We start from the raw sequence: 56,242 nt of genomic DNA, 5'->3' as shown, positions 1-56,242 counted from the left end.
CCCGCGCCGAGGCAAGCGGCGCATGCGCGCCGCAACGCCACCTCCGGCGCAGCCCACCCACCCGTCACGCCGGGCTGCCACCCGACAAAATCCTTGACGCGTCGTGGCACGCACCGGTATTTTCAAAATCGAATCCGAATTCGAATACGGAGTGCCCATGTCAGCGACCCAATCCGGCTTCACCGCCAACGCCTCCTTTCCCCGTATCGATACGCCCTCGATCCTGCAGCCGCCGCGCCAGCGCCGTGCGCGCGAGACCGAACAAGCCTTGCTGGGCGCGGGCCGGGAACTGCTTGCCTCGCGTGACTTTGCCGCGGTTTCCGTGGCGCAGATCGCCGCGGCGTGCCAGGTGTCGGTGGGTGCCTTCTATGGGCGCTTCCGCGACAAGATGGCCTATTTCGAGGCCTTGCGCGCGCTGGTGATGGAAGAAACCGCAGCGTCGACCGAGCGCTACCTGGCGCAGGAGCGCTGGGAGGACGTGCCGACACCGGTGCTGCTGGAAAAGGCCGCGCGCTTCATGGTGCTCGGCACCCTGGCCAACCGCGGCGTGATCCGCGCGTCGCTGCGGCATGCGTCCACGCGGCCCGAGGAATGGGTGCCCCACCGCCAGAGCGGCGAAGCCATCGTGGAGCGCATGGTGCAGTTGCTGGTGCCGCGGCTGGCGATGCCTGCCGAGACCGCCGAGCTGCGCGTGCGCTTTGCCATGCAGGCGGTGTTCAGTGTGCTGGTCAATGCCGTGCTCAACGATTCCGGCCCGCTGCACCTCGACGACGAACAGATGATCCCGGAACTCAACCGCCTGATGGCCGGCTATCTCGGCATCACCTGCGCAGAGCCGGCCTGAGCACACGACCGGCCCGCGCCAGCCGCGGTAATGCAGCCAGGCCATGGCTGCCATGAATTGCGCAGCGCTTGCTTGGCTGGCGCGCCGGACCTCCCTAGAATGTGCCCACGCCGGGTTCCGTGCCCGGCGCCCCCGGCCTGCCGCGAAACGGCGCGCCGGGCGCAGCCCTATCCGCCTCAACGTTCACCGGGACCGCTCATGGCCACGCTTTTCCTCGTCCGGCACGGACAAGCCTCGTTTGGCGCCGCCAACTACGACTGCCTGTCGCCGACCGGCCGCCAGCAGGCGCGCTGGCTGGGCGAGTATTTCCAGGAGCGCGGCGTCAGCTTCAGCCGCGTGGTAGCCGGCACGCTGGTGCGCCAGCAGGACACCGCCAGCGAGATCCTGGCCGGCATGGGTCAGCCGCAGGCGGCGATCGTCTCGCACCCGGGCCTGAACGAATACGACGGCGAGGCGCTGTACCGTTGCCACACCGGCGGCGCCGACCACCGCGCACACCAGAACGGCGACTACAACGATTACTGGCGCACCTTCCGCGCCGCCTACGCGGCATGGACCCAGGACGGGCTGGCCGAGATGCCCGAGAGCTGGGCCGATTTCGGCGCCCGCATTAACGGCGCCCTCGCGCACGCAAGCGAAGGCACGACGCGCGAGGATGCCATCCTGGTGGTGAGCTCCGGTGGCGCCATCGGCCGCGCCACGGCCGACCTGCTTGGCGCACCGGCCCAGGCCGCCATCGAGATGAACCTGCAGTTCCGCAACACGGCGTTCTGCGAGATCATCGTCGGCCGCGGCGTGCAGCGGCTGCTGAGCTTCAACAACGTGCCGCACCTGGAACGCGCCGACCGGCGCAGCGCAGTGACGTTCGCCTGACGCGCGACACACCGTAAACAAAAAAAGCCGCGAATATCGCGGCCTTTTTTCCGGCTGCCGGCGCGGGCACGCTGACATGCCCGCGCCGCCGGTCCTTCTCCCTTTACCACTCCTTGCTGCTGCAATTCATGCGCTGCGTGCCTGTGCGGCGCGCAGCGAGTCTCACAGCTTTACAGGCGCTCGACAATGGTCACGTTGGCCAGCCCGCCGCCTTCGCACATCGTCTGCAGGCCGTAGCGCTTGCCGTGCGTATGCAGCGCATGCACCAGCGTGGTCATCAGCTTGGCGCCCGAGCCGCCCAGCGGATGGCCCAGCGCGATCGCGCCGCCATGCACGTTCAGGCGCGCCGGATCGGCGCCGGTGGCCTTCAGCCAGGCCAGCGGCACCGGGGCGAAGGCTTCGTTGACTTCGAACAGGTCGATATCGCCGATGCGCAGGCCCGCCTTCTTCAGCGCGACCTCCGTGGCCGGCAGCGGCGCTTCCAGCATCACCACCGGATCATGCCCGATCACCGTCATGGTGTGCACGCGCGCCAGCGGCTTGACGCCGAGCTTCTTCAGTCCGGCCTCGTTGACCACCATCAGGCCGGCGGCGCCATCGCAGATCTGGCTGGCTGAGGCAGCCGTCACGCGGCCGCCTTCGGCGATCAGCTTGACGCTGCCGATGCTTTCCAGCGTGGCGTCATAGCGGATGCCTTCGTCAGTGGTGTGCATTTCACCATTGGCACCGTCGGCCGTGCGCACTTCCACCGGCAGGATTTCGGCAGTGAAGCGGCCCGCCTTGGTGGCGGCGATGGCGCGCTGGTGGCTCTGCAGGGCGTAGGCATCCAGCTGCTCGCGCGACAGGTCATACTTGCGCGCGATCATCTCGGCGCCGGTGAACTGGCTGAACTGCACGCCGGGGTAGCGCGCCTCGACACCGGGGCTCTTGGGCACGCCGAAACCGTTCTTGGCCGGCAGCTGCGACGACAGGCCCATCGGCACGCGCGTCATGCTTTCCACGCCGGCAGCGATGACGATGTCCATCGCGCCCGACATCACTGCCTGCGCGGCAAAGTGCAGTGCCTGCTGCGACGAACCGCACTGGCGGTCCACCGAGGTGCCGGGCACGCTTTCAGGCAGGCGCGAGGCCAGGATGGCATTGCGCGCCACGTTGCCGGCCTGCTCGCCGACCTGGCTCACGCAGCCCATGATGACGTCTTCGACCAGCGCCGGGTCGGCACCGGTGCGTTCCACCAGCGCGTCCAGCACCTGTGCGGCCAGGTCGGCCGGATGCCAGCCCGACAGCTTGCCGCCCTTGCGGCCGCCGGCGGTACGGACCGCCGCAACGATATATGCCTCTGCCATGTGATCTCCTTGGTTCGGTGCAGGCTGCCGGGGCAGCCATGGTGTTGTCCGGAGTGCCGGCATCTGGCGCCGGCAGTGTCGCTTTGCATTGTTGCGCTGCGGGCAGTGGCAAGCGTCGTCGGAAGCGACGAAGTTTGCCGCAGGCCTCAGGTGCGCGGCGCCAGCACCGCAAAGATCGCGGTCGCGCGCAGCAGGCAGCGCTCGCCGCTGACCAGCCGGCAGGTGCCGTAGCGCAGGCGCGAGCCGAGCTTGTCGAACTCCACGCGGGCCTCGACCCAGTCGCCCAGGCGCGCGGAATCCAGGTAGTCCAGGCTCAGGTTGACGGTCACCGCGCTTTTGGAGCGCCCGGTTTCCAGCGACATCATCATGCCGATGGCGGTATCGGTCAGCGTCGCCAGCATGCCGCCGTGCGGGATGCCCAGGTTGTTCAGGTGGCTCTCGTCAATGCGCACCGCCAGCGTGCGGCGCCCGCCATGCAGGTAGAGCTGGCCAAAGCCCGCCATGTAGCCGCTCATGCGGCGCACCGGGACGAAGCCCTCCGGCACGTCCCCGCCGGCAGCTTCGCCCGGCGCGGCGATGGCCCGGGTCATCGCCGCCTCGATTTCAGCCTCGGCCATGGCGTCAGGCAAAGAAGCGCGAGGCCACGCTGAGGTGCTCGCGGCAATCGGCCACCATGCGCGTGATCAGCTCCTCGCAGCTGGGCACGTCGTCGATCAGGCCCACGCACTGGCCGGCGCTGATGATGCCGCCGTCGGTCTCGCCCGCCTTGAGCGCCGCCTTGCCGCGCACGCCGGCGACCAGGTGCTTGACGTCCTCGAACTGCGCGCCGCCCGGGCGGCGCTCAATGCTCACCACCTCGTCCGACACGGCGTTCTTGAGCACGCGCGCGGTGTTGTGCAGCGTGCGGAAGATCAGGTTGGTGTCGCGCTCGCTGGCCTGCACCAGCGCCTGCTTGACGTTGTCGTGGATCGGCGCCTCGCGCGTGGCGCAGAAGCGCGTACCCATGTTGACGCCCTCGGCGCCCAGCACCAGCGCCGCCGCCATGCCGCGCCCGTCGGCGATGCCGCCGGAGGCGATCACCGGGATCGACAGCTTGCGCACCGCCTGCGGGATCAGCACCATGCCGGGCACGTCGTCCTCGCCGGGGTGGCCGGCGCACTCGAAGCCGTCGATCGACACCGCGTCCACGCCCAGGCGCTCGGCCGACAGCGCATGGCGCACCGCCACGCACTTGTGGATCACCTTGATGCCGGCGGCCTTGGCGCGCGCGATATGTTCCTTGGGGTTGTTGCCGGCGGTTTCCAGCACCTTGACGCCGCTCTCGATGATGACGTCGAGGTAGCGCGCGTACGGCGGCGGGTTGATCGACGGCAGCAGGGTCAGGTTCACGCCGAACGGCTTGTCGGTCATCTCGCGGCAGCGGCGGATCTCTTCGGCCAGGTCCTCGGGCGTGGCTTGCGTCAGCGCCGTGAGGATGCCCAGCCCGCCGGCATTGGAAACGGCCGAGGCCATCTCGGCGTAGCCAACCCATTGCATGCCACCCTGGATGATCGGGTAGCGGATGCCAAGCAGTTCGGTAATTCGTGTCTTCATGGTTGTCCCTTTGCTGTCTGCGCCGGCAGGCGCGCGGTAGTGCCGGCCCTGCCGCTTGATCGGGATCAGTCTACGGCCAGGTGCCAATTCCGAGCCTCGTCGGAAGCGACGATTGCGGGCGGCGCATTCTGCACTAGTGTTGACCGAGCCCCGTGCCGGCGCCCCGCCCCGGCACCCTTCCTCCCTTGTTTGCAGCAATCCCGGCAGGAGCCCCCCATGACGCAAGCCACGCCTTCGTTCGAAACCCTGCGCTACGCCGTTGCAGACGGTGTCGCCACCATCACCCTGCACCGCCCGGACCAGCTCAATGCGTTCACCGCGCAGATGATGCATGAGCTGATCGCCGCGTTCGACGCCACCGATGCCGACGACAACGTGCGCGCCGTGATCGTCACGGGCTCGGGCCGGGCCTTCTGCGCCGGCGCCGACCTGTCCGGCGGCAGTTCCACCTTCGACTTCGAGAAGCGCTATGGCGCCAGCCCCGACAGCGCGCACCGCGACGGCGGCGGGCGCGTCTCGCTGCGCATCTTCCGCAGCCTCAAGCCGGTGATCGCCGCGGTCAACGGCGCCGCGGTCGGCGTGGGCGTGACCATGCAGCTGCCGATGGATATCCGGCTGGCATCGACCGACGCCAAGTTCGGCTTTGTCTTTGCGCGCCGGGGCATCACGCCCGAAGCGGCGTCGTCGTGGTTCCTGTCGCGCGTGGTCGGCATCTCGACCGCGCTGGAATGGTGCTATACCGGCCGCGTGTTCTCGGCCCAGGAAGCGCATGAGCGCGGCCTGGTGCGCTCGCTGCACGCGCCCGAAGACCTGCTGCCTGCCGCCCAGGCCATTGCCCGCGAGATCGCCGCCAATGCCGCGCCGGTTTCGGTAGCGATCTCGCGCCAGCTGATCTGGCGCATGGCCGGCGCCAGCCACCCGATGGAAGCGCACAAGCTCGACAGCCGCGCGATCCAGTCGCGCGGGCGCTCCGCCGACGTGAAGGAAGGCGTCAGCGCCTTCCTGGAGAAGCGTCCCGCCGCCTTCCCGGAAACCGTGTCGCACGACATGCCGGACTTCTTCGACTGGACCAGCGAGCCGCCCTTCATCTGAAGCGCGCCCGTCGATCAACTTTTCCGGAATACGCATGAAAGTCAGCCAAGCCGTCGCCAGCCGCAAGTCCGTCCGCGGCTTCCTGCCCCGGGCCGTTGCGCCCGACACCATCCACCGCGTGCTCGACGCCGCCGCGCGCGCGCCCTCCGGGGGCAACCTGCAGCCCTGGCATATCCATGTCGTGGGCGGCGAGGCCCTGGAGGGGCTGCGCGCCATCATGCGCGAGCGCATCGCCCAGGCGCCCGCGGGTGAAGAGCGCGAGTACGACATCTACCCGCGCGAGCTGGTCTCGCCCTACCGCGACCGCCGCTTCCAGGTGGGCGAGGCGCTCTACCACTACCTCGGCATCCCGCGCGAGGACAAGGCGCGGCGGCTGGCGCAGTTTGCCAACAACTTCACCTTCTTCGGCGCGCCGCTGGCACTGTTCTGCACCGTGGACCGCCGCATGGGCCCGCCGCAATGGTCTGACCTGGGCATGTACCTGCAGACCGTGATGCTGCTGCTGCGTGAAGAAGGCCTGGACAGCTGCGCGCAGGAATGCTGGGCGATGTACCCGCAGACCATTGGCAAGTTCCTGTCGCTGCCTGCCGAACGGATGCTGTTCACCGGCATGGCAATCGGCTACGAGGATCCCGAGGCGCCCGCCAACCAGCTGCGTGCCGTGCGCGCGCCGCTGGAGGAATTCACGGAGTTCATGGGCATCTGAGCCGCAACCGCGCGCGCGGGCTGGCCTGCGCGCGCGGCCTCAGAGCAGCCCGAGCTGGCGTGCGATGGCCACCGCCTGGGTGCGGTTGCTGGCGTGCAGCTTGGCGCTGATATTGCGCAGGTGCGTGCGCACCGTGGTTTCGGACACGAACAGGCGCTCGGCCATGGCCACATTGGAATAGCCCTCGGCCAGCAGGTGCAGCACCTTCTGCTCCTTGGGCGTCAGCGGCTCCACCAGCGCGGCCGGCGCCGGCCGGCCGGCACCGGCGGCCTGCTCGCCCCCGGCCTGGCCGCAGGCCTGCAGCAGCTTTTCCACATAGGGAGCAGGCAGGCTGGCCGACTGGCGCGAGCAGGCATCGGCCACCAGCCTGCGCACATCGTCGCCCTCGTCGGTAAAGATGCGGACAAAGCCTTCGGCAGCGCCGAAACGCAGCGCCTCGCCCATCACCACCAGCGCGTGCGCGCCGTCGCCGGTGCGCTGGCACGCCTGCGCCAGCAGGATGCGCAGCTTGAGCGCGCGGCGCATCAGCTGGTTGCCGGCGGCAGCCGCCAGCTCGCGCTCGATGGCCTCGCGCACCGGCGTGCCCGGGCGCGCATACAGGTCCAGCCGCAGCCGGCCAAGGGTGATGTCCTCGACATCGCTGGCAAAGGAGCTGACCCCGGGCCGCGTGCGCCACAGCGCCGGATCGGCGGCGCGTTCGATCGCCTCCTGCGCCGCGTGGACATTGCCCTGGCGCAGTGCCAGCCGTGCGCGCTCCAGCATTGCCGCCATCACCAGCCGCGTCAGCCCGCGGTGGTGCCCCAGCGCTTCCAGTTGCGCCAGCCATTCATGCGCCTGGTCGGCTTCGCCGCGCTCGAAGGCAATGCGGGCCAGCACCGTGTGCCCGGTGATGATCTGGTCCGGCAGCCCGAGGTCGCGCGACAGCGGCAGGTAGACGTTGAGCAATCGGCTGGCGCGCTCGGAATCGCCGCTCTCGTACAGGCCTTCGGCCAGCAGGATGCCGGCCATGGCATTGCCGTTGGTGGGCCCGAAGCGGTTCGGCAGCATCGTGCTGGCGGCGATGCGGAACCGTGCCAGGGCCTGCTGCAGCCGCCCCTGGCGCAGGTCGATCAGCCCTTCGACCGATTCCGAGAAAATCTTGTTGAAATTGCTGTCCGAGCCGCGCACCGCGTGCCGCGCCACCTGCAGCAGCCGGCGTGCCTCCGGGTAGTCGCCGGCGACTGCAGCCAGGCGCGCCATCGACGTGCCCAGGATCGCATCGGGGAAGGCATAGCCCATCGGCAACGGCGGCAGCTCATTGCGGGCGAAGGCGCGCGCATCGTCGAAGCGGTCCATCATGTTCAGCAGCATGTGGCGCAGCGCGCGGATATGCGCCAGCAGGTCGCCGGCCGCGCCCTCGGTGGGGATCTGCTGCAGCAGGGCGATGGCTTCGGCCGGGCCGCGCGTGAACGACACCGCCCACACGCGCGCGATCTGCAGCTTGGGCCAGCGCGCCAGTTCTTCCGCCGGCACCGCCTCCAGCCAGCGCGTCAGCAGGCGCATGCGGCCCTGCGCCAGCAGGTCGTCCGCGGCGCCGTCCAGCAACGGCAGCGCGCGCGCCAGCGCACCGGCCGCGAAGGCATGCTCGATGGCGGGCACCGGGCGCCCCTGCGACTCATACCAGCGCGATGCCGACAGGTGCAGCTGCGGCACGGCGTCAGGCATGGCCTGGGCCAGCTGGCCGCGCAGGAAGCCGGAAAAGAGGCTGTGATAGCGGTACCACTGCTCCGATGCCGCACCGGAGCCACGCTCGCCATAGCGTTCGCTCTCCAGCGGCAGCAGGAACAGGTTGGCGCGCTCCAGCCAGGCCAGGATCTCGTCGCTGCTGCCAGCTGTCGCGGGCTCGCACACGGCGTCGCACAGCGGCCCGCACAACTGGTCCAGGATCGAGGTGCGCAGCAGGAAGTCGCGCACCGCCTCGGGCAGGTGCAGGAATACGTCTTCGACCAGGTAGTCGGCAATCGCCGCGTTGGAGCCGGAGAAGCCGGCGATAAAACCCTCTGGCTGGCTGCGCCGCTCCAGCGCGACCGACGCCAGCCACAAGGCAGTGGCCCAGCCCTCGGTACGCCGGTGCAGCACGCTGATGGCCGCCTGCTCCAGCTTCAGCCCGCGCGCATGGCGCAGGAAGGATGCGGTTTCGCTGGCGGAAAAACGCAGCTGCGCGGGTTCGATCTCAAGCAGCTCGCCGCGCGCGCGCAGGCGGCCCAGGCCGGATTCCGGCACCCAGCGCGTGCCGATTACCACGCGGCAGCCGGGCGGCAGGCTTTCCACCAGTTGCCAGACCAGCCCGGTCACGGCGGCGTTCTGGATCGCTTCGAAATCATCGAGGAACAGCGTGAAGGCGCCGTTATGGCTGGCCAGGCGGTCGATCAGCGCGAGCGCCTGCTCGCCGGGATCCTGTGCCAGCGTCGCGTGCGCGGACCGGCCGGGGCCGCCGCCGCCCAGGCCCTGCGCGATGGCAGCTTCGACCGACCCCAGAAAGCGCGAGGCATCATTGTCCGACCGATCCAGCGTCAGCCAGGCGGTGCGCCCGCCCGCGGCCTCGAGGCGCGCGCGACACTGGAGCATGGCCGTGGTCTTGCCGAAGCCCGCCGGTGCACGCACCAGCACAAGCTTGACGAAACCGGCCGCGCACACGGCCTCGCAGATCGCCGCGCGCTCGACCTGGAACGGGGTCAGCAGCGGCGGACGCAGTTTGGCCGCCAGCGATGCGGCGCCGGCGGGCGGCGGCGCGCGCCGTCCGGTCTCCTCGATACTTGCCATTGGCTGTTGTCGTCTCCCGCACATCGCTGCCGTTGCAGGCCGCGCGATGCGCCCGCCCGCGCTGCGGATGCAGCCGGGCGGCCGTGGCTGTGATGTAACGGAGGATTATGACGTAAACCGCCGCACTCGCGAAAATGCGGGCGGCGGCAAGTGGCCTACACCAGCTTGCTGGCGTGGCCGGCCCGGTAGCGGTCGCGCAGCAGCCGCTTGAGCAGCTTGCCGGTCGGCAGGCGCGGCAGCTCCGACGCGAAGTCGACCGAGCGCGGGCACTTGATGGCCGACAGGTTGGCGCGGCAGAACGCGATCAGTTCCGCGGCCAGCTCGGGACCGGCCTGGCCCATGTCGGCCGGCTGCACCACGGCCTTGACCTCTTCGCCGAAGTCCTCGTTGGGCACGCCGATCACGGCCACGTCCATCACCTTGGGATGCGTCATCAGCAGGTTCTCGGCCTCCTGCGGGTAGATGTTGACGCCGCCCGAGATGATCATGTTGGCCTTGCGGTCGGTCAGGTACAGGTAGCCGTCCGCATCCACGTAGCCGACATCGCCGATGGTGCTCCAGTCAGGCTGCTGCGGGTGGCGCGACTCCGCGGTCTTGGCCTCGTCGTTGTGGTACGAAAAGTCGCGGCCTTCGGCAAAGTAGATCGTGCCCGATTCGCCCGGCGGCAGCAGCGCGCCGTCCGGCCCGCAGATGCGCAGCTTGCCGACCATGGCCCGGCCCACCGTGCCCTTGCGCTCCAGCCACTCCGGCGTGCTGACCACGGTCACGCCGTTGCCCTCCGTCCCGGCGTAGTACTCCCAGATCACCGGCCCCCACCACGCGATCATGGCTTCCTTGACCTGCACCGGGCACGGCGCGGCCGCGTGGATCGCCACGCGCAGCGACGACACGTCATAGGCCTGGCGTTGCGCCTCGGGCAGCTTGAGCATGCGCGAGAACATCGTCGGCACCAGCTGCGTATGCGTGATGCGGTGCTGCTGCACCAGCTGCAGGTAGTGCTCGGCATCGAAATGCTCCATCACCACCGCAGTCCCGCCCAGCGCCTGCACGGTCATGTTGTAGCGCAGCGGCGCCGCGTGGTACAGCGGCGCGGGCGACAGGTAGCGCGTCTCGGCATCGAAGCCATAGAGCCGCTGGCACAGGCTGGTCAGGGTCGTGGGATCGTCGATATTCGGGCTCGACGGCGGCGCATACACCCCCTTGGGCCGGCCCGTGGTGCCGGACGAATACAGCATGTCGCCGCCGGTCACTTCGTCATCGATGCGCGTTGCCGGGCAGCGCGCCAGCGCGGTCTCGTACGCGTCATAGCCCGGCACGGTGCCGTCCAGCATCAACCTGCCGCGCAAGGCCGGCGTCTGCCCGACCAGGGCAGCCGCAACCTCGGCCTGCGCGTGCGTGGTGACCAGCAGCCTGGCGCCGCTGTCATTGATGATGTGGGCGGCATCGGCCACGTTCAGCCGCGTGCTCAGGCAGACATAGACAATGCCGCTGCGCTGCGCGCCCCAGCACAGTTCGAACAGGCGCGGATGATTCTCGACCATGAACGCCACGCGGTCACCGGGCTGCAGTCCCTGGCTGCGGAACAGGTGGGCGACCTGGTTCGAGCGTTCGTCCAGTTCACGGTAGGTGACGACTGCGCCGCTGCCACCCATGATGACGGCTGGCTTTTCGGGTGTGCGCTGCGCGTGGATGTGCGGATGCATGGCGTTGGACTCCTCGACGGGTGTCGGTGTGTTGGCGGATGCCGGTACCGCATTCTCGGAACCCCAGCCGGTTCAACCATCGTCGGAAGCGACGAAGCGACACCGCCGCCGTTTTGCCGCAGTGCCGCAAAACAGGGCCGCGGGCGCGCCGGGACAGCTTCGTCCGATGCGACGATGCGCCACTAGGCGGCCTGGCAGGATGATGCCCGCCAGACTACCGCAATCACGCCTCACCCCCATTTCGAAGGAGCCAAGGTGGATTTCCAGTTCAGCGAAGAACAGTCGATGCTGCGCGACACGCTCGCGCGTTACCTGGCCGACCACTATGATTTCGAAGCCCGCCGCGCTGCCGTGCAGTCCGCCGCGGGCTGGCGCCCGGACTGCTGGCGCGCATTCGCCCGCGAGCTCGGCATTCTCGGCGCGGCCTACCCCGAGACGCTCGGTGGCCTGGGCGGCGGCGCGGCCGAGCACATGATCGTGATGGAACAACTGGGCCGCCACCTGGCGCTGGAGCCCTACCTGGGCACCGTGGTGCTGGGCGGCGGCGCGCTGATGCACGGCAGCCCCGAGCTGGCCGCGCAGTGGGTGCCGGCCATCATCGGCGGCGAAGCCACCGCCGCCTGGGCCCACGCCGAACCCGCCAGCCGCTATTGCCGCCACGACGTGCAGGCCAGCGCCACGCGCCAGGGCAACGGCTACAAGCTGAGCGGGCAAAAGCACGCCGTGGTCGGCGCGCCGTTCGCCACCCACCTGGTGGTCAGCGCCCGCACCTCCGGCGCGCGCCGCGACCGGGATGGCATCAGCCTGTTCTGGATTGCACGCGACACGCCGGGCGTAACGCTGCGCGAGTACCCGACCTTCGACGGCCTGCGTGCCGCCGAGGTGCTGCTCGACAACGTGCAGGTGCCGGCCAGCCAGCGCATCGGCGCCGAAGGCGAAGCCTTTGCCCTGATCGAACAGCTGTGCGACGAAGCCATGGTCGCGCTCTGCGCCGAAGCCAATGGCGCGATGGCGCGCATGCTGGCCGACACCATCGACTATGCGCGCCAGCGCAAGCAGTTCGGCGTGCCGATCGGCACCTTCCAGGTGCTGCAGCACCGCATGGCCGACATGTACATGCAGCTGGAGCAATCCGTGGCGCTGACCCAGGTGGCGGCGATGCAGGCGGCCGGCGCGCCGCAGGCACGCGCCCAGGCGGCGTGCGCGGCCAAGATCCAGGCCGGCCAGGCCGGTGCCTTTGTCGGCCAGGCGGCGGTGCAGATCCACGGCGGCATGGGCGTCACCGAAGAGCTGGCCGTGGGCCACTACTTCAAGCGCGTCACCGCGATCGACCTGCAGCTGGGCTCGGCCGAGCACCACCTGCGCCGCTACGCCGACCTGCTCTACCCCGCCCAGGCCGCGGCCTGAAGCCGGCATCCCCGAACCCAGACGAATACCCAGCGAGGCCCGTCGATGAATCTCGATTTCTCCCCGCAAGACCAGCAGTTCCGTGAAGACGTGCGCGCCTGGATCGCCCAGGCCTATGACGCCGACCTGCGCGCGATGATGACGCAGTCCAAGAACGGCTACCTCGACAAGGCCGCGCAGCTGCGCTGGCAGAAGGCGCTGCACGCGCGCGGCTGGGCCGCGCCGAACTGGCCGAAAGAATACGGCGGCCCGGGCTGGAGCTCGACCGAGCGCTTTATCTTCCAGTCGGAACTGGCCGCCGCCGGCTGCCCGCCAGTGTCGCCGATGGGCCTGAAGATGGTGGCGCCGGTGATCATGAAGTACGGCACGCCCGAACAGAAGCAGCGCTTCCTGCCGCCGATCCTGAGCTCGGACGTGTGGTGGTGCCAGGGCTATTCCGAACCCAACTCCGGCTCCGACCTGGCCTCGCTGCAGATGCGCGCCGACCACGGCACCGACAGCGACGGCGAGCACTACATCCTGAACGGCTCCAAGATCTGGACCACGCATGCGCAGTGGGCCGACTGGATGTTCTGCCTGGTGCGCACCAGCCGCGAATCGAAGCGCCAGGAAGGGATTTCGTTCCTGCTGCTCGACATGCATACCCCCGGCATCACGGTGTCGGCACTGCCGACGCTGGACGGCCCCATGACCGGGCAGCAGGAAGTGAACCAGGTCTTCTTCGAGAACGTGCGCGTGCCGGCAGCCAACCGCATCGGGGAGGAAGGCAAGGGCTGGACCTACGCCAAGTACCTGCTGGAGTTCGAGCGCGGCGGTACGTATAGCCCGATGCTGCGCAAGCAACTGTCGAAGATCGCGGAGATTGCGGCAGAGCAGCCTGCCGACGACGGTGGCCGCCTGCTGGACGATCCCGCCTTCCGCCGCAAGCTGGCGGCGCTGCACCTGCGTGCTGCCGCGCTGGAAGCGGTTGAGTTACGGGTGTTCTCAGGCGTGGAATCCGGAACCTCGATCGGGGCTGCGTCGAGCATGCTGAAGCTCACGGGCACCGAGGCCCTGCAGGCGGCCAGCGAACTTGCCGTGGAAGCTGCAGGCCCGGCGGCATTGCCGTTCGTGCAGGACACCTGGGCTCATTTGCAGGGACGCGAGGCCGCGCCGCGTGTCGGCCCTGAATATGCTGCCGTGCTCGCGCCGCGCTATTTCAACTATCGCAAGGCGTCGATTTACGGGGGCTCCAACGAGATCCAGCGCAATATCATTGCCAAGCTCGTGCTGGGGCTTTGAGCGTTCGTGTACCAGTGATGGTTTCAAGAGCAGCCGCCGTGTGCGGCTGCTTTTTTTGGGCCGGCGATATCGCATCAACGCCTTCGGCTGCGCTCCGCGCAAGCGCCCAATGACCGTCAGCGCATTTTGAGCCTGCGTAGCAGCCGTAGGCGTCCCCGCGATACGGCTGGCAGCAGGCGGCCTACGCCCTGGGGATCGTTCAATAGTGGGTTAACGCAGGCACTGTCCCTAACTCACATGGCGTAGCAGGGTCGAACGGCCAACCACGCGGAACGGAAACCACCACCGCGCGAACCACAAAAACGTGGAATTTATTGCCAGCCGCATAGGCGACGCGTTTTTTGGTTACTTTTTGTCGCTCGGACAAAAAGTGACTCGCCGGCTACGCCGGCGAAACAGCCACGCTGCCGGAAGCCACAAACCGACCGCATTGCCCCCAGCTCACCAAAGGACTGAAAGCCACTCCCTAGGGGTTCACCCTTAATTGACTGGTTACCTCTACGCTCATATATTTTTATGAACATATAGTACATTTTTGAACACAGCCAAGCAGGTAGACCAAATGCCCCTCAAGATCGGAATCAACGGCGCCGGCATCGGCGGCCTCGCCGCAGCCATCGCACTGCGCAAGCTCGGCCTGGACGCAATCGTCTACGAACAAGCCCCCCGCTTCGCCCGCGTAGGCGCCGACATCAACCTGACCCCCAACGCCGTACGCGCCCTCGACGGGCTAGGCATCGGCGACGCCCTGCGCGAAACCGCCGCACGCCCCAGCCACCGCATCAGCCGCACGTGGGACACCGGCGAAGAAACTTCCCGCCTGCCGATGCAGGAAGACGCCGAGCGCCGCTACGGCGCTCCGCAGCTGACCATGCACCGCGCCGACCTGATGACCGCACTGGAAGCCGCCGTGCCGGCCGAATGCGTGCGCCTTGGCCACAAGGCCGTGGCCATCGAGCCGCATGCCGATGGCGCCACGCTGCGCTTCGCCAACGGTGCGCAGGAGCGCGTCGACGTGCTGGTCGGCGCCGACGGCATCCACTCGACCGTGCGCACCGCCCTGTTCGGCCAGGAAAGCCCGATCTTCACCGGCGTGGTGGCCTACCGCGCGGTCGTTCCCGCCGAGCGCCTCGCCGGCGTGCCCAACCTGGGCGCCTTCACCAAATGGTGGGGCCCCGACGCCGCCACGCAGATCGTCACCTTCCCGCTCAACCGCGGCCGCGACATCTTTATCTTCGCCACCGTCGCACAGGAAGCCTGGCGCCATGAGTCCTGGACCACGCCGGGCCGCGTGCAAGACCTGCGCAGCGCCTATGCCAGCTTCCACCCCGAGGCGCGCGCACTGCTCGATGCCTGCGACGAGGTGCTGATCTCCGCGCTGTACGTGCGCGACCCGCTGCCGGCATGGTGCGCCGGCCCGGTCACGCTGATGGGCGACGCCTGCCACCCGATGATGCCGTTCATGGCGCAGGGCGCCGGCATGGCGATTGAAGACGGCGTGGTGCTGGCGCGCTGCCTTGCCGATGCCGCACCCGGCGGTGCCGCAGGCGTGCCCGCCGCACTGGCACGCTACCAGGCCGCGCGCCTCGAACGCACCAGCCGCATCCAGATCGGCTCGCGCAGCAATGCCTGGCTGAAGGAAGGCGGCAATGCCGACTGGGTGTACGATTACGACGCCTGGAACGTCGCGCTCGGCTGAAGCCGCTCCGATCGTTTCCGCCAGCACGGCCGCCTGCGCGGCCGTTTTCCGTTGACAGCAGACACCACCATGCCCAAGTCCCGCCCACAGCCTGACCTTGCCGACGATGGCGATACTGAAGACGCCCGCGAAGCCCAGCTGGTCTCGCCGGTGATCCGCGGCCTGCGCCTGCTGCGCTTCATCGCCGAGGGCGGCGCCACCGCCAACCTGAGCGAAGTGGGCCGGCGCATCGACGTGAACCGCGTCACCGTGATGCGGCTGCTGGATACACTGGAGCATGAGGGCATGGTGGAACGCCTGCCGCAAGGCGGGCACCAGGTCGGCTTCAACTTCCTGAAGCTGGCCTCGCGCGTGCTGGCCAGCAATGACCTGACCAGCTTTGCCGCACGCGTGCTGGCCCGGCTGAGCGCGTCGCTGCAGCTGTCGGCCTACCTGGCCGTGCGCGATGGCGGCGATGCACTCTACCTGCTGCGGCAGATGCCCGCGGCCTCGCTGGTCAGCAATATCCAGGTGGGCAGCCGCGTGGCCGCACACCTGACCACGCCGGGGCGGATGCTGATTGCCGAGCTGCCGCCGGAGATGCTGCGCGAGCTGCTGGGACCCGATCCCCTGCCGACGGTCACCGGCCAGAGCCCGGCCACGCACGCGCGGCTGGCCGATATCCTTGCCGCCGATCGCGAACGCGGCTGCGCCTGGAGCTTTTCCGCCTATGAGCCGGGCATCGATTCCTGCGCGGCACCGGTGCGCGGCACCGACGGCGACGTGATCGCCGCCATCAGCGTGGCGGGACCGCAGCAGCGCTTTGACGCCGATGGCGCGCTGCGCGAGCGCGTGGCGAAGGAAGTCGGGCAGGCCGCGCGCGACCTGTCGGGCCTGATGGGATACCGCTCCGCCGCTACTCCGCGGTAATCCCGTACGCCTTGATCAGCTTCGCCCACGCCGCGGTTTCGTCGCGGATGCGCGCCTCGAGCGCCTGCGGCGTGCTGCCCACCGGCTCCATGCCCTGGCGCTGCAGCTCGGCGCGCACCGCGGGCGTGGCCAGCAGCGCGCGCACGTCGGCGCTGAGCGCATCGGCCGCCGGCTGCGGCGTGGCCCTGGGCACCAGCAGCGCATACCAGGAACTGACGTCGATGCCGGGCACGCCCTGCTCGGCCAGCGACGGCACGTTCGGCGCGGCCGGCGAGCGCCTGGGCTGCGTCACCGCCAGCGCGCGCAGCGCGCCGGACTGGATGAACGGCGCCAGCGCCGGCCACGTGCCGAACAGCATCGGCACCTGCCCGCCCACCACGTCGTTGAGCGCCTGCGTGGTGCCTTTGTAGGGCACGTGCAGCAGCGTGATGCCGGCCTTGTTGCGGAACAGCTCGCCGGCCAGGTGCAGGCCGCTGCCGACGCCCGGGCTGGCGTAGCCCAGCGGCTTGCCGGACTTCTCTGCCTGCTGTGCCAGCCTGACCAGGTCCTGCACGGAATTCGCCTTCACTGACGGATGCACCGCCAGCACGTTGGCCGACCCCGCCAGCAGCGACACCGGCCGGAAATCACGCTCGACGTTGTAGCTCAGCGCCGGCATCAGCGTCGGGTTGATGGTCAGGTTGCCGGCCGGGGCCACCAGCAGCGTGCAGCCGTCGCCCGGTGCGCGCCGCACCGTGTCGATGCCGATATTGCCGTTGGCGCCAGGCTTGTTATCGACCACGAACGGCGTGCCGCGCCGCTGCTGCAGCCCGTGCGCCAGCGTGCGCGCGAGCTGGTCTGCCGGCCCGCCGCCCGGGAACGGCACCACGATGCGCACATTGGCGCAGCCGGCGGCTTGCGCCGCCTGCCACGGCACGCACGCCGCCAGCGCAGCGGCCAGCGCCGTGCCGGCCAGCCATTGCCGCCGGCGCGGCGGCCTGTTGTATGTCTTGCGTTGCTGCATATTGCTTCCCATTGGATGGCTGGCGGCGCGCGCTGCCGTCACGCGAACGGTTTCTGCACCTCCGGCCGGTAGTCGAGCAGGCTCGACAGCTCGGCCGCCGCCCGCCTGACCTGTTCCACCACATTGTCGAGCTGGTCCGGATCGATACGCGAGGCCGGGATGGTCGCGCCCAGCGCCGCCACCACCTTGCCGCTGCGGTCGCGCACCGGCGCCGCGATGGTGGAGATGCTGGCCTCGAAGAACCCTTCATGCAGCACATAGCCGCGCTGGCGGTCGCGCTGGACCATGTCGTACAGCTCTTCGACGGTGCGCGGCGTGCTTTCGGAATACACCTCCAGGCGCTCCTCCGGATACAGCGCGCGCAGTTCCGCCAGCGACAGGTCCTCCAGCAGCACGCGGCCCAGCACGGTGGCGTGCGCCGGCAGCCGGGTGCCGACGTTGACCGTGCTGGCAAACGGGCGCGAGGCCACCGACTTGGCCACATAGACGATGGAGCGCCCGTCGCGCACCACCAGGTTGCACGGATAGTGGATCTCGTCGCGCAGCCGGTCCAGCAGCGGGCGGCCCAGCTCGGTCAGCTCCAGCGAGGCCAGGTAGTCAAAGCCCAGCCGCAGCACCGCCATGCCCAGGCGGAACTCGCGCCCGCCGTCGGTGCGCTCGACAAAACCCATCATTTCCAGCGTGGCCAGCAGCCGGAACACGGTCGAACGCGGCACCTTGAGCCGGCGCGCCAGCTCGGCCGCCGACAAGGTGCGCTCACGGCTGCTGAATTCGGCCAGCAGCCGCAGGCCGCGCTCCAGCCCCGGCACGATGTACTTGTCCTGGGCGCTCTCCGGGGCGCCCTCCTGGCCGCTTTCCTGCGTGTCTTCCTGCGGCGAATCGGTCGTCATGGTCTGTCTCTGCAATATTCGGTCTTGGCGTAACGCTCTCATATATCACGCCTGCACCCCGTAGGGTACCCGTATTGCCGGCAGACCCCGCCCTGGCCCCGCCTATGCCCCCGGGCGCAGGTAGTCGCGCAGCCAGGCCGCGCATTGCTCGCCCTGGGCGGCGGGCCACCGCACCACGATGGTCTCGTCGCGGCGGCGCAGCTCGACGCAGATATCCGACAGCGGCCCGCGCGCGGCCTCGCCGCGCCCGAACAGCCGCGAGAACAGCCCGCCGGCGGCGGGTGCGGGCGGCGCGGACCGCGTCGGCAGCACCGCATGGCCGTTGACCGCGGCAGCCGATGCAACCGCTGCCGCAGGTGCGGACTTCGCCGCCGGCTCGGGCACTGCCTGCGCCCCCTGCGGCGACAGCCGCGCCAGCAGGTTGGCGCCGAACTCGTCCCACATGCGGTCGGCCTTGGTCTTCATCACGCTCAGGCCGAAAGTGCCCAGCCGGCCCAGCACGTCCACCTGCACCCTGATGCGCAGTTGCGTGCCGCCATCGTCCAGCGCGGTCAGGAAGAGTTCGCTCGACTGGCGCAGCGAGCTGGCCACCGAGGCGTCCTCGCCAGTGCCCTCGGTGCGCAGGTAATGCGGCGCGCGCGTCTCGACGATCTTCGTATGCAGCCGGAAGCGCGCGTTGATGAAGGCGATCTTGACCGCCATATGGGCGATGTACTCGACATCGCTCAGCACTTCGATCGATTCCATGCCGGGCACGCACGCGCCCATCACGTTGGGGTCGAGCAGCAGCTCCCACACGCGCGCCGGCGGCGCCGCGGTGACCAGGGTCTTTTCAATTTCCACGCATTTTCTCCGCGGCGGACAGGACCGATTCAACGATGCCGACATAGCCGGTGCAGCGGCACAGGTTGCCGTTCAGGCCGTGGCGGACCTCGTCTTCGGTCGGGTTGGGGTTGTTGGCAAGCAGTGCGCACGAGGCCATCAGGAAGCCCGGCGTGCAATAGCCGCACTGCAGCCCGCCGTTGTCCATGAAGCACTGCTGCAGCGGATGCAGCTGGCCATCAGCGGCCAGCCCCTCCACGGTCATCACATGGCGCCCGCGCGCCTGCACGGCGAGCATCAGGCAGGACTTGACCACCTCGCCGTCGACCAGCACCGAGCAGGCGCCACAGATGCCGGTCTCGCAGCCGCGCTTGGTGCCGGTCAGGTTCAGGTCGTCGCGCAGCAGGTCGGACAGCAGGCGCCGCGCCGGCACCTCCACCTGCTGTTCTTCGCCGTTGACGGTGAGTTCGATGCTGACTTGGTTCATGAAGACTCCTTATTCCGATGCCACGCTGAACAGCTCGGCAATGGTGCGGCGCGCGACTACCCGCACCATCTCGCGCCGGTAGCTTTCGGACCCGCGCATGTCCGAGACCGCGTTGATGTCCGCGGCGACAATGGCGGCCGTTTCCTCGGCCAGTTCCGCGGTGACGGCCTTGCCGGCCAGCAGCGCTTCGGCGCGGCGCAGCCGGGCCGGGATCGGCGTGGACGCGCCCACGGCCAGCCGTGCCTCGACGCAGAACGCGCCCTCGCGCCGCACCGCCAGTGCCACGCTGGCGAGCGGCCGGTGCTCGGCGGCGGTGCGCAGGAAACGCGCATAGCGGCCATCGGCGCCGGCACCCGGCGCCGGCACGCGGATCTGCGTGACGATCTCGTCCGGCGCCAGTGCCGTAACGTAGTAGTCGACCAGGAAGTCCTCGATATCGATCTCGCGCTCGCCGCCTCGGCCGCTGACCACGATCCGCGCGCCCAGCGCCATCAGGCAGCCCGGCGGATCGGTGGCGGGGTCGGCATAGCAGAGGTTGCCGCCGATGGTGCCCTGGTTGCGCACCTGCGGATTGGCCACGCGCGAGGCCATGCTGGCCAGCATCGGGTAGTGCGCCTGCACCAGCGGCGAGCGCGCCACCTCGGCATGCAGCGTCAGCGCGCCGATGCGCAGGCCCTCGCGCGCATCGAAGGTGATGCCGCGCAGCGCCTCGAGCCGGCCCAGCGAGACCAGGTGGCCAGGCGTCAGCATGCGCTGGCGCATGCCGAGCATCAGCGCGGTGCCGCCGGCAAGGATGCGGCAACTGTCGCCCAGCTCGGCCAGCATCTGGCTGGCCTCGGCCACGGTGGCCGGCTCAAGGAAGGCAAAGTCACGCATGGGCGGCCTCCTTCTGCTTCAGTTCGCGCAGGCCCGCCAGCACCTTCTCAGGCGTGATCGGCAGCGACTGGATGCGCACGCCCACGGCGTCGAAGACGGCATTGGCGATCGCCGCCGCGCCCGGCAGGATCGCGGTTTCGCTGGCACCCTTGGCGCCATAGGGGCCGTTGGGGTCGTTCGATTCCACCACGTCGGTGCGCAGCATCGGCACCGCGTCGGCGGTCGGCATGGTGTAGTCGGCAAAGTTGCCGTTCATCAGGCGGCCATCCTCGTATTGCAGGTTCTCGTACAGGGTCCAGCCGATCGCCTGCACGGTCGCGCCGTGGGTCTGGCCGTGCACGGCGAGCGGGTTGATGGCCTTGCCGCAGTCGTCGGCGACAAAGCTGTCGGTCACGGTGACCTGGCCGGTGCCGGTGTCGACTTCCACTTCCACCGCCTGTGCCGCGAAGGAGTGCGCGGGCGCGACGTTGCCGTAGTAGTCGGCGTCGTGCATCACCGTGGGCGCGTCATAGGTGGCGCGCACGTGGATGCCCTCGCCGCCGTGGCGGAAGATATGCAGCCGCGCGATCTCCGCCAGCGTGGCGGACTTGTCGGGCTGGCCCGGCGCGGCGATGCGGCCATCGGCAATCTCCAGTTGTTCCGCGTCCACGCCAAGCTTCTCCGCCGCGAGGGCCAGCAGCTTCTGGCGCGCCTCGCGCGCGGCACGCAGCACCGCGTTGCCGGCAATGATGGTCACGCGCGACGCCAGCGAGCCCAGGCAGAACGGCGCGGTATCGGTATCCGGCGCCATCACGGTGACGTGCGACAGCGGGATGCCCAACTCCTGCGCGCAGATCTGGCTGAGCATGGTGTTGGCGCCCTGCCCCATGTCGCACTCGCTGGTCTGCAGCATCGCGCGCCCGTCCTCGTTGACCTTGAGCAGGATGGTCGAGCCGTCCCAGTTGCCCAGCGTGCGGTTGCCGCTGACGTGCATGGCCGCGGCAATGCCCACGCCGCGCCGGCGCGTGCCGGTGCCGCGCGGGGCGGCACGCTTCTCGTCCCAGCCGATGGCGTTGCGGGTCATGTCCAGGCACTCGGCCATGCCGGTGCTGCTGATCTTCCAGCCATGCACGCTGGTCTCGCCGGCGCCGATCGCATTGCGCTTGTGCACCTCCACCGGGTCCATGCCGAGCATGCCGGCCAGCACGGTCAGGTGGCAGTTCAGCGGAAACTGCATCTGCTGCCCGCCAAAGCCGCGGAAGGCGCCGCGCGGCGGGTTGTTGGTATAGGCCATGACCGCATGCGAGCGCACGTTCTGCACGCGGTGCATGTTGTCGCTGCGCATGGCGGTGACGTGCATCACATCACCGGCAAGCCCGGAGTAGGCGCCGCATTCGGCCGTGATGCGCACATCCTTGGCCAGGATCACGCCGTCTGCGGAAAGCCCCATGCGCAGCCACACTTTCATCGGCACGCTGGCGCGCGCGCCCTGGAAGTCTTCCAGCCGGTTGTTGACCAGCCGCACCGGGCGCTCCAGCCGGCTGGCCAGGAAGGCGCAGATCAGGCTGTTGTTCTCCTCGACGATCTTGGCGCCGAAGCCGCCGCCGGTGGTGGCCTGCACCACGCGGATGGTCGAGACCGGCCGGTCCAGCGCCTCGGCCAGCCGCGCGCGCGCCAGGAACACCGACTGGGTCGAGGCCCACAGCGTGAGCCGCCCGTTGCCGTCCTGCGCCGCCACCGAGGCCATCGGCTCAAGGTAGCCCGGGTACTGCGAGTGCATGTCGTAGGTGGCCTCATACACCGCCGCGCAGGCTTCGAACGCGGCATCCACGTCGCCCCGCACGATGTGCATCTCATGGCCGATATTGCGCGTGCCGGCATGGATCTCGGGCGCGCCATCGGCCAGCGCCGCTTCCGGCGTCAGCAGCGCGGGCAGCGCCTCGTACTCGATGCGGACTAGGTCCAGCGCATCGCGCGCGATCTCCTCGCTGACCGCCACCACCGCGGCCACTTCCTCGCCGACGTGGCGCACCACGCCGCAGGCCAGGATGCGCTGCTCCTTGCGGTGCGGGCCCCAGTTGCGGCTGGGCACATCGTGCCCGGTCACCACCAGCTTGACGCCGGGCAGCGCCTTCGCCGCGGCGGTGTCGATGCGCACGATGCGCGCATGCGGGTGCGGGCTGCGCAGCACCTTGGCGTGCAGCATGCCGGGCAACTTGATGTCGCCGGCATACTGCGCGCGCCCCATGACCTTTTCCCGCGCGGTCACCTGTGGCGTGGAGCTTCCCACGATGGCCTTGCTCATGCCAGCCTCCTGCTTGTCTGGTTGCATGAATGCGATGCGGTGCCCTGCGTCATTCCGCCGTGATCGCGAGGTCGCGGATCACCTTGCCCAGCCGCTCGTAATCGGCCGCGTTGACCTTTTCCAGCGCGGCCGGGGCGCCGCCCACCGGGCTGGCGCCGAAGGTGGCCATCTTCTCGGTCACGTCGGGCAGGCGCAGCACGTCGTTGAGCTGCTGGTTCAGCACCTTGACCACCTCGGGCGGCGTGCCCCTGGGCGCCATCACGCCATGCCAGGCGCCGACCACCACGTCCTTGTAGCCAAGCTCGGCCAGCGTCGGCACGTTGGGCAGCAGCGGCGAGCGCTTTGCGTCCGTGATCGCCAGCGGGATCAGCCGGCCGGTGTTGATGTACTGCGCCACCGGGCCCAGCGTGACGTAGGCAAAGTTCACGTGCCCCGCCACCACGTCGTTGACTGCCGGCGCCACGCCCTTGTACGGCACGTGCTGGATCTTCACGCCCGCGGCGCGGTTCAGCATCTCGCCGGCGATATGCATTGGCGAACCCGCGCCCGGGCTGCCATAGGTCAGCGTCTTGCCGCCCCTGGCCGCGGCAATCATCTCGCCGACGGTCTTGATGCCGGCCTGCGGGTTGGCCACCAGCAGGACCGCCTGCACCGCGGTCTGGATCACGGGGGTGAAGCCGTGCAGCGGGTCATAGCTGGCCGACGGCGCCAGCTTGAGCACCATCGGCGCCAGCGTGAAAGGGTTGGGCGTGTACAGCAGCGTGTAGCCGTCCGCCGGCGCGCGGCTGACGAAGCTGGCGCCGACCACGCCGCCGGCACCGGGGCGGTTCTCGACGATGACCGGCTGCTTCAGGCGCGCCGACAGCTTGTCGGCATAGAGCCGGGCCATGGCGTCGGTGTCGCCGCCGGGCGGATAGGCCACGACCATGGTCACGGTCTTGGCCGGATACGCGGCGGTGGCCAGCGCGCTGCTCGCGGCAAGCGCGAGCGCGGCCATGGCAGTGGCGGCAAGGAAAAGGCGGCGGGGGCGTTCGTGTCTCATCAACAGCTCCTGTGGGGGCGCATTCGCGGTTGGAGTGGGCTGTTGTGCGCACCGCGAAAACAGGGTTGGCTCGGGTTACAACACTTTCGGTTGTTTTATTAGTAAAACTCGTGTTCACATCCGGAACATTTACTATCCTATGTCGCCAATATTGACAACTCAACTTACGTTAAACCCCAATTGACTTGACTGACTTTTCTGAATTCTTTCGCATGGCGCGAAAGCGACCCCCGGTGGCGGAATTGGCGAGCGCCTGTGAGACAATCGGGCCCGCCAACCGGCCCGAACTCCGCGGCCGGCAGACCCTGACCAAGAGGAACGCATGCCCCGTGACGCCGCGCCCGCCAACGGCCAGCCCGCGCCAGACACCGACAACACCAGCCCGTGGACCGACCTCGACGAGGCCGGCAGCGGCCTGACCGTCGACAATTTCCTGACCACGATGCTGAGCCAGCTGGTCACCGCGCTGCGCAGCACGGTGACCAAGCCCTATGCGGAACAGTTCGGCCTGACCGTGCCGGAGTGGCGCATCCTGGCGCTGCTGGCGCACGCGCGCGAACTGCCGTTTGCCGAGCTGGTGACCCAGTCGACCTCGGACAAGGCGCTGGTGAGCCGCACGCTGCGGCTGCTGGAGGATCGGGGATTGGTGCGGCTGACCTCAGCCGGCAACACGCCGCGCAAGAAGCTGATCTGCGCGATCAGTGAAGCCGGTGCCGCGCTGCACGACCAAGTGATGCCGCTGGCGCGGCGGGGGCAGGCGCAGGTGATCCGGCAGTTGTCGCCGGAGGAGCGGGAAGCGGTTTACCAGGGGCTGCGCAAGCTGTTGCGCACGCAGGAATAAAGAAAAAGGCCGCACCCGGATTGCGGGGCGGCCCGAAGGGAACGGGACGAGCACGCCCGTTCAGACCTCCAGTTCTTCCAGCACCCGCCCCTTGGTCTCGATGCCAAGGAAATGCACGGTGACAGCCGCCAGCGCCGGCACCACGGCCAGCGCGAAGAAGGCGACGCTGAGGTTGCCGCTGCCAATGGTGCTGGCGATCAGGCCCGGCGCGAAGATCGCCGCCAGCTTCAGCCACGCCCCACCCAGCCCGCACCCCATCGCCCGCACGCTGGTCGGATACAGCTCCGGCGTATAGACATAGGCGGTGATAAAGCCGCTGGCCAGGAACCCCATCGCCAGCGCGCAGAAAGTAGCGACCACGTACACGTCCGAAGCGTGGAACACCCCCGCCAGCACCAGCGACAGCGCGCACAGCAGGAACGACACATTGATCACCGGCTTGCGGCCCACCTTGTCGACGATCATCGCGCACACCAGCGAACCGACCACGCCCAGCACCGAGGCACCGGCGGCAAGGTTCAGCGCCAGCTGCAGCGGCGCGTGGTAGACGGTCTTGTAGACCGTGGGCAGCCACGTCGACAGCCCGTACTGAATAAAGCCGCAGGTCGCCCACAACATCCATACCGCCAGCGTGCGGCCGAGGTAGGCCTTGCTGACCAGGTCACGCACGCGCCGGCGCGGGTGCTGGGTCATGCGGTCGTAGCTGCCGGCATTGACCGGCGGAGGCAGCGGACCCTTGGCGCGCGCCTCGAACGCACGCAGTGCGGCATCGGCGTCTTCAAGACGGCCTTTCTCCGCCAGCCAGCGCGGCGATTCCGGGATCACGCGGCGCAGGATGAAGAACAGCACCAGCGGCACGCCGCCGATGAAGTACATCACCTCCCAGCCGTAGTGCGGCACCAGCCAGGCGCCAACGCCGTTGGACACCATCAGGCCGATCGGGAACACCACCTCGTACAGCAGCACGAAGCGCCCACGGCCATGCGCGCGCGTGACTTCGTTGATATAGGTGGCGGCCACCGGCAGCTCACCGCCAAGGCCGAGGCCCTGCACGATGCGAAGCAGCAAGAATATCTCGAACGACGGCGCAAAGCCGCAGGCAATACTCATCAGGCCGATGATGCCCGCGCTCCAGCCGATCGAGCGCAGCCGGCCGAAACGCTCGGCCAGGCCCGGGAACAACAGCGCCCCGACCAGTTGGCCGACTGACGGCGCCGCGATCAGGAAGCCGATCTGGCCCGGCGTCAGCGACCACTGCGCGATCAGCAGCGGCAGCGTTGCGGCAATGGCGATGACGTCGAAGCCATCGAAGAAGGTGGCCAGGCCGATCAGCAGCCGGGCGCGGATATGCATGGCGTTGCCCGGCATGCGCTCGATGCGGGCAACGATATTGCCGCGCGTGAGCGGGCCGCTGCGGGCCGCCGCCGCGCTCTGGCCGGCGCTGTCGGCCGTGGTCACGATACCTGCGGTGGCGGCCACCGGTGCGCCGGGGGACGCTGCGTCTTGTCTCTGGGTCAGCACGGGATTTCTCGGTTTGATTCTGGGGCGGCCCGGCATGCGGGAAGATTGCTCCTCTCTCCGGCTTGCGGGAGAGGGGCCGGGGGTGAGGGGCGGCGGTTCTGGTAGCGTGGTGCCTTGCCAAACCACCCCTCACCCTGCCCTCTCCCCATGAGGGGAGAGGGGAACACCATCGGTGTCCAAAGGCTGTGCGGCAGGATTACAGGTCGAGCACCAGCTTGCTGCCCTTGCACCCCGACACGCACACCATCATGGTCTTGTTGCTGGCGCGCTCGCTGTTGCTGAGCACGCTGTCGCGATGGTCGGGGCAGCCTTCCAGCACCGCGGTCTCGCACGAGCCGCACACGCCTTCGCGGCAGCTGTAGTCCATCTGCACGCCGGCATCGAGCAGCGCGTCCAGCAGCGACTTGCCGGACGGCACCTTGACGGTGGTGCCGGTGCGCGACAGCGACACGGTGTACTCGCCCTCCTGCACCGCCTCGGTCGAGGGGTCGGCGGCAAAGCGCTCGATATGCACGTTCGGGTAGCCATGCGCTTCGCAGGCAGCCTCGAACGCCTTCAGCATCGGACCGGGGCCGCAGCAGTAGAAGTGCGTCTGCACCTCCTGGCCGGCCAGCATCGCGTTCAGGTCCGGCGGCACGCCGGCCTCGTCGTCGAAGTGAAAGCGCACGGCATCGCCATGGGCCGACAGCTGTTCGACGAATGCGGCCTCGGCACGCGAACGGGCGCAGTAGATCAGCGTGAACGACCTGCCCAGCTCGGCCAGGCGGCGCGCCATGCAGACGATCGGCGTGACGCCGATGCCGCCGGCGACCAGCACGGTGTGCGCGGCGCTTTCGTCCAGCTCGAAGTTGTTGCGCGGCGCCCCCACGGTCAGCGTGGCGCCCACGCGCAGCTGCTCATGCACGTAGCGCGAACCGCCGCGGCTGCCGCGGTCCAGCAGCACGCCGACGGTGTAGCGCTGGCGCGCTTCGGGCGCGCCGCACAGCGAGTAGCTGCGCACCAGGCCGTTGCCCAGGTGCAGGTCGATATGGGCGCCCGGGCTGTACTCGGGCAGGGTCTTCCCTTCGGGATCTTGCAGTTCGATGCTGACCACGCCGCGCGCTTCATAGCGCATGGCGTGGACGCGCAGGGTCAGGGACTGGTGGGCACTCATTGCTGCTTCCTTCGATTGCTGCTGACTTACCGCTTCTCGGTCAGGAACTTGCCTGCCGGTCCGCCCGCGTTCTTCTGGCGGCGGGTGTTGCCGTCGATGCCGCCTTCGATCGCCCATTCGGCGAACATGGTCGGACCCGGCTCGAAAGCGCGCGGCTCCCAGTGTTCGTCCAGCTGGTCTTCGTCGGCGTAGTACTCGATCAGGCCGCCGGCCGGGTTCTTGAAGTACCAGAAGTAGGCCGACGAGATCGGGTGCCGGCCCGGGCCGAGCTGCGTATCCCAGCCCTTGCGCGAGACATGCATGCCGCCACCGAAGACTTCGTGGATGTCGCGCACGGTGAAGGCAACGTGGTTCAGGCCGCTCTTGGGTTCCGGCAGCTGCAGCAGGAACAGGTCGTGGTGGCCGCCTTCGGGCGTGCAGCGCAGGAAGGCGCCGCGGTCCGGGTAGCGGTCCGACGGCACGAAGCCGAACTTCTCGACATAGAAGCGCTCCGTGGCCTTGACGTCCTTGACGAAGAACACCACGTGGCCCACTTCGATCGGGGTGGCATGGTCGTAGATCGGGCTGCGCTGGTTCAGGCGCGGCTTGTCGTTCCACGTGTTCATCAGCGCGCATTCGACCTGCACGTCATGCTTGCGGGTGACCTGGAAACGCACGGCCAGGCCGTTCGGGTCGGTGCAGCCCACGCGCAGTGTATCGCCCTCGCCTTGCTTCACGAAGCCCGGTGCATCAGCGATTGCCTTGGCGAGCTGGTCCAGCGACGCTTGCGACTCCACGCCCCACACCACTTCGCGCAGCGTCGGACCGGCCTCGATCGCGGGCGGCAGCGTGGCATCGTCGATGCGGCGCACCAGCACGCGGCAGCCGTTCAGCGTTTCAAAATCCAGGCCCTGCGCATCGTCGCGCTTGATGGCCAGGCCCCAGTCGGTGAAAAAGCCACGGCAGGCGTCAAAGTCATCCGCGCCGTAGACGATCTCGTCGATCCCCAATACCTTGATCATTGCTTCTCTCCAGCCTGCCGGGTTCAGTGGTTGGCCCACGGCAGCGGTTGTTCGTTCAGGCCCCAGTACACGCTCTTCTGCTCCATGTACTGCAGGATGCCAAGCCGTCCCTTCTCGCGGCCCAGGCCGCTGTCGCGCCAGCCGCCGAACGGCGTCGCGATCGAGAACTGCTTGTAGGTGTTGATCCACACATTGCCCGCCTGCACGGCGCGTGCCACGCGCCAGGCGCGCTTGTAGTCGCGTGTCCAGATGCCGGCGGCCAGCGCATAGACGCTGTCGTTGGCCTGCGCGATCAGGTCATCCTCGTCGTCGAACGGGATCGCCACCAGCACCGGCCCGAAGATCTCTTCCTGGCAGATGCGGGCGTTGTTATCCAGCCCCTCGATGATGGTCGGCGTGTAGAAGTAGCCGTTGGGCAGGCCTGCAACATCGGGACGCAACCCGCCAGTGCGCAGCTGCCCGCCTTCGTCCACGCCCGCGGCGACGTATGACTCGATCGAATCGCGATGGCGGTCAGTGATGAGCGGCCCCATCTGGGTGTGCTCGTCGGCCGGATCGCCCACGCGCAGCTGCGCGGCGCCATGCGCCAGACGGTCCATGAAGGCCTCGTACTGCGAACGCGCCACGAACAGGCGCGAGCCGGCGATGCATGACTCGCCCGACGAGCTGAAGATGCCGTACAGCACGCCGTTGACCGCGTGGTCCAGGTCGGCATCATCGAACACCATGGTCGGCGACTTGCCGCCCAGTTCCAGCGACACCGGCATCATCTTGTCGGCGGCGATATGGGCGATATGCTTGCCGGTGGTGGTGCCGCCGGTGAACGACACGCGGCGCACCAGCGGATGCTTGGTGATGGCGTCGCCGATGACCGAACCCTTGCCCGGCAGCACGCTGACCAGGCCCTTGGGCACGCCGGCCTCTTCGCAGATGCGCGCCAGTTCCAGCGCCATCAGCGGCGTGACTTCGGCAGGCTTGACCACCACGGCGTTGCCGGCGGCAAGCGCCGGCGCCATCTTCTGCGCCTCGCTGGCGATCGGCGAGTTCCACGGCGTGATCGCCGCGACCACGCCCATCGGCTCGTACACGCTCATGGTCAGGCAGTCGCCGCGCTGCGGCGTGATGGTTTCTTCCAGCGTCTCGCAGGCGGCGGCAAAGAACTGGAAGGTGCCGGCGGCGCTGGCCACCAGGGCGCGCGTCTCGCTGATCGGCTTGCCGTTGTCCAGGCGCTGGCGCTGGGCCAGCTGCTCGCCCTGGGCGCGGATCAGCTCGGCCACGCGGTACAGCACGGCGGCGCGCTCATGCGGCTTGCGCTGGGCCCAGCCGCTGGTAAGGAAGGCCTGATGGGCGCCCTGCACCGCTTCTTCCACATCCGCCAGGCTGGCGGCGTTCAGTTCAGCCACCACCTCGCCGGTAGCCGGATAGCGCGTGCCGTAGCGGTCGCCGGTCCCCAGGCGCCATTCGCCCGCGATGCAGATGGGAAGTACTTCTTGCGTCTTCATTGTCGTTGCCTGCTAAGTCTGTGGGGCGTGGCTGCCGGGGCTAGATCGATACCGCGTGCGCGCGGTTGCCCAGTGCGCGCACCACGCTGAACACTGTCAGCGCGGAAGTCTTGGGATTGGCCGCGAGCGGCTTGCCGCGCATGGTCAGCTCGAAGCCGCCGAAGGCGCCGCGCGCTTCCACGTGGTGCACGTTCTCCACCGCATGCGGGTCGGCCAGCAGCTTGACCGAGGTGCGGTCCAGGCCGAGCCCTGCCAGCGACACCGTCGCGGCCACGTTGGCGTTCTTGGGATACAGGCGCGCCGCGTCGCGGGCCGTGCCCTCGAAGATCACGGTCGCCTCGGTCAGCGCATCCAGGTCGAAGAGCTGCTCGGCCGGCGTGCCGGCCCAGGCGCGAGCCGGCTTGCGGCCGGTGTAGATGACTTCGTCCAGCCCGCCGACACGCGCCGCGGCCAGCGCATCGATCGCGCCGATCGCACCCGACAACAGCTGCACCTGGGTGCCGCCGCGGCGCGCGGCCGCTTCCAGCCGCTCGGCCATGCCGGGCTCGGACAGCGCGCCCACCGACACCACCATGCACGGGATACCGCGTTCCAGCGCCGGCACGATGTGCTCTTCCAGCGCATGGTGGCCGGCGCACTCGACCAGCAGGTCGGGACGCTGGTCGTCCAGGTGCGTCGCCACGCGGGCCCCCGGCGCCAGCGCGGTGACCGCGTCGCGGGCCTCGTCCATCGTGTGCTCCGGCACGATCACCACGTCGAACACCACGTCGGGATCGCTCTTGAGCAATTCCATCACGCCGCGGCCGATCGCGCCGCAGCCAACCATGGACACATGCAGCATCTCCGGTCTCCCTCAGGCGGTGACAGTGGTTTGTTCGCGCGCCGGCTCTTCGTTGTCCTTGTTCACCGGGGGGCCGGCAAAGATGGTCTTGAAGGAACCGATCGACAGCATGTCGATCTCCAGCAGGAACGGGCCCGACTCGGCCGTGGCCGCTTCCAGCGCGGCGCCGACCTCGGCCAGGTTGCTCACGCGGGCATGGCGCAGCGACAGCGACTTGGCCAGCGTGGCGTAGTCCGGGGTATGCAGGTCCACGTAGTGGCGGCGGCCGCCGTACTGGGCGTCCTGGATGTTCTTGATCACGCCGTAGCCCTTGTCGTTCATCAGCACGATCACCATGTCGGCGCGTTCCTGCACCGCGGTGGCCAGTTCGCCCAGGTTCAGGATAAAGCCGCCGTCGCCGGCCAGCGTGAAGGTCTTCTTGCCCGAAGCGGTCGCCGCAGCACCGATCGCGGCGCCGATGCCCATCGCGAGGCCCTGGCCGATGCCGCCGCCCAGCGCATGCACGCCGGCACGCGAATCGAAGATGCGCAGATGGCGGTTGCCCCAGGTGCTGTTCGACACGGTCACGTCGCGCACCCAGTTGAAGCTGCGGCCGACCGCGCCCTGCAGCGCCTGCACCAGCGCCGAGTACGGGCCCAGGCCGTCGACCAGGCTGTTGACGGCGGTGTCGTGGGCGCGGCGCAGGTCGGCGGCGAAGGCCGGGTCGATCTGCATGCGCTTTTCAAGCCGATCCGCCAGGGCGTCCAGCGCCAGCGCGGCGTCGCCGCTGACGAAGTAGTCGCTCAGGTAGCAGCGGCCTTCGGCGGCGGGGTCGGCGTCGATGCGCAGCAGCGGGCGCGGCAGCTTCAGTTCGTACTTCAGGGTTTCATTGCCGCGCAGGCGCGAGCCCACCACCAGCATCGCGTCGCAGGTCTGGTAGAAGGCCTCGACCGGCTTATGCAGGTTGTAGGCGCCCAGCGAACGGGGATCGTCTTCCGGCACGATGCCGCGGCCTTGCGTGCTGGTGACCACGCCGAAGCCCAGGTCCAGCAGGCGCTGCACCTGCTTGCTGGCGTGGCGCGCACCGCCGCCCAGCCACAGCAGCGGGCGCTTGGCCTTGGCCAGGCGCTCGGCCAGCGCGTCCAGCGCATGCGCCGACGGCACGTGCTGCGGCACCGGCAGCGGCTGCAGGTCGGCCGGCATCTCGATCAGCGCGCCCTGGATGTCGATGGGGATCTCCACGCTGACCGGGCCGGTCGGCGCCGTCAGCGCGGTCTGCACCGCCAGCTTGATGGTGCTGATGGCGGTGTCGGCGCTGCGGATGCGGAAGGCGGCCTTGGACACGGCCTTGAGCATGGTGAGCTGGTCCGGGGCTTCGTGGATGTAGGCGAGGCTCTGGTCCAGGTAAGGCGTTTCGATCTGGCCGGTGATATGCAGCATCGGCGTACCGGCGGTCAGCGCTTCCACCATGGCGCCGGCGGCGTTGCCCGCGGCGGTGCCGGTGCTGGTCAGGCACACGCCCAGGCCGCCCGTGGTGCGGGCATAGGCATCGGCCATATTGGTGCCGCCCGCTTCGCCGCGCGCCGGCACGAAGCGGATCTTGCCGCGCTCGCCCATGGCGTCGAGGATCGGCATATTGTGGATCGAGATCACGCCGAAGGCGGCCTTGACGCCGCACTGCTCGAGAAACGCCGTGATGGCGCAGCCGACGGTGACCTGCTGTTGCTCGTACTGTGGTTGATTAGGCATGACGGGAGTGTCCTCCGGAGATATCGATATGGCTGCCCGTGGTGTACGAAGACAACGGCGAGGCAAGGAACAGGATGGCGCGGGCTGCCTCGACCGGCAGGCCCAGGCGGCCAAGGGGAATATGTTTCTGCTGGGCCAGGCGCGCGGTCCATGCGGCCCAGTCCAGGTGGCGGTCTGCTTCGGGGCGCGCCTCGAAGCGGCGGCGCCACTGGCCCGATTCGACCAGGCCGATCAGGATGCCGTTGACGCGGACGCCCTTGGGCGCAAACTCGGTGGCCATCGAGCGCACCAGGTTGAGCACGCCGGCACGCGCGGCGGAGGTCGCCACCATATGCGGCTCCGGCTGCTGCGCCAGCAGCGAGTTGACGCAGACAATGGCGCCCTGGCCCGACTTCTCGAGCTGCGGCAGGAACGCGCGCGTCGGGTGGATCACGGAGAAGAACTTGAGCTGCAGTTCCTCCATCCAGGCCGCGTCTTCGGTGTTGGCGAAGGTGGAGACACGGCCCTGGCCGGCGTTGTTGACCAGCATGTCGACGTTGCCCAGCGTGGCCTGCACGGCAGCGGCGAAGGCGGCGACCTGTTCAGGCTTGAGCACGTCGCAGGTGGCGGCATAGAGCCGGCACCCGGGGAATTTCTCGCGCAGCTGCGCTTCGGCGCTGCGCAGGCGGTTCTCGTCGCGGCCGCACATGGCCACGGCGGCACCCGCTTCGAGCAGCAGCTCGGCGGTCGCCAGCCCGATGCCGGAGGACCCGCCGGTGACGACGGCAACCTTGCCGCCGAGTTCAATCATGGACATTGTCCTCACTCCCGATACAGATTCACCACCTTGGCGCCGCTGCTGTGCAGCGACGGGCGGTAGTCGAGCAGGCGCGACAGCTCGCCCGCGGTATCCCTGACCATCTCCACCATCGCATCCAGTTGCGCCGGATCGATATGCGCGGCGGGGATGGTGGCGCCCAGCGCCGCCACTACCTTGCCGGTGCGGTCGCGCACGGGCGCGGCGATGGTGGAAATGCTGGCTTCGAAGAAGCCTTCCTGCAGCACGTAGCCGCGCTCGCGGTCGCGCTGGACGATCTCGTGCAGCTCGTCGACGGTGCGCGGCGTGCTCTCGGAGAACACCGCAAGCTGCGTTTCCGGGTACAGCGCGCGCAACTCCGCCAGCGACAGGTCTTCCAGCAGCACGCGCCCCAGCACCGTGGCATGCGCGGGCAGGCGCGTGCCGACGTTGACCGAGCTGGCAAACGGCCGCGGCGACACCGCCTTGGCCACGTAGACGATCGAACGCCCGTCGCGCACCACCAGGTTGCTGGGGTAGCCGATCTCGTCGCGCAGCCGCTCCAGCAGCGGGCGGCCCAGCTCGGTCAGCTCCAGCGACGCCAGGTATTCAAACCCCAGGCGCAGCACGGCCATGCCCAGCCGGAAATCCCGGCCGCCATCGGCGCGCTCGACAAAGCCCAGCATTTCCAGCGTGGCCAGCAGGCGGAACACGGTCGAGCGCGGCACCTTCAGGCGGCGCGCCAGTTCCGCTGCCGACATGGTGCGGTCCTTGCTGCTGAACTCGCTCAGCAGGCGCAGGCCGCGCTCCAGGCCCGGGACGATGTACTTGTCCGGGGTTTCGTTGGCGGCGGGCGTGGCCGGGATGGGGTTGCTGCTCATGGTTTCGGTGGATGCGTGCTGACGGGCGTTCGCCGGCATCAGCGCTTGATCTTCGTCAGCGGATGCTCGGGCGGGTAGGTCGGCGTGATCGGCTTCTTCGCGCCCAGCATCACGCACATCAGCGCGTCTTCCTCGCCGATGTTGATTTCCTCGCGGTAGACGCCCGGCGGCACCGAGACCAGGTCGCGGTCGGTCAGGATGGTCTCGTAGCGCTCGCCGTCCTTTTCCAGGATCAGCTTGACCTTGCCGCGCAGGATGAAGAACACCTCTTCCACGTCGGTGTGGATATGCGACGGGCCTTCATGGCCGGCCGGGATGATCATGGTGGAGAAGGTGAAATGCTCGCTCGGCACGGTGTTGGTGTCGGCGGCCACGCCGGTGCCGCCGGTGCCCAGGTAGCGCATCTGCGCGCGGCGGTACTTGGGGTCGTAGTCGGCCTGGAACTTCAGCGCGTCCCAGTCGTACTTGCGCGTGGAGAAGCGCGCCACGCGGCTTTCCATCCACTGGTCGAACGAGGCGTCCTCCGGCTGGTCCCAGGAACGCTTGAGGTTTTGTGGTTGAGAAAGATCGCTCATTTGGATTCCTTCTGTTTTCAGTGGATCGGTTGGTTCAGTGCATGACAAAGCCGCCGTTGACCGCCAGCGTCTGGCCGGTCACGAAACGGGCGAGGTCGGACAGTGCAAACAGCACCGCGCCGCAAACATCGTCGGGCAGCTGCTCGCGCGTGATCGCGCGCTGCTCGCGGTACAGGTCGTGCCGGTGCTGCGGCACGTATTCGGTGGCTTCCACCAGCGTCAGGCCCGGGGCCACGGCGTTCACCGTGATCTGGTCCTTGCCCAGTTCACGCGCCAGCGACCGGGTCATGCCGATGATGGCGCTCTTGCTCGCCACATAGGCCAGCAGGTTGGGCGCGCCCCACAGCGGCGTGTCCGACGCCAGGTTGACGACGGCGCCGCGGCCGCTGGCGCGCAGCGCCGGCAGGCAGGCGGTGGTCATCAGCCAGGTGCCGCGCACGTTGACGTTCATCACGCGGTCCCAGGTGGCAATGTCGATGGCGGCGGCGTCACGGCCGCCGGAATCCGTCACGGCGGCGTTGTTGACCAGGCCGTCGAGCCCGCCCAGCGCCTTGACCGCGGCCTCGGCGCAAGCCTGCACCGAGGCCGGATCGGACAGGTCCAGCGTGACCGGCACCACCTTCAGGCCGCGGGCGCGCAGGGCGTCGGCTTCCTGCTGCAGGCGCTCGGCCAGGATGTCGGCCATGGCCACGGTGGCGCCGGCTTCGGCCAGCGCCTTGACGAAGGCCAGGCCCAGTCCGCGCGCGGCGCCGGTGACCAGCACCTTGCGCCCGGCCAGCAGCGTGTTGTTGGTGTTTGCCTCAGGCATGGCTGGCGGCTCCGGCGGGTTGCAGCATGGCGACGGGCTCGTCGGCCACTTCCTGCTCGGCGCGGCGCTTGAGCAGGCGGCGCACGCGGGTGATGCCGGCGTCGTGCTGGTACAGCATCTCGTGGTCGCGTGCGTTCGGGGCCATCATTTCCAGCACCACGCGGTCCTGCTCCAGCACGTCCCAGTGCAGCTGCTCCAGGCGGTTGCGGTACAGGAAGCGCCACACGTCGCGCTCCCAGCCCTGCACATGGCGGGTACGCCAGAAGAACACCATGCAGTGGTCTTCATCCACCGGCGTGGCCATGCCGACGATGCCGAACGGGCCGCCGGGGCCGACACTGGCGCGGTACGGGATCGCCAGGCGCAGCCACAGCGTGCCGGTTTCGCCAAATTCGACCCAGTCGAAATTGACGCCGCGCTGGCCGGTCTTCTCGAACACCAGGCCGTGCTCGGTCTCGCGCACCTGCATCACGGCGGACTTCTCGCCGCTGGCCATCGAGTGCGACACCGCATGCAGGTAGGCGCCGTGCATCGGGTCCATCACGTTGTCGATGGCGTAGCGGTAGTTGCAGTCCCAGTGCGCCACGCACAGGAAGTTGCTGTGTTCTTCGCTGACCAGGTCTTCCGGCAGGCGCAGTTCGTCGGGGCTGCCCTCGCCTTGCGGGGCCTGGTCGCCGAACCACAGGAAGATGGCGCCGGCCTTCTCCTGCACCGGGTAGCTGCGCACGCAGGTGCGGCCTTCCAGCGGGCAGCTTTCCACCGCCGGCACGCTCTTGACCTGGCCGTCGCCGCCGACCTCGACGCCGTGGTACCAGCAGGCAACGCGGTCGCCCAGGTTCCAGCCCATCGACAGGCGCGCGCCGCGGTGCGGGCAGCGGTCTTCCAGGGCGTGGACCTGGCCTTCGCCATCGCGCCACAGCACGATGTTCTGGCTCAGGCGGGTGATGCCGATCGGGGCATGGGACACCGCCCACGAGGCGGCGACCGGGTACCAGTAGTTGCGCAGGCCGGTGTTCAGGCGGGCTTCGGTGCGGGCTTGCTTGTTCGATTCCATGGTTTTCTCGCTTCGAGGCTGGACTTGGACTGGGGCGGGCTCAGGCACCCAGCCGGCGCATTTCGGACAGGAAGCGCTCTTCGGTCCAGGGCTGGCCGTCCACGCCCAGGAAACCGGCGTCATTGAAGGCGCGCACGATGTCCTGCGGGTTCTGCGCGCCGCCTTCGAACGCGGCTTCGAGGGCATCGCCCAGCGCGTTCTCATAGGCGCTCGGCGCGGCGGCGCGGGTCTGCCAGACGATGTTGGCGACCTTGCCGGGTTGCTCGATATGGCCCTTGCCTGCCACGTTGTTCGGCGCCGGACGCTCCCAGGGCACCAGGTTCGGGTTGTACGAGAGGCTTTCCATTGCGCTTTGCTCCATGTCTTGCAGCGGGGGACCGTGTTCCGCGTGCCTCGCCGACCGGTCTTGCGATCGCCTGGCTACGTTTTACTAATGAAACACTGGTTTAGATATTGAACACAGGTACGACTATAGACAACGCGGCCGCAAAAATTGACTGGGGTTAACCCGCGATCGGCACTACGAAATCTGGAACGGGTGGCGCAAGCTGCGCGCCACCGCTCGGGATGCGGCGGCAGGCGCCGCCGCGGTGGCTTCAGGTGGCGTCGTCCAGCACCGAGCGGATCAGCCGCGCGGTGGCGGCGGCCTGGTCGATATAGCAGGCGTGGCCGGCATCGGGGATCAGCGAGAACAGCAGGCCGAAGCGTTCGGCCAGCGTGCCGCAGGCTGGCGGCGTGGTGACGACATCGCGGCTGCCGCAGGCGATCCGCGTGGGCAAGGCAGTGGGGCGCCGCGCCAGGTAGGCGTGGATGTCGTCGCCGCACAGCATCGCCACCGCCTGGCGGTAGCCGTCCGGGTTCAGCCGCTGCATGTTCCAGCGCACCCATGCCTGGGCGCCGGGGTCGGCTTCCTCGCTCAGCAGCCGGGCCGGGCCGCGTTGCGCCAGGCCATCGACGCCCAGGGATTCCAGCGCCTCCAGCCGCTGCCGCGCCACCTCCCTTGCCTGCGCTTCCCTGCCCGCGCCGCCGTAGCCTTGCGCCACGCTGAGCAACAGCAGGCGCGCGGGCAGCTGGCGCGCGTTGGCGACATAGGCTGCCGCCATCAGCGCGCCCAGCGAATGCCCGACGATCAGCGCCGGCTGCACGCCCAGTGCCTGCAGCAGCCCGTCCAGCCGCTGCGCGTAGTCCGACGCCAGCGGCCGCGCCTGCGGCAGCGGCGACGAATCGCCATAGCCCGGCGCATCCCAGGCGATCACCCGCGCGTGAGCGGCCAGCAGGCTCGCGCACGGCAGCCACGACGCCGCCCCGGAACTGATGCCGTGCAGCAGCACGACCGCCGGGCCCGTGCTCCCGCCGCCGCGGTAGGCCACGCGCTCGCCGTCCGCGCCCACCTGCACCACGCGCTGGGCAAACCCGCTGTCGAGGGCTTCCAGCAACTGCCGGTCTGGCTCGGCTGGAATGTGGGGCTGATTTTGTTCCATATATAAAACTTAGGTTTGAGAATAAAACTTTTAAAGCATAGGCGTGTCGGGGTCCAGCCGGGATGAGGGTTAACGATAGAAAGATCGGAAACCTCCGCGCAGAGCCGGCGTTAGCCCTCGCGGCGTCGCCTCACTAGGGATAACCCTCCTCACATCTTGTGGAAACTCGCAGCTATATTTTGCTTGACGTTTCTTATGTTGTTTGATGTTTCATATATAAAACACAAAAGAGACCGAAACAGCATCCGCCGCCGCCATCCGCAGTGGCAGCGGACTACAAGACGACAAAACGGAAAACGGAAGGAAACTGGTAGATGAAACTTGCACGAATCGCCGCAGGCCTGGCCGCGGCTTTCCCCCTGCTGGCCTCGGCACAATCCTCGGTCACCCTGTACGGGGTCATCGACACGGGCGTCGAGTATGTGAGCAATGTCGGCGCCAACGGCGACGGCCTGGTGCGCATGCCCAACCTGACCGCGACCGTGCCCTCGCGCTGGGGCATCCGCGGCACCGAAGACCTTGGCGGCGGCCTGAAGAGCATCTTCGTGCTGGAGTCGGGCTTCTCGCCGGATTCGGGCACCTCCAACCAGGGCGGCCGCCTGTTCGGGCGCCAGGCGCTGGTCGGGCTGAGCAACCAGTACGGGCAGCTGTCGTTCGGCCGCCAGTACACCATGCTGTTCTGGGCCACGCTCGACAGCGATGTCCTGGGGCCCAACGTGTACGGCTCGGGCTCGCTCGACAGCTACCTGCCCAATACGCGCGCCGACAACGCGGTGTCGTACAAGGCCAACTTCAGCGGTTTCGTGGTGGGCGCCACCTACAGCTTCGGGCGCGATGCGGTCAACGCCGGCCCCAGCCCCTCGGGCACCAACTGCGCCGGCGAGAACGCCACCGACAAGAAGGCGTGCCGCCAGTGGTCGGCCATGCTCGGCTACGACAACAAGACCTGGGGCGTCACCGCCGCGTATGACTCGCAGCGCGGCGGCCCGGGCGCCTTCGGCGGCCTGACCAACAGCAACCTGACCGACGACCGCCTGTCGCTGGGCGGCTACATGCTGTTCCAGCGCACCAAGATCGGCGCCGGCTGGATCCGCCGCGACAACGAGGGCAGCCCCACGCCGATCAGCGACCTGTACTACGCCGGCGCGTCCTACGACATCACCCCCGCGGTCAACCTGGCCGGCCAGGTCTACTTCCTGAACTACCACGGCAGCGACAACCAGGCCATGCTGTATACGCTGCGCGCGATGTACAGCTTCAGCAAGCGCACCTCGGTGTACGCCACCGCCGGCTTCATCAACAACGGCGGCCAGCTGGCCATGTCGGTCAGCGGCGGCTCGCCTGGCTCGAACCCGCGCCCGGGCGAGAACCAGTGGGGCTCGATGATCGGCATCAAGCACGTTTTCTGATTTCCTCCGCGCCCCCCGGCGGTACCGTCCGGCGCAGGCAAGGCGCCGGACGCCAACACAGCCATTGGCCCCGGCCCGTCCGGGCGCCACGTCTTACAGAGGTCTGAACATCATGAAGTCCGTACGCCGCAAAGTACTCGCCACGCTGGCCGCCGCGACCGCCCTGGTCGCTGCCACCGGCGGCACCGCCCTGGCCCAGGGTGCGTACCCGAACAAGCCCATCACCATCGTTGTCGCCTACCCGGCCGGCGGCGACGTCGACGTGCTGGCGCGCCTGTTCGCGGAAAAGCTCGCCCCGCGCCTGAAGCAGTCGGTGGTGGTGGAAAACCGCACCGGCGCCGCCGGCACCATCGGCAGCGCCTACGTGGCGCGCGCCAACCCGGACGGCTACACCCTGCTGCTGGCCCCCAACACCGTCGCCCTCGCGCCGCTGGTGCTCAAGGCCGGCACCGGCGCCAGCTATGACGTGCAGCACGACCTCACTCCCATCAGCCAGATCGGCACGCAGTCGCTGTTCGTGGTCGTCAACAAGGGCAGCGGCATCACCAAGGTCAGCGAGCTGGTGGCGCGCGCCAAGGCCGGCAAGGTGGAAACCTATGCCACGCCCGGCAATGGCTCGCCGATGCACATCATGGGTGAGCTGTTCAACAAGTCCGCCGGCATCAAGATCAGCCAGGTGCCCTACCGCGGCCTGGCGCCCGCCATCGTCGACGTGATCGGCGGGCAGGTGCCGGTGACCTACATCACCTACGGCGCGATCTCGCAGTACGTCGGCAACGGCAGCCTGGTGCCGCTGGCGGTTGCGGACCAGAAGCGCTCGCCGTTCGCGCCCAACGTGCCGACGCTGGCCGAGCTGGGCTACAAGGATGTGGAGATCGGCGCCTGGCAGGCCCTGCTCGGGCCCAAGGGCATGCCGGCCGACCTGGTGCGCACGCTCAACACGCACGTCAACGAGATCCTGAAGATGCCCGACGTGGTGGCGCGCATGGCCACCATCGCGGTCACGCCGGCGGGCGGCGAGCCGGCGGTGCTGTCGAAGCTGATCGCCGCCGACACCGCCCGCTACACCAAGGTGGTCAAGGAGTTCGGCATCCAGGCGGACTAGCCTGAGACCGGACCGCCAGGCGTCCCCGCCGCATGCGGGACGCCTGGCTTTCAGCGCAGCAAACCGTACGCGCCAGGTGTAAGAATTACCCGCGGCGCGGCGACGCCCGTGCCACCGCCGCCATCGTTGCAAAGTGGCCCGGAAGTTGCTGGGTAGCGCGCATGGACCTGTCATTCGACTGGCGCGAAGCCCTCCTCCTGACCCTGTCCCCGCTCGAGATCGTCGCGCGCGGCACGTTGATGTACTGGGTGCTGTTCCTGCTGTTCCGCTTCGTGGTCCGGCGCGACATCGGCTCGCTGGGCATCGCCGACCTGCTGCTGGTGGTGATCGTCGCCGACGCCGCGCAGAACGGCATGGCAGGCAACGGCGAGAGCGTCGCCGATGCCGTGCTGCTGGTGGTCACGCTGATCGCCTGGAACCGGCTGATCGACCTGCTGGCCTACCACTCCCCCGCTTTCCAGCGCTTTGCCGAACCCAGGAAGGTGCTGCTGGTGCGCAACGGCACCAAGCTGCGCGAGAACATGCGGCGCGAATCCATCACCGACGAAGAGCTCGAAGCCAAGTACCGGCAGGAGGGCCTGGAATCGATCGACGAGGTCAAGGCGCTGTACCTGGAGTCTGACGGCAAGGTCAGCGTGGTCAAGAAGAAGTAGGCGCCTGGCCGGCGCATGGCACCGGCCGGCCGAGGCAGCCCTTGCTGCCTTACCTGAGGTCGGCGAACCTGCGCCCTTGCGCCGCCAGCTCCTCCAGCAGTGGCGCCGGCGTGAAGTCCGCGCCATACAGCGCCTCATAGCGCCGCATCGCCGCCAGCACCTTGTCCAGCCCGATGGTGTCGGCATGGAACATCGGGCCGCCGCGATACACCGGCCAGCCGTAGCCGTTCACCCAGATCACGTCGATGTCCGAGGCGCGGATCGCCTTGCCTTCCTGCAGGATCTTCGCGCCTTCGTTGATCATCGGATAGATGCAGCGCTCCAGGATCTCCCGCTCCGACACCACGCGGCTGTTCCTGCCCTGTTTCGCGGCGAAGTCGCGAATGACCTGCTCGACCACCGGCGACGGCTTCGCGTTGCGCTGTTCGTCGTAGTCGTAGTAGCCGGCGCCGGCCTTCTGTCCGCGGCGGTCCATCTCGCACAGCACCTCGCGCAGCGTCGAGCCGCTGGACTTCTCGCGCACCCAGCCAAGGTCAAGCCCGGCGAGATCGCTCATGGCGAAGGGCCCCATCGGAAAGCCGAAGTCGTACAGCACGCGGTCCACGTCCCACGGCAGCGCCCCGTCCAGCACCAGCTTCTGGGCCTCGCGCTGGCGCTGGGCCAGCATGCGGTTGCCGACAAAACCCGGGCACACCCCGACCAGCGCCGCGACCTTGCCGATCTTGCGCGCGAGTTCCATCGCGGTGCGGATCACCGGCTTTGCGGTCTTGTCGCCGCGCACCACTTCCAGCAGCTTCATCACGTTGGCGGGCGAGAAGAAATGCAGGCCGATGACCGCCTCCGGGCGCGAGGTCGCGGCCGCGATCACGTTCACGTCCAGCGCCGAGGTATTGGTGGCAAGGATGGCGCCCGGTTTGGCGATCCGGTCCAGCTTGCCGAACAGGTCCTGCTTGACCTCCATGTTCTCGAACACCGCTTCGATGATCAGGTCGGCATCGGCCAGCTGCTGCAGGTCCAGCGTGGGAGTCAGCAGCGCCATGCGCGCCTCGACATCGGCCGCGCTGAGCCGGCCCTTGCGCGCGGTGTTGTCGTAGTTGGCCCGGATCGTCTTCAGGCCGCGGTCGAGCGCCTGCTGCGAAGTCTCGACGATGGTCACCGGGTAGCCGGCGTTGAGGAAATTCATGGCGATGCCGCCGCCCATGGTGCCCGCGCCGACGATGCCGATGCGCCTGACCGCAAGCGCGGGCGTGTCGGCTCCCACATCGGGCACGTTCCATACCTGGCGCGAGGCAAAGAAGTAGTAGCGCTGTGCCGCCGACTGCGTGCCGTTGAGCAGTTCGGTGAACAGCTCGCGCTCGCGCTTCAGGCCGGCTTCGAACGGCAGCTCCACCGCCGCCTCGATGCAGCGGATATTGAACTCGGGCGCATCGAAGCCGCGAAAGCGCCGCGCATTGGCCTTGCGGAAGGCAGCGAACAGCTCCGGCTTGCCGCGCGCGGCCGCCACCTTGTCATCGGATTCGCGCACCTTGCGCAGGGGCCGCTGCTCGGCCACCACCTTGCGCGCGAACGCCACCGCGTCGGCGCGCAACGAGGCGTCGTCGGTCAGCAGGTCGACCAGGCCCATCTCCGCCGCGGCGCTGGCCGCCACGTGCGTGCCCGAGGTGACCATCTCCAGCGCCTGTTCCGGGCCCACGATACGCGGCAGCCGCTGGGTGCCGCCCGCCCCCGGCAGCAGGCCAAGATTGACTTCCGGCAGCCCGCACTTTGCCGAGCGCGTGGCAATGCGGTAATGGCACACCAGCGCCAGCTCCAGCCCGCCGCCGAGCGCGGTGCCGTGGATGGCGGCCACCACCGGCTTGGGTGCGTCCTCGATCATGGCCTGCACCTGCGCCAGCGGCGGGCCCGCCGGCGGCTTGCCAAACTCGGTGATGTCCGCGCCCGCGACAAAGGTCTTGCCGGCGCAGATCAGCACCACGGCCTTGACGGCATCGTCGGCGAGCGCGCGCGCCATGCCGTCGCGGATGCCACTGCGCACGGCCGCGGACAGTGCATTGACAGGGGGCGAGTCGAGGGTCAGGACGGCGATGTCGGCGTCCACCGCGAGGTCGGTCACGGCGTTGATGGCGGTCATGGATCGGTTCTCCTGGATTGAATCGGTGTGGGGTGCCGGTGCAGGCCCGGCGGAGGCTCAAGCGCCGCCCTGCGCCGGCGCGGGTCGACAATGCGCAGGGCCAGCACGAAGGCGGCGCACTTGACCAGGATGGCGAGCGCGAACACCACCCAGAAGCGCACGCCCTGGGCCAGCAGGCCGCCGCAGACCGGGCCGATGGCCATCATCGCGAAAGTGGCGGTATCGGACACCGCCAGCAGCATGGGCCGGTCCTTGCGGCTGCCGAACTCCATCACCAGGTTGTCCGCGGAGATGAAGAAGCCGCCGAAGGCGGCGCCCAGCCCGCAGAAGGCAAGCAGGAAGCCGGGCAGCGTGGTGCCGCACAGCAGCAGCAGCGTTGCCGCCACCCACAGCGCGATGCTGGCCAGGAACACCAGCCGGTAGCCGTGGCGGTCGGCGATGCGGCCCCAGGCCAGGCTGCTGGTGGTCTGCGCCAGCAGGTAGGCCAGGCTCATGTAGCCCAGCACCGCGCCGGACAGGTCGATATGGGTGCCGGCATAGATCGCATAGAACGGCATCGCCATCATGCCGAACGCCACCAGCGCGCGCGCCACGAAGAAACGCACGAAATCGCGGTCCGCGCGCAGCAGCGCCGGCACCTCGGCCAGGCGGCGCAGGAAGCCCGCCGGCAGGCGCACGTCGTGCAGGGTCGGCTCGCGCATCTGCGTGAGCGCCGAAATGCCGATGCTGGTCAGCACGAAGGCCGCCAGGAAAGTGGCGGCATAGCCGTTGCCCAGCACCTGGTTGCCCACCAGGTAGCGCCCGCCCAGCCACGCCACCGCGGCCGCGGTGAGCCCGCCGCAGAAATTGCGCAGCGCGGTCAGCCGGCCGCGGCGCGCCAGCGGGATGATCTTGGAGGTCAGGTAGTTGAAGCTGACGTTCTGCACCCCGTTGAGCAGCCCGAACAGCAGCAGGAAGATGCCCGCCGCGACCAGCGCCGCCTCGCCCGACAGCCACAGCGCCGACAGCGCCAGCCCCAGGATCTGCGCACGCACCAGCCAGCCCACCAGGTAGATCAGCGGCATTACGCGCGGGCGGTGCTCGATCAGCGTGGCGCCCCAGATCGACGACGCGGCCATGCCCGCATATTGCGCGGACAGCACGATGCCGACGGTCAGCTTGGAGCCGGACAGCAGGTACAGGTAGGCCGGCACGAAGGTGGGCGCGGTCACCAGCCTGAACCCGGTCATGCCCAGCATGCCGTGCGCCAGGTACGCGCGGGCGTTGCGCGGCAGGTGCTGGTCGACATGCTTGAGATAGCACCGCTCAGCCTGTTCATGCGCGCTCAGGTCAGGTCCCTCATCGGGGCCGGCTACCCGCTCGGGGGTCCGCGTGCATGTCATGCGCCGTGACCTATGCCGCCTGAATCCCCCTGGCGCACGCGGTCCGGCGCACCGGCACCGGGATACGAAACGGTTCGCTGGTCGAGCGAAGGCATGACGACGGGCACGGCTTGGTCTCCCTATGGCACCGGTCTGCGTTGGCAACTTGCCTGTCCGGCATCTCACGCAACCGGTGCATCCCCGCTTTTTCGTGATAGCGGTATGTTTTGAACGGATGCTACCACAGGAAACGCCCCCAACGCCTGACCTCCCTTTCACCGGGTGATTACGTCGAATTACCCCTTCATTTCTGGGATATTTCGTGCTGCAGCGCAACCTCGGATATGAACTATGGCCTGCGATGCGTGCACTTTGCAGCTCTGGCCGCAGCGCCCGCCACATCCATTTTAGGTAATTGAGTATTGACGCTACCAGATGCGACTTGTATAACGGGATACGCCGCCTGGCCGACCAGCCAGGTGCGGGCGACCTCACCGGCAGCGCGCCAGAGAAAGAGGCGTCCAGCGACAGGCACCCGAGAACAAGGAGACACGCGTGGACGAGTTGGAGACCTTCCGGCAGCAGGCGCGCGCCTGGCTGGAGCAGAACTGTCCGGCCGAGATGCGGCAGCCGGTGCGCAACGAAGACGACATCTGCTGGGGCGGGCGCAGGTTCCGCTTCCAGTCCGAGGCCCAGCGCCAGTGGCTTGGCCGCATGGCCGACAAGGGCTGGACCGTGCCCGAATGGCCCACGGAATACGGCGGCGCCGGCCTGCCGCGCGAGCAGGCCAAGGTGCTGCGCGAGGAAATGGCCCGGCTCGGCTGCCGCGTGCCGCTGCAGAGCTTCGGCATCTCCATGCTTGGCCCCGCCCTGCTCAGGTACGGCACCGAGGCCCAGAAGCGCGAGCACCTGCCCCGCATCGCCCGCGGCGAGATCCGCTGGTGCCAGGGCTACTCCGAGCCCAACGCCGGCTCCGACCTGGCCGCGCTGCAGACCCGCGCCGAGGACCGCGGCGATCATTTCCTGGTCAACGGCCAGAAGGTGTGGACGTCCTATGCCGACCAGGCCGACTGGATCTTCTGCCTGGTGCGCACCGATGCCGCGGCGCAAAAGCACACCGGCATCAGCTTCCTGCTGTTCGACATGGAAACGCCGGGCGTGACGACCCGGCCCATCCCGCTGATCTCCGGCAAATCCCCATTCTGCGAGACCTTCTTCGACGACGTCGCGGTGCCCCGCGCACAACTGGTCGGCGAGCTCAACCGCGGCTGGGAGATTGCCAAGTACCTGCTCACCCATGAGCGCGAGATGATCAGCGCCATCGGCAGCCGCGGCATGCGGCAGCCGCTTGGCGCGCACGCTGCCAAGGCCATCGGGCTGGACGCCGCCGGCCGGCTTGACGAGCCGATGCTGCGCGCGCACATCGCGCAGTTCGAGATCGACGAGGCCGCCTTTGCCGCGGCCGGCGAGCGCGTGCGCGACCTGGCCCGCCAGGGCGAGGGCATCGCGGCGTTCTCGTCGGTGCTCAAGTACTACGGTGCGGAACTGAACAAGCGCCGCCACGAGCTGCTGATGTCGATCGGCGGCAGCGACGCGCTGGAGTGGGAAAGCGAGCGCAGCCAGCAGGGCGCGCTGGCACGCGCGTGGCTGCGCAGCAAGGCGAACTCGATCGAGGGCGGCACCAGCGAGGTCCAGCTCAATATCGTCGCCAAGCGCCTGCTCGGCCTGCCGGGCGCCTGAGCCCGGCACCGCGCGCTCTCCCCCGCTGCCACGTACCCAGACACGAGTCCGCCCATGCCCATCGTACTGAACCAGACGCAGGAAATGCTGCGCGACAGCGCCCTGACCTTCCTGCGCGAATCCGCCCCGATCTCCGCGCTGCGCACGCTGCGCGATACCCGCGACGAGACCGGCTTCTCCCGCTCCTTGTGGCAGCAATTTGCCGAACTCGGCTTCGCCGGCGTGCTGGTGCCCGAGCAATATGGCGGCAGCGGCCTGGGCGTGGTGGAGGCCGGCATCATCATGGAAGCGATCGGGCGCACGCTGGCGCCCTCGCCGTTCCTGTCCACCGCCGTGCTGGGCGCGGCGCTGCTCACCCACTACGGCAGCGATGCGCAGCGCACGGCGATGCTGCCCGCCATAACCGCCGGCCAGCACCTGACCGCGCTGGCACTGGAAGAGAGCGCCAGGCACCGGCCCATGCGCCATGCCCTGCGCGCAAGCGCCGACGGCGACGGCTTCCGCCTCGACGGCGACAAGGTCTTTGTCGTCGATGGCCACGTCGCCGACACCCTGATCGTGGCGGCGCGCACCGCCGGCGCGCCCGACGACCGCGACGGCATCACGCTCTTCCTGGTTCCTGCCGGCAGCGCCGGCCTCTCGATCGAGCGTACGGTCATGGCCGACGCCACCAATGCGGCGCGCGTGACCCTGCGCGAGGTGCGGCTGCCGGGCGCCGCTGTGCTGGGCACCCCCGGCAATGGCGCCGCCATGCTGGAGCGCGTGCTCGACGTTGGCCGCGCCGTGCTGGCGTCCGAACTGCTCGGCATCGCCGACGAAACCTTCGAGCGCACACTTGCCTACCTGAAGGAGCGCCGCCAGTTCGGCCGCATCATCGGCGAGTACCAGGCGCTGCAGCACCGCGCCGCGCACCTGTTCACCGAGATCGAGATCACCCGTGCCGCCGTGCTGCAGTGCCAGCAGCGGCTCGATGCCGGCACGGACGACGCCGCCGGCCTGGTCTGCGTTGCCAAGGCGCGCGCTGGCACCAGCGCGACCCTGGCCGTGCAGGAGGGCGTGCAGATGCATGGCGGCATCGGCATGACCGACGCACTGGAGATCGGCTTCTTCATGAAGCGGGCACGCACGGCCCAGGAACTGCTTGGCGATGCCAACGCCCAGTTGCAGCGCTGGGCCACGCTGCGCGGCTACTAGCCAGCGCGCGCGCTGGCGCAGGCAACGTGCAGCCGGGCCCGGCGTGCGCGTGCCGGCGCGCGTCCCGCACACCGCCGCGGGGCCATGGAAAACCACTAGCCTTTCCGCGCGGCAATCGGGTTGTTTTCGTTTCGAACGATCAGTATGCTGGGATCACGGCCTCGCAAGACCACCCGCAACGGTGTTTCACCACCGGTGAAATAGCAAAAACCACTCCCACCCAGCAGCAGAATCCTGTGCTGGCGGATGCAAAGGGATCGGGAGACAGGAGACGACATGCACCAAGCATCATGCAGATTCGTGTTGCCGGTATCCTCCGTTTCGGCCAGCCGCGCCAACGCGGCGCTGCGAGGGCTGCGATGAGCGCCTACGTGCTGCGCCGGCTGCTGGCGCTGGTCCCCACGCTCTTGTTCGCCAGCCTGATCGTCTTCACCATCGTGCGCATGGTGCCCGGCGATGTGGTCGACCTGATGCTGAGCCAGAACGACATCAGCGCCGATACCCGTACCCGCGAAGACCTGGTCCGCGCCCTCGGCATGGACCGCCCGATGTGGCAGCAGTATGTGCACTGGGTCGGCGGCATCGTGCTGCGCGGCGACCTGGGCCAGTCCCTGTGGCAGGGCGAGCCGGTGCTGTCGATGGTGACCGCGCGCATTCCCGCCACCTTCTCGCTGGGCGTGATCGCGCTGGTGGTGGCGCTGTCGGTGGCGCTGCCGATCGGCGTGCTGTCTGCCATCCGCCAGGACAGCGCCGCCGACTACATCGCGCGCTCGTTCTCCATCCTGATGCTGGCCATCCCCAGCTTCTGGCTCGGCACCATGGTGATGGTGTTCCCCTCGGTCTGGTGGGGCTGGTCGCCCGAGGCCCGCTACGTGCCCTTCCATGAAGACCCGGTGCAGCATGTGCGCAACATGCTGATCCCCGCCATCGTGCTGGGCATGGCGCTGTCCGCCATCACCATGCGCATGACCCGCACCATGATGCTCGAGGTGCTGCGCCAGGACTATATCCGCACCGCCTGGGCCAAGGGCCTGAGCGAGCGCCTGGTGGTGCTGCGCCACGCCCTGCGCAACGCGCTGATCCCGGTGGTGACGCTGATCGGACTGCAGGCGCCGCTGCTGATCGGCGGCGCGGTCATCATCGAGCAGATCTTCGCGCTGCCCGGCATGGGCCTGCTGCTGCTCGACGCCGTGCACCAGCGCGACTATCCGGTCATCACCGGCGTGTTCCTGGTGGTGGGCGTCGCGGTGATGCTGATCAACCTGCTCGTCGACCTGAGCTACGGGCTGTTCGATCCCAAAGTGAGGCACCGCTGATGGCCAAACCCGCCCTGCACCCCAATCCCGCCGCCCCCGCTGCTGTTGCCGCGCCGGCCCGGCGCGCCGTGCCCGGCCGCGGGCTGCTCGGCCGGCTGTTCCGCGACAAGCCGCTGGGCGCCGCCGGCGCCGTCATCTGCGCCATCTTCCTGTTCTGCGGCGTGTTTGCCGAGCTGCTGGCGCCGTACGGCATGAACGAGATCAACATGCTGCAACGGCTGCAGGCGCCCTCCTGGGCGCATCCGTTCGGCACCGACAACCTTGGCCGCGACATGCTGTCGCGCTGCCTGTACGGCGCGCAGCTGTCGGTGGTGATCGGCCTGAGCGCGGCCACGCTCGCCACGGCGATCTCGGTGCTGCTCGGCATCCTGACCGGCTACCTCGGCGGCAAGCTGGACCTGATCGTTCAGCGCATGGTCGATGCCTGGATGAGCTTCCCGGACCTGGTGATCCTGATCGTGGTGGTCTCGGTGCTGGGCCCGGGCAGCTGGCAGATCGTCTGCACGCTGGGGCTGCTGCTTGGCATCGGCGGCTCGCGCATCGTGCGCAGCGCGGTGGTCTCGGTGCGCGAGAACATGTATGTCCACGCCGCGCAATCGATGGGCGCGTCAACCACGCGCATCCTGTGGCGCCATATCCTGCCCAATGTCCTGCCCCCGGTGATCGTGCTGTTCACCACCCGGGTCGGCACGGCAATCCTCGCGGAATCCGGCCTGTCCTTCCTGGGCCTGGGCGTGCCGCCGCCCGCGCCCACGTGGGGCGGCATGCTGTCAGGCGACGGCCGCACCTTCATGTTCCAGGGCCCCTGGCTGGCGCTGGCGCCGGGCATCTGCCTCACCATCGTGGTCTACGCGATCAATATCTACGGCGACGCCCTGCGCGACCTGCTGGACCCACGCATGCGCGGCACGCGCTAGCGCCCGCCCGAATAGCAATCCCCGCCGCGCTGGCGCGCGGGGCACGGATTTCCCGCGCGGCCATGCCGCCGGGCCAACGGCAGTCGACCACGGAGGGCTTCGGTTTGAACACACAGGCATCCTCGATGTTGGCGGGCGTGGTGCTCGCCTTGTGCGCAGCCACGGCGGGCGCGCAGAGCGACGCGCCCAAGTACGGCGGCACGCTGGAGATCGGCTCGGTCTACCCGACCATCTCGGCCCTGTCATGGGACCTCGCCGACTGGAACTGGAAGCAGAACTACGACACCGGCCAGGTCTACGAGCAGCTGTTCGTGGCCGACCTGTCCAAGTCCAGGCGCCTCGGCGGCAAGTACAGTTTCCAGGCCGACGCGTGGCTGCCCGAGGACGCCATCCGCGGCGAACTGGCCGAAAGCTGGAAATGGCTCGATCCGCAGACGCTGGAAGTCAGGCTGCGCAAGGGCGTCAGGTTCCCGGCCAAGCCCGGCGTGATGGAAGAGCGCGAACTGGTGGCGGACGACGTGGTCTTCAGCTACACGCGCCAGGCCGAAAGCGCGAAGAAGATCCCCACCTATTTCGACCACCTGGCCAAGGTGGAAGCGAAGGACAAGCATACGGTGCTGTTCCGCTTCAGCAAGTACAACGCCGAGTGGGACTACCGCTTCGGCTGGGGCTACTACTCCGGCATCATGCCGAAGGAGGTGGCCAACGCCGGCGCCGGCAACTGGAAGCACGTCAATGGCAGCGGCCCGTTCCAGCTGACCCAGTTTGTGCAGGGCAACGCCAGCACCTATACGCGCAACGCCTTGTACTGGGATACCGAGAAGGTGGGCGGCAAGGATTTCAAGCTGCCTTTCGTCGACAAGATGGTGCTACGCACCATCAAGGACGAAGCCACGCGCAACACCATGCTGCGCACGGGCAAGCTCGACGTCATGGAAGGCATACGCTGGACCTCGGTGGAGGAGCTGAAGAAGAGCGCGCCGCAGCTGCAATGGTCGCGCTGGCTGTCCTTCACCGGGCAGTACCTGGCCATGCGCGTTGACACCAAGCCTTTCAACGATATCCGCGTGCGCCGCGCGCTCAACATGGCGGTCAACAAGCAGGAGATCGTCAAGCAGTACTACGGCGGCAACGCGGAACTGTTCGCCTATCCGCAGCACCCGGACTATGTGGGCTACTTCGAGCCGCTCAGCGCCATGCCGGAGAACGTGAAGGAGCTCTTCACCTACAACCCCGACAAGGCCCGCAAGCTGCTGGCCGAGGCCGGCTACCCCAAGGGCTTCAAGTTCAAGGTGCAGGTGTGCGCATGCGCCCCGGACCATATGGAGCTGCTGCCGCTGATCGCCGCGTACCTGGAACAGGTCAATGTGCGCATCGAAATCCAGCCGATGGAGTACGGCGCGTTCCTGTCCGCGATGACGACCCGGACCAATGCGCCCGGCTACATGATGGCCAACGGCCATACCAATCCCACCACCACGATCCGCAAGAGCTTCGTGCCGGGACAGGTATGGAACGCCGCGCAGTGGGGCAACGACGCGTACACGAAGCGGGTGGAAGCCGCCTTCGAGCTGCGCGACCTCGGCAAGCGGCAGGAAGCGCTGCGCGGGCTCACGCGCGATATCCTGGCCGAAGCGCCCTATATCTGGCTGCCCACGCCCTACATGTACACCGCCTGGTGGCCGTGGGTGCGCAACTACGGCGGCGAGCTGCGCGCGGGCGCGGTGCGGCCCGGGCCGATCTATGCACGCATGTGGATCGACCAGGACATGAAGAAGAAGCTTGGCTTCTGAGCCGCCCGAGGAGACACGCATGACGCAGCCCATCCTGCAGGTCAGGGACCTCACCACGCGCTTTCGCACCGATCGCGGCGTGGTGACCGCCGTCGACCAGGTCTCGTTCGACGTGGCCCCGGGCGAGACCCTGGCCATCGTCGGTGAATCCGGCTCGGGCAAGAGCGTGACTGCCCTGTCGATACTGGGCCTGATCCCCGCCCCGGGCGGCTCGATCGACGCCGGCGAGATCGTGTTCGAGGGCCAGGACTTGCTCAGGCTCGGCCCCCGCGGCATGCGTGCCATCCGCGGCAACCGCATCGCGATGATCTTCCAGGAGCCGATGTCGTCGATGAACCCGGCGCTCACCATCGGCAAGCAGATTGCCGAGCCCATCCACCTGCATCGCGGCCTGCCCTGGAAGACCGCGCTGGGGATGGCCGGCGAGCTGCTCGGCAAGGTCCAGATCCCCGAGCCCCAGAGCCGGCTTTCAGCCTATCCGCACCAGTTTTCGGGCGGCATGCGCCAGCGCGCGATGATTGCCATGGCGCTGGCCTGCGAGCCGCGCCTGATCATCGCCGACGAGCCCACCACCGCGCTCGACGTCACCGTGCAGGCCCAGATCCTGGACCTGCTGAAGGACCTGGCCGAGCGCATGGGCACGGCGCTGATCCTGATCACGCATGACCTGGGCGTGGTGGCGCGCTATGCCGACCGGGTTGCCGTGATGTACGGTGGCAGGCTGGTGGAGACCGCTTCCGCCGAGGCCCTGTACCGGCAGCCCGCCCACCCCTACACGCGCGGGCTGATGGCCTCCGTGCCGCGCATTGACGGCGACACCCGGGAGCCGCTGGTTCCCATCGAAGGCCAGCCGCCCGACCTGACTGCGCTGGGCCCGGGCTGCGCCTTCCTGCCGCGCTGCAAGCAGGCGATCGACCAGTGCCGCAGCGCCCGGCCGCCGTTGCTCGGCGTGCCGGACGCGGCCACGCGGCAGCTTTCCGACCAACATTTCAAGGCGTGCTTCCTCCATGAACTCCATTGAAGCGATAGCGGAGCCGGCAACGGGAAACGGCGGTGTGCAGGCGGGTGTGCAGCTTCACGTGCGGGCCGACGTGCAGAGTGGCGATGAGATCCTGCGCGTCGACGACCTCAAGGTGCATTTCCCGGTCACGCGCGGCGTGCTGCTCAAGCGCCAGGTGGGCTCGGTCAGGGCGGTCGACGGCGTGTCATTCACTCTGCGCCGTGGCGAGACCCTGGGCCTGGTCGGCGAAAGCGGCTGCGGCAAGTCCACCACCGGGCTTGCCATCCTCAAGATGCTGGCCGCCAGCGCCGGACGCATCGCCTTCCGCGGCGACGACCTGGCCAGCTTCACGCGCGCGCAGGAGCAGCAATTCCGCCGCAGCGTGCAGATGGTCTACCAGGATCCCTTCGGCTCCCTGAACCCGCGCATGAAGGTCAGCGACATCATCAGCGAACCGCTGGAGGTGCATGATTTCCCTGGCGGGCGCAGCGCCCGTCGCGCGCGCGTGGCGGAGTTGCTGGACATGGTCGGGCTGCTGCCCTATATGGCGGACCGCTACCCGCACGAATTCTCCGGCGGGCAGCGCCAGCGCATCGGCATCGCCCGCGCGCTGGCGCTCGGGCCCAGCGTCATCGTCTGCGATGAGCCGGTGTCGGCGCTCGACGTGTCGATCCAGGCGCAGGTGGTCAACGTGCTAATGTCGCTGCAGCGGCGGCTTGGCCTGTCCTACCTGTTCATCGCGCACGACCTGGCCGTGGTGCGGCATATCAGCGACCGCATCGCGGTAATGTACCTGGGCCGCATCGTCGAGATCGCAAGCCGCGAGGCGCTCTACGCCCGCCCCCGCCATCCCTACACCCAGGCGCTGCTGTCCGCGGTGCCGGTGGCCAGCGTGGAAGGCGAGCGCAGCCGCAAGCGCATCGTGCTGCAGGGCGAGGTGCCGAGCCCGATGAATCCGCCATCGGGATGCCGCTTCCATACCCGCTGCCCAGTGGCGATGGCGCGTTGCCGCAGCGAAGACCCGGCGCTGCAGGCGCAGCCGGATGGCCAGATGGTGGCCTGCCACCTCTACACTTGAGCGTGCGCTAGCGCTCAGGGCTCCGACAGGATGCCCATCAGCAACGGCCGCACGAACAGGTCAGCGGCGTTGTCCGCGTGGGCGTCGCGCACCCAGCGGGACAACTCCACCGCGGCATTGATCATGCCGTTGACCTGCAGCGCGGCAATGGACTGGTCCAGTGCCCGGATCGAGCCATCCTGCATGCCCAGCACCAGGAAGCGCACGATCCGCGCCGACAGCCGGCTCATGGTCAGCATCTTCTCCTTGCGCATGTCCTCGGGCAGCGCGCCATAGATGGTCAGGCGCAGCAGCGGTCCCTGGCTGGAGAACTGGTATTGCACCAGCGCCCGCGACACCGCGCACAGCTTGTCCCAGCCGGTGCCGGGGCCGTTTTCCACCAGCGTCTGGGTATTGCGGATCACTGCGAACATGCGGTCGACGCAGGCCGAGATCAGGTCGTCCTTGTTCTCGTTGTGGTGATAGAACGCGCCCTTGGTCAGGTTCAGCCGCGCCGAGATGCGATCGGCCGATGCGCCGCGATAGCCCTGCTCGTTGAGCAGCTCGGTCGCCGCGCGCAGGAAGGCCTCCTGCGTGGTCTCGGGCCTGTCCGGCGCCGGCAGCAGCGCGGATACGTCCATCTGCGCATGCCAGCGGGCCGACGGCGCGGCAATGCCGTGCAGCAGCACGTCGACCACGGTCTGCGCCACCTTCGGATAGTCCTCGGGCTCATAGCGCTCCACCCACGACATCGCGCCGGTCGCCAGCGACAGCAGCAGGTGGGCGCGCGCGCTCAGCGCACTGCGCTGCGCCGGATCGGCCGGCGGGCGTTCGCGCAGCAGCTGGCGGATGCGGCGGAACATGTCGGTATAGGCGTCGAATGCGATATCGGCATGGCTGTCCGGCAGCGCCCGGATCTCGCGGAAACTCATCAGCTCAGGCCGCTCGCCGGTGGCGGTACGCGCCAGGCGCTCGAAGAACAGCGCGATGAAGGCCTCCACCCGGTCGCGCGGCGCCGGCTGCTGCTGGGCCGCGCTGGCAATGTCCACCATCTCGCCGATGGTGCGCAGCAGGCACGCCACCACCAGGTCTTCCTTCTTGCGGTAGTAGTAGGTGATGCTGTTGGTGCTCAGGCCCACGTCCTCGGCGACATCCGACAAGGTGGTGCCCCGTACGCCCTGGTGGTTGAAGCGCCGCGCGGCGGCGTCCAGGATGGCCTCGCGTTTTTCGACATAGCGGCGGGTCAGGCGGGCTTGCGCGGGGTCCTTGGACATGGCGGAAAGGTATGGTCGCGCAATATTGCGGGTGGACGTGGTAAGGCGGCACAGTGCCTGCGCGGATTATAGCGGGCGCCCCGTTCCCCGCCCGCCAAAGCAAAAGCCCGCCAGTGACGGCGGGCTTTTGCTTGCTGCATGCCGGCGTCAGTTCACGCGCCGGTTCATCCCTTCCCAGAACGGCTCGCGCAGCTTGCGCCGCAACAGCTTGCCCGACGGGTTGCGCGGCAGCGCCTCGACGAACTCGATGCTCTTGGGCACCTTGAATCCCGCCAGCCGCTGGCGCGTCCACGCGATGATGCCGGCCTGGTCCGGGGCCTGCCCCGGCTTGAGCACGACGATGGCCTTGACCGCCTCGCCCCACTTCTCGTCCGGCACCCCGATCACCGCCACGTCGGCCACCTGCGGGTGGCCGTAGATCGCGCTTTCGACCTCGGCCGGATAGACATTCTCGCCGCCGCTGATGATCATGTCCTTGACGCGGTCATGGATGTACAGGTAGCCCTCGGCATCCATGTAGCCCGCATCGCCGGTGTGCAGCCAGCCTTCGGCGTCGATGGTGCGCGCGGTCTCTTCGGGCTGTTTCCAGTAGCCGGCCATGTTGTGCTGCGAGCGCACCACGAGCTCGCCGACCTCGCCGGGCGCGAGCTGGCGGCCTTCATAGTCGACCACCTTGATCTCCACGCCAGGCAGCGGCTTGCCCGCGGCACGCATGCGCGGCACTTCCTCGGTGGTGTGGTCCTCGGGCGGCAGCGCCACGATGGTGCCGGTGGTCTCGGTCATGCCGTACTGCTGCACGAAGCCGCAGCCGAACACCTCGATGCCCTCGCGCAGCAGCGCCGCGGGAATCGGCGCGGCGCCGTACAGCAGGTACTTCAGGCGCGAGTAGTCCACCTGGCGCGCGCGCGGGTCGCGCAGCACGATCTGCATCGCGGCCGGCACCAGGAACAGCTTGCTGATGCGTTCGCGCTCGATAAAGTCGAGCACCGCGCGCGGATCGAACTCGCGCGCGACCACGCCCTTGGCACCGGACAGCAGGTTGCGCAGGCCCCAGCCGGAGCCGCCGATATGCGCCACCGGCATCGCCACCAGCGAAACATCGTCGGCGACCCAGTGCGACCAGAGCACGTTCTCGCGCTCGCTGACTTCGGTGCCGATGGTCAGGTTGCGGTGCGTCAGCATCGCGCCCTTGGGCCGGCCCGTTGTGCCGGACGTGTATAGCTGCAGCAGCACGTCATGCGCGGCGGGCTGGTGCGCGGGCGGCGTGTCCGGCTGCGCATCGCGCCAGTCGGTGTAGCACTGCCAGTCGTCTTGCCCGGCGCACGGCTCCATCACCACCACTTTGCGCACCATCGGCAGCGCGGGCAGCAGGTTCCGGACCATTGCCGCCGATTCCGCCCCGACGAAGAGGACCACGGCATCGCAATGGCCGAGGATGAATTCCACCTCGGGCGGCGCCAGGCGCCAGCTGG

General features: G+C 68.6%; 48 protein-coding genes (1 of these 48 cut by a window edge). 19 read left to right on the top strand and 29 right to left on the bottom strand.

The genetic code is table 11. The annotated features are described in order from the left end of the window. Positions 1 to 157 precede the first annotated feature (157 nt). Positions 158 to 844: a TetR/AcrR family transcriptional regulator gene (locus AC3WLE_RS19750; RefSeq protein ID WP_013952396.1), complete on the top strand. Its 687-nt coding sequence runs from the start codon at positions 158 to 160 to the stop codon at positions 842 to 844. Between the two features lie 198 nt (positions 845 to 1,042). Further along, entirely contained in the window at positions 1,043 to 1,717 is a 675-nt protein-coding gene (locus tag AC3WLE_RS19745; RefSeq protein WP_492321232.1) for a histidine phosphatase family protein, read from the top strand. Between the two features lie 170 nt (positions 1,718 to 1,887). Here AC3WLE_RS19745 and AC3WLE_RS19740 read toward each other — a convergent pair whose 3' ends face one another. From AC3WLE_RS19740 to AC3WLE_RS19730, 3 genes are all read right to left on the bottom strand, one after another. Next, a complete protein-coding gene (locus tag AC3WLE_RS19740) occupies positions 1,888 to 3,063 on the bottom strand; it encodes an acetyl-CoA C-acetyltransferase (protein ID WP_492321233.1) in 1,176 nt (391 codons plus the stop codon). A 146-nt stretch (positions 3,064 to 3,209) separates the two neighbouring features. Then, on the bottom strand, positions 3,210 to 3,680 hold the full coding sequence (locus AC3WLE_RS19735; protein WP_492356546.1) for a PaaI family thioesterase: 471 nt from the start codon (positions 3,678 to 3,680) through the stop codon (positions 3,210 to 3,212). 4 nt (positions 3,681 to 3,684) lie between these two features. Further along, entirely contained in the window at positions 3,685 to 4,656 is a 972-nt protein-coding gene (locus AC3WLE_RS19730) for an NAD(P)H-dependent flavin oxidoreductase (RefSeq protein ID WP_492321235.1), read from the bottom strand. Positions 4,657 to 4,872: 216 nt separating this feature from the next. Here AC3WLE_RS19730 and AC3WLE_RS19725 point away from each other — a divergent pair, with 216 nt between their 5' ends. Both AC3WLE_RS19725 and AC3WLE_RS19720 read left to right on the top strand, forming a co-directional pair. Beyond that, a complete protein-coding gene (locus AC3WLE_RS19725; protein WP_010811662.1) occupies positions 4,873 to 5,748 on the top strand; it encodes a crotonase/enoyl-CoA hydratase family protein in 876 nt (291 codons plus the stop codon). A gap of 34 nt (positions 5,749 to 5,782) precedes the next feature. Further along, a complete protein-coding gene (locus AC3WLE_RS19720; protein WP_492356547.1) occupies positions 5,783 to 6,454 on the top strand; it encodes a nitroreductase in 672 nt (223 codons plus the stop codon). A 39-nt stretch (positions 6,455 to 6,493) separates the two neighbouring features. Here the strand turns inward: AC3WLE_RS19720 and AC3WLE_RS19715 are convergent, their stop codons facing one another. Together AC3WLE_RS19715 and AC3WLE_RS19710 are read right to left on the bottom strand one after the other, a co-directional pair. Further along, a complete protein-coding gene (locus tag AC3WLE_RS19715) occupies positions 6,494 to 9,256 on the bottom strand; it encodes a winged helix-turn-helix domain-containing protein (RefSeq protein WP_492356548.1) in 2,763 nt (920 codons plus the stop codon). Between the two features lie 155 nt (positions 9,257 to 9,411). Then, on the bottom strand, positions 9,412 to 10,959 hold the full coding sequence (locus AC3WLE_RS19710; protein ID WP_492356549.1) for an AMP-binding protein: 1,548 nt from the start codon (positions 10,957 to 10,959) through the stop codon (positions 9,412 to 9,414). A gap of 255 nt (positions 10,960 to 11,214) precedes the next feature. Between AC3WLE_RS19710 and AC3WLE_RS19705 the strand changes: the two genes are divergently transcribed. The 4 genes from AC3WLE_RS19705 to AC3WLE_RS19690 all read left to right on the top strand — a co-directional run bounded on the left by AC3WLE_RS19705 (position 11,215) and on the right by AC3WLE_RS19690 (position 16,255). Further along, the gene (locus AC3WLE_RS19705; protein WP_492356550.1) at positions 11,215 to 12,366 is read left to right on the top strand and encodes an acyl-CoA dehydrogenase family protein; all 1,152 of its coding nucleotides are present in this window, start codon (positions 11,215 to 11,217) and stop codon (positions 12,364 to 12,366) included. Between the two features lie 45 nt (positions 12,367 to 12,411). After that, positions 12,412 to 13,647 (top strand): acyl-CoA dehydrogenase family protein, encoded by a 1,236-nt coding sequence (locus tag AC3WLE_RS19700; RefSeq protein WP_492321241.1) that lies wholly within the window; start codon positions 12,412 to 12,414, stop codon positions 13,645 to 13,647. A gap of 562 nt (positions 13,648 to 14,209) precedes the next feature. Further along, positions 14,210 to 15,346, top strand: a complete 1,137-nt coding sequence (locus AC3WLE_RS19695) for an FAD-dependent monooxygenase (protein ID WP_492321242.1) — start codon at positions 14,210 to 14,212, stop codon at positions 15,344 to 15,346. A gap of 69 nt (positions 15,347 to 15,415) precedes the next feature. Further along, positions 15,416 to 16,255 carry an IclR family transcriptional regulator gene (locus AC3WLE_RS19690; RefSeq protein ID WP_492356551.1) on the top strand — a complete coding sequence of 280 codons (840 nt, stop codon included), beginning with the start codon at positions 15,416 to 15,418 and terminating at the stop codon, positions 16,253 to 16,255. Here the strand turns inward: AC3WLE_RS19690 and AC3WLE_RS19685 are convergent. The 7 genes from AC3WLE_RS19685 to AC3WLE_RS19655 all read right to left on the bottom strand — a co-directional run bounded on the left by AC3WLE_RS19685 (position 16,242) and on the right by AC3WLE_RS19655 (position 23,659). Then, complete coding sequence (locus AC3WLE_RS19685; protein WP_492356552.1) at positions 16,242 to 17,258, bottom strand: tripartite tricarboxylate transporter substrate binding protein; 1,017 nt, start codon at positions 17,256 to 17,258, stop codon at positions 16,242 to 16,244. The two genes, AC3WLE_RS19690 and AC3WLE_RS19685, sit on opposite strands and share 14 nt — an antisense overlap. Positions 17,259 to 17,296: 38 nt before the next feature. Then, positions 17,297 to 18,148, bottom strand: coding sequence for an IclR family transcriptional regulator (locus AC3WLE_RS19680; RefSeq protein ID WP_492321245.1), 852 nt, complete (start codon positions 18,146 to 18,148; stop codon positions 17,297 to 17,299). 102 nt (positions 18,149 to 18,250) lie between these two features. Next, on the bottom strand, positions 18,251 to 18,991 hold the full coding sequence (locus tag AC3WLE_RS19675; protein ID WP_492356553.1) for an SRPBCC family protein: 741 nt from the start codon (positions 18,989 to 18,991) through the stop codon (positions 18,251 to 18,253). After that, positions 18,981 to 19,457 carry a (2Fe-2S)-binding protein gene (locus tag AC3WLE_RS19670; protein ID WP_492356554.1) on the bottom strand — a complete coding sequence of 159 codons (477 nt, stop codon included), beginning with the start codon at positions 19,455 to 19,457 and terminating at the stop codon, positions 18,981 to 18,983. The genes AC3WLE_RS19675 and AC3WLE_RS19670 overlap by 11 nt, the downstream gene beginning before the upstream one ends. Before the next feature lie 9 nt (positions 19,458 to 19,466). After that, positions 19,467 to 20,333, bottom strand: a complete 867-nt coding sequence (locus AC3WLE_RS19665) for an FAD binding domain-containing protein (protein WP_492356555.1) — start codon at positions 20,331 to 20,333, stop codon at positions 19,467 to 19,469. Further along, positions 20,326 to 22,617 carry a xanthine dehydrogenase family protein molybdopterin-binding subunit gene (locus tag AC3WLE_RS19660; RefSeq protein WP_492356556.1) on the bottom strand — a complete coding sequence of 764 codons (2,292 nt, stop codon included), beginning with the start codon at positions 22,615 to 22,617 and terminating at the stop codon, positions 20,326 to 20,328. Before AC3WLE_RS19660 ends, AC3WLE_RS19665 begins: the two co-directional genes overlap by 8 nt. Positions 22,618 to 22,666: 49 nt before the next feature. After that, the gene (locus AC3WLE_RS19655) at positions 22,667 to 23,659 is read right to left on the bottom strand and encodes a Bug family tripartite tricarboxylate transporter substrate binding protein (protein WP_492351842.1); all 993 of its coding nucleotides are present in this window, start codon (positions 23,657 to 23,659) and stop codon (positions 22,667 to 22,669) included. A gap of 322 nt (positions 23,660 to 23,981) precedes the next feature. On the opposite strand from AC3WLE_RS19655, the gene AC3WLE_RS19650 reads away from it, so the two are divergent. Then, positions 23,982 to 24,500: a MarR family winged helix-turn-helix transcriptional regulator gene (locus AC3WLE_RS19650; RefSeq protein ID WP_010811677.1), complete on the top strand. Its 519-nt coding sequence runs from the start codon at positions 23,982 to 23,984 to the stop codon at positions 24,498 to 24,500. A gap of 60 nt (positions 24,501 to 24,560) precedes the next feature. Here AC3WLE_RS19650 and AC3WLE_RS19645 read toward each other — a convergent pair whose 3' ends face one another. The 13 genes from AC3WLE_RS19645 to AC3WLE_RS19585 all read right to left on the bottom strand — a co-directional run bounded on the left by AC3WLE_RS19645 (position 24,561) and on the right by AC3WLE_RS19585 (position 37,820). Next, entirely contained in the window at positions 24,561 to 25,868 is a 1,308-nt protein-coding gene (locus tag AC3WLE_RS19645; RefSeq protein WP_492321287.1) for an MFS transporter, read from the bottom strand. A gap of 349 nt (positions 25,869 to 26,217) precedes the next feature. Next, entirely contained in the window at positions 26,218 to 27,174 is a 957-nt protein-coding gene (locus AC3WLE_RS19640; RefSeq protein ID WP_492321250.1) for a PDR/VanB family oxidoreductase, read from the bottom strand. Between the two features lie 26 nt (positions 27,175 to 27,200). After that, a complete protein-coding gene (locus tag AC3WLE_RS19635) occupies positions 27,201 to 28,175 on the bottom strand; it encodes a VOC family protein (protein WP_011616780.1) in 975 nt (324 codons plus the stop codon). A 23-nt stretch (positions 28,176 to 28,198) separates the two neighbouring features. Then, entirely contained in the window at positions 28,199 to 29,677 is a 1,479-nt protein-coding gene (locus tag AC3WLE_RS19630; RefSeq protein WP_492321251.1) for an aldehyde dehydrogenase, read from the bottom strand. Positions 29,678 to 29,717: 40 nt separating this feature from the next. Then, positions 29,718 to 30,518, bottom strand: a complete 801-nt coding sequence (locus AC3WLE_RS19625) for an aspartate dehydrogenase (RefSeq protein WP_035825062.1) — start codon at positions 30,516 to 30,518, stop codon at positions 29,718 to 29,720. 12 nt (positions 30,519 to 30,530) lie between these two features. Beyond that, positions 30,531 to 32,246, bottom strand: a complete 1,716-nt coding sequence (locus tag AC3WLE_RS19620) for a thiamine pyrophosphate-binding protein (protein ID WP_492356557.1) — start codon at positions 32,244 to 32,246, stop codon at positions 30,531 to 30,533. Further along, positions 32,239 to 33,042, bottom strand: a complete 804-nt coding sequence (locus tag AC3WLE_RS19615; protein ID WP_492356558.1) for an SDR family oxidoreductase — start codon at positions 33,040 to 33,042, stop codon at positions 32,239 to 32,241. Before AC3WLE_RS19615 ends, AC3WLE_RS19620 begins: the two co-directional genes overlap by 8 nt. A 5-nt stretch (positions 33,043 to 33,047) precedes the next feature. After that, positions 33,048 to 33,902 carry an IclR family transcriptional regulator gene (locus AC3WLE_RS19610; protein WP_492351847.1) on the bottom strand — a complete coding sequence of 285 codons (855 nt, stop codon included), beginning with the start codon at positions 33,900 to 33,902 and terminating at the stop codon, positions 33,048 to 33,050. 38 nt (positions 33,903 to 33,940) lie between these two features. Beyond that, positions 33,941 to 34,477, bottom strand: coding sequence for a cupin domain-containing protein (locus tag AC3WLE_RS19605; protein WP_492321255.1), 537 nt, complete (start codon positions 34,475 to 34,477; stop codon positions 33,941 to 33,943). A 34-nt stretch (positions 34,478 to 34,511) separates the two neighbouring features. Next, positions 34,512 to 35,285, bottom strand: coding sequence for an SDR family oxidoreductase (locus AC3WLE_RS19600; protein ID WP_492321256.1), 774 nt, complete (start codon positions 35,283 to 35,285; stop codon positions 34,512 to 34,514). Beyond that, positions 35,278 to 36,339, bottom strand: coding sequence for an aromatic ring-hydroxylating dioxygenase subunit alpha (locus AC3WLE_RS19595; RefSeq protein WP_492356559.1), 1,062 nt, complete (start codon positions 36,337 to 36,339; stop codon positions 35,278 to 35,280). Before AC3WLE_RS19595 ends, AC3WLE_RS19600 begins: the two co-directional genes overlap by 8 nt. A 40-nt stretch (positions 36,340 to 36,379) precedes the next feature. Continuing rightward, positions 36,380 to 36,685, bottom strand: coding sequence for a recombinase-like helix-turn-helix domain-containing protein (locus AC3WLE_RS19590; RefSeq protein WP_492321257.1), 306 nt, complete (start codon positions 36,683 to 36,685; stop codon positions 36,380 to 36,382). A 250-nt stretch (positions 36,686 to 36,935) separates the two neighbouring features. Then, positions 36,936 to 37,820, bottom strand: coding sequence for an alpha/beta fold hydrolase (locus AC3WLE_RS19585; RefSeq protein WP_492321258.1), 885 nt, complete (start codon positions 37,818 to 37,820; stop codon positions 36,936 to 36,938). Positions 37,821 to 38,134: 314 nt separating this feature from the next. Between AC3WLE_RS19585 and AC3WLE_RS19580 the strand changes: the two genes are divergently transcribed. From AC3WLE_RS19580 to AC3WLE_RS19570, 3 genes are all read left to right on the top strand, one after another. Next, a complete protein-coding gene (locus AC3WLE_RS19580) occupies positions 38,135 to 39,229 on the top strand; it encodes a porin (protein WP_010811691.1) in 1,095 nt (364 codons plus the stop codon). A 112-nt stretch (positions 39,230 to 39,341) separates the two neighbouring features. After that, complete coding sequence (locus AC3WLE_RS19575; protein ID WP_492321259.1) at positions 39,342 to 40,334, top strand: Bug family tripartite tricarboxylate transporter substrate binding protein; 993 nt, start codon at positions 39,342 to 39,344, stop codon at positions 40,332 to 40,334. A gap of 161 nt (positions 40,335 to 40,495) precedes the next feature. After that, positions 40,496 to 40,987 carry a DUF421 domain-containing protein gene (locus AC3WLE_RS19570; protein WP_492321260.1) on the top strand — a complete coding sequence of 164 codons (492 nt, stop codon included), beginning with the start codon at positions 40,496 to 40,498 and terminating at the stop codon, positions 40,985 to 40,987. 49 nt (positions 40,988 to 41,036) lie between these two features. Here the strand turns inward: AC3WLE_RS19570 and AC3WLE_RS19565 are convergent, their stop codons facing one another. Continuing rightward, positions 41,037 to 43,118 (bottom strand): 3-hydroxyacyl-CoA dehydrogenase NAD-binding domain-containing protein, encoded by a 2,082-nt coding sequence (locus AC3WLE_RS19565; protein ID WP_492356560.1) that lies wholly within the window; start codon positions 43,116 to 43,118, stop codon positions 41,037 to 41,039. Beyond that, positions 43,115 to 44,500 carry an MFS transporter gene (locus tag AC3WLE_RS19560; RefSeq protein ID WP_492351852.1) on the bottom strand — a complete coding sequence of 462 codons (1,386 nt, stop codon included), beginning with the start codon at positions 44,498 to 44,500 and terminating at the stop codon, positions 43,115 to 43,117. The genes AC3WLE_RS19565 and AC3WLE_RS19560 overlap by 4 nt, the downstream gene beginning before the upstream one ends. A 534-nt stretch (positions 44,501 to 45,034) precedes the next feature. Here AC3WLE_RS19560 and AC3WLE_RS19555 point away from each other — a divergent pair. From AC3WLE_RS19555 to AC3WLE_RS19525, 7 genes are all read left to right on the top strand, one after another. Next, positions 45,035 to 46,219: an acyl-CoA dehydrogenase family protein gene (locus AC3WLE_RS19555; RefSeq protein ID WP_492351853.1), complete on the top strand. Its 1,185-nt coding sequence runs from the start codon at positions 45,035 to 45,037 to the stop codon at positions 46,217 to 46,219. A gap of 54 nt (positions 46,220 to 46,273) precedes the next feature. Continuing rightward, positions 46,274 to 47,413, top strand: coding sequence for an acyl-CoA dehydrogenase family protein (locus AC3WLE_RS19550; protein ID WP_492356561.1), 1,140 nt, complete (start codon positions 46,274 to 46,276; stop codon positions 47,411 to 47,413). Between the two features lie 359 nt (positions 47,414 to 47,772). Further along, positions 47,773 to 48,729, top strand: a complete 957-nt coding sequence (locus AC3WLE_RS19545; protein WP_035825039.1) for an ABC transporter permease — start codon at positions 47,773 to 47,775, stop codon at positions 48,727 to 48,729. Continuing rightward, complete coding sequence (locus AC3WLE_RS19540; RefSeq protein WP_492321265.1) at positions 48,729 to 49,646, top strand: ABC transporter permease; 918 nt, start codon at positions 48,729 to 48,731, stop codon at positions 49,644 to 49,646. Before AC3WLE_RS19545 ends, AC3WLE_RS19540 begins: the two co-directional genes overlap by 1 nt. Positions 49,647 to 49,771: 125 nt before the next feature. Beyond that, positions 49,772 to 51,439, top strand: coding sequence for an ABC transporter substrate-binding protein (locus AC3WLE_RS19535; protein ID WP_492356571.1), 1,668 nt, complete (start codon positions 49,772 to 49,774; stop codon positions 51,437 to 51,439). A 19-nt stretch (positions 51,440 to 51,458) separates the two neighbouring features. Continuing rightward, positions 51,459 to 52,460 (top strand): ABC transporter ATP-binding protein, encoded by a 1,002-nt coding sequence (locus AC3WLE_RS19530; RefSeq protein ID WP_492321266.1) that lies wholly within the window; start codon positions 51,459 to 51,461, stop codon positions 52,458 to 52,460. Next, complete coding sequence (locus tag AC3WLE_RS19525; RefSeq protein ID WP_492351855.1) at positions 52,447 to 53,517, top strand: ABC transporter ATP-binding protein; 1,071 nt, start codon at positions 52,447 to 52,449, stop codon at positions 53,515 to 53,517. Before AC3WLE_RS19530 ends, AC3WLE_RS19525 begins: the two co-directional genes overlap by 14 nt. A gap of 14 nt (positions 53,518 to 53,531) precedes the next feature. Here AC3WLE_RS19525 and AC3WLE_RS19520 read toward each other — a convergent pair whose 3' ends face one another. Together AC3WLE_RS19520 and AC3WLE_RS19515 are read right to left on the bottom strand one after the other, a co-directional pair. Then, the gene (locus AC3WLE_RS19520; RefSeq protein ID WP_492321268.1) at positions 53,532 to 54,770 is read right to left on the bottom strand and encodes a TetR/AcrR family transcriptional regulator; all 1,239 of its coding nucleotides are present in this window, start codon (positions 54,768 to 54,770) and stop codon (positions 53,532 to 53,534) included. 147 nt (positions 54,771 to 54,917) lie between these two features. Then, positions 54,918 to 56,242, bottom strand: partial view of a fatty acid--CoA ligase gene (locus AC3WLE_RS19515; protein WP_492321269.1) — the 3' portion only. 259 nt of this gene lie beyond the right edge of the window; only the last 1,325 of its 1,584 coding nucleotides appear in the window; its start codon lies beyond the right edge, outside the window; it ends in the stop codon at positions 54,918 to 54,920.

This window comes from Cupriavidus sp. FW306-1B-F12B, from assembly GCF_058781795.1.
Note: the sequence above shows the minus strand (reverse complement) of the source record. Positions and strands in the feature narration are given on the sequence as shown.

Excerpts from the sequence above, each read along its gene's own strand:
- AC3WLE_RS19575 (WP_492321259.1), top strand. The coding sequence starts at position 39,342 with ATGAAGTCCGTACGCCGCAAAGTACTCGCCACGCTGGCCGCCGCGACC.
- AC3WLE_RS19540 (WP_492321265.1), top strand. The coding sequence starts at position 48,729 with ATGGCCAAACCCGCCCTGCACCCCAATCCCGCCGCCCCCGCTGCTGTT.
- AC3WLE_RS19570 (WP_492321260.1), top strand. The coding sequence starts at position 40,496 with ATGGACCTGTCATTCGACTGGCGCGAAGCCCTCCTCCTGACCCTGTCC.
- AC3WLE_RS19690 (WP_492356551.1), top strand. The coding sequence starts at position 15,416 with ATGCCCAAGTCCCGCCCACAGCCTGACCTTGCCGACGATGGCGATACT.
- AC3WLE_RS19665 (WP_492356555.1), bottom strand. The coding sequence starts at position 20,333 with ATGCGTGACTTTGCCTTCCTTGAGCCGGCCACCGTGGCCGAGGCCAGC.
- AC3WLE_RS19710 (WP_492356549.1), bottom strand. The coding sequence starts at position 10,959 with ATGCATCCGCACATCCACGCGCAGCGCACACCCGAAAAGCCAGCCGTC.
- AC3WLE_RS19535 (WP_492356571.1), top strand. The coding sequence starts at position 49,772 with ATGTTGGCGGGCGTGGTGCTCGCCTTGTGCGCAGCCACGGCGGGCGCG.
- AC3WLE_RS19650 (WP_010811677.1), top strand. The coding sequence starts at position 23,982 with ATGCCCCGTGACGCCGCGCCCGCCAACGGCCAGCCCGCGCCAGACACC.
- AC3WLE_RS19750 (WP_013952396.1), top strand. The coding sequence starts at position 158 with ATGTCAGCGACCCAATCCGGCTTCACCGCCAACGCCTCCTTTCCCCGT.
- AC3WLE_RS19745 (WP_492321232.1), top strand. The coding sequence starts at position 1,043 with ATGGCCACGCTTTTCCTCGTCCGGCACGGACAAGCCTCGTTTGGCGCC.
- AC3WLE_RS19630 (WP_492321251.1), bottom strand. The coding sequence starts at position 29,677 with ATGAAGACGCAAGAAGTACTTCCCATCTGCATCGCGGGCGAATGGCGC.
- AC3WLE_RS19550 (WP_492356561.1), top strand. The coding sequence starts at position 46,274 with ATGCCCATCGTACTGAACCAGACGCAGGAAATGCTGCGCGACAGCGCC.
- AC3WLE_RS19605 (WP_492321255.1), bottom strand. The coding sequence starts at position 34,477 with ATGAGCGATCTTTCTCAACCACAAAACCTCAAGCGTTCCTGGGACCAG.
- AC3WLE_RS19620 (WP_492356557.1), bottom strand. The coding sequence starts at position 32,246 with ATGCCTAATCAACCACAGTACGAGCAACAGCAGGTCACCGTCGGCTGC.
- AC3WLE_RS19680 (WP_492321245.1), bottom strand. The coding sequence starts at position 18,148 with ATGACGACCGATTCGCCGCAGGAAGACACGCAGGAAAGCGGCCAGGAG.
- AC3WLE_RS19520 (WP_492321268.1), bottom strand. The coding sequence starts at position 54,770 with ATGTCCAAGGACCCCGCGCAAGCCCGCCTGACCCGCCGCTATGTCGAA.
- AC3WLE_RS19700 (WP_492321241.1), top strand. The coding sequence starts at position 12,412 with ATGAATCTCGATTTCTCCCCGCAAGACCAGCAGTTCCGTGAAGACGTG.
- AC3WLE_RS19735 (WP_492356546.1), bottom strand. The coding sequence starts at position 3,680 with ATGGCCGAGGCTGAAATCGAGGCGGCGATGACCCGGGCCATCGCCGCG.
- AC3WLE_RS19585 (WP_492321258.1), bottom strand. The coding sequence starts at position 37,820 with ATGGAACAAAATCAGCCCCACATTCCAGCCGAGCCAGACCGGCAGTTG.
- AC3WLE_RS19715 (WP_492356548.1), bottom strand. The coding sequence starts at position 9,256 with ATGGCAAGTATCGAGGAGACCGGACGGCGCGCGCCGCCGCCCGCCGGC.
- AC3WLE_RS19725 (WP_010811662.1), top strand. The coding sequence starts at position 4,873 with ATGACGCAAGCCACGCCTTCGTTCGAAACCCTGCGCTACGCCGTTGCA.
- AC3WLE_RS19560 (WP_492351852.1), bottom strand. The coding sequence starts at position 44,500 with ATGACATGCACGCGGACCCCCGAGCGGGTAGCCGGCCCCGATGAGGGA.
- AC3WLE_RS19595 (WP_492356559.1), bottom strand. The coding sequence starts at position 36,339 with ATGGAATCGAACAAGCAAGCCCGCACCGAAGCCCGCCTGAACACCGGC.
- AC3WLE_RS19740 (WP_492321233.1), bottom strand. The coding sequence starts at position 3,063 with ATGGCAGAGGCATATATCGTTGCGGCGGTCCGTACCGCCGGCGGCCGC.
- AC3WLE_RS19565 (WP_492356560.1), bottom strand. The coding sequence starts at position 43,118 with ATGACCGCCATCAACGCCGTGACCGACCTCGCGGTGGACGCCGACATC.
- AC3WLE_RS19670 (WP_492356554.1), bottom strand. The coding sequence starts at position 19,457 with ATGAACCAAGTCAGCATCGAACTCACCGTCAACGGCGAAGAACAGCAG.
- AC3WLE_RS19685 (WP_492356552.1), bottom strand. The coding sequence starts at position 17,258 with ATGCAGCAACGCAAGACATACAACAGGCCGCCGCGCCGGCGGCAATGG.
- AC3WLE_RS19580 (WP_010811691.1), top strand. The coding sequence starts at position 38,135 with ATGAAACTTGCACGAATCGCCGCAGGCCTGGCCGCGGCTTTCCCCCTG.
- AC3WLE_RS19600 (WP_492321256.1), bottom strand. The coding sequence starts at position 35,285 with ATGCCTGAGGCAAACACCAACAACACGCTGCTGGCCGGGCGCAAGGTG.
- AC3WLE_RS19590 (WP_492321257.1), bottom strand. The coding sequence starts at position 36,685 with ATGGAAAGCCTCTCGTACAACCCGAACCTGGTGCCCTGGGAGCGTCCG.
- AC3WLE_RS19625 (WP_035825062.1), bottom strand. The coding sequence starts at position 30,518 with ATGCTGCATGTGTCCATGGTTGGCTGCGGCGCGATCGGCCGCGGCGTG.
- AC3WLE_RS19610 (WP_492351847.1), bottom strand. The coding sequence starts at position 33,902 with ATGAGCAGCAACCCCATCCCGGCCACGCCCGCCGCCAACGAAACCCCG.
- AC3WLE_RS19655 (WP_492351842.1), bottom strand. The coding sequence starts at position 23,659 with ATGAGACACGAACGCCCCCGCCGCCTTTTCCTTGCCGCCACTGCCATG.
- AC3WLE_RS19530 (WP_492321266.1), top strand. The coding sequence starts at position 51,459 with ATGACGCAGCCCATCCTGCAGGTCAGGGACCTCACCACGCGCTTTCGC.
- AC3WLE_RS19635 (WP_011616780.1), bottom strand. The coding sequence starts at position 28,175 with ATGATCAAGGTATTGGGGATCGACGAGATCGTCTACGGCGCGGATGAC.
- AC3WLE_RS19545 (WP_035825039.1), top strand. The coding sequence starts at position 47,773 with ATGAGCGCCTACGTGCTGCGCCGGCTGCTGGCGCTGGTCCCCACGCTC.
- AC3WLE_RS19730 (WP_492321235.1), bottom strand. The coding sequence starts at position 4,656 with ATGAAGACACGAATTACCGAACTGCTTGGCATCCGCTACCCGATCATC.
- AC3WLE_RS19645 (WP_492321287.1), bottom strand. The coding sequence starts at position 25,868 with ATGCCGGGCAACGCCATGCATATCCGCGCCCGGCTGCTGATCGGCCTG.
- AC3WLE_RS19525 (WP_492351855.1), top strand. The coding sequence starts at position 52,447 with ATGAACTCCATTGAAGCGATAGCGGAGCCGGCAACGGGAAACGGCGGT.
- AC3WLE_RS19615 (WP_492356558.1), bottom strand. The coding sequence starts at position 33,042 with ATGTCCATGATTGAACTCGGCGGCAAGGTTGCCGTCGTCACCGGCGGG.
- AC3WLE_RS19660 (WP_492356556.1), bottom strand. The coding sequence starts at position 22,617 with ATGAGCAAGGCCATCGTGGGAAGCTCCACGCCACAGGTGACCGCGCGG.
- AC3WLE_RS19695 (WP_492321242.1), top strand. The coding sequence starts at position 14,210 with ATGCCCCTCAAGATCGGAATCAACGGCGCCGGCATCGGCGGCCTCGCC.
- AC3WLE_RS19640 (WP_492321250.1), bottom strand. The coding sequence starts at position 27,174 with ATGAGTGCCCACCAGTCCCTGACCCTGCGCGTCCACGCCATGCGCTAT.
- AC3WLE_RS19720 (WP_492356547.1), top strand. The coding sequence starts at position 5,783 with ATGAAAGTCAGCCAAGCCGTCGCCAGCCGCAAGTCCGTCCGCGGCTTC.